Here is a 57,671-nt window from a genome sequence, read left to right on the forward strand (position 1 = left end):
ACAATATCAAACACTTCTATATTCTGCGTAAAAATACAGTAATCAATTGAACCAAAATAGGAACTCAGCTATGGTTTGTTTATCAATAAAAACAAATTTAAAAACGAGTTAATCTACAGGCTCGTTATAACCAAAGGAGCTGTAGTGGATGGAATCAAAAGTAAAGTTAACTGGTGGCACGTTATTCGTAATAGCGTTAATTGTTCTCTTTTTGGGGAATGCACGTTCCATAGAAATTGTAGAAAAACTAGATGAGATACAGTCTGATGTTTCTAGCTTAAAAAGTGAAGTTGCATCTTACAAGCAGCAAGTTGAAATATTGAAAAATGAAAACCTTAACTTAAAAGAACAGCTTAGAAGTGGTAATTAGTTATAACAAGCTGTTAAACAAGGACAATGCTCCTGACCCGTTTTAGTGGACACCTCCTCATCACTTTGAGGAAAATAATGATTAGGATGACACCTATCCTAATCATTAGGAAAAAAGCCAACAAAAACAGTATGAAGAGTGCATTATTATAAATAATGAATCACTCAAAAAGCTGAGCTATGTAGATAAAATAAAAGTAAAAATAGAGAGCCCAATCAGGCTACGATAGCTGTTTATTAAAGAGTGGCAAACGATTTGGTTGTATTAAACCGACTTACCTTTAGATAAAAAGCGGAATATTACGGTGAATAAAGGCATGAATAAATTGATCTTACGGGGTCAAGCGAAAGTGAATGCTTTTACTTTATTGTGTTGCAACTGTATTGCCTTGTTCATAATATAGAAAAGCTGCAAAACACGATGCATTAAGAAGGGTAAGCCCTCATACTCTAAATAAAAGCCCCTCAAACACCCGTAATCTCTTCCAAAAGGCCAATTAAAACAACACCAAATTCCCACTTTATATTCTGCGTAAAATTACAGTAATCAATTGAACCAAAATAGGAACTCCGCTATGGTTTGTTTATCAATAAAAACAAATTTAAAAACGAGTTAATCTACAGGCTCGTTAGGTGTTTCTCAAGTTTGGAGTTCAAATGGGATTTAAGTTTTGGATCGTTAGAGCATTAAAAGTATTTCTTGGAGTAGCAGCCTTACTTTTTATAGTTGAGTTGCTTAAACAGCATTCAGTACAAGAAGCATTAATTTTTGCTTTTATTTGGTCTTCAATAACAACAGCAGTATTCATATGTTCAAGACTATATCAATCACGTAAAGGTGTAGAGTGTGCTTTGTGTAATGATATTCCAGACAAAAGTGATAAAAACAGCTAACAAAACGCCCTGAGGTGGGCGACTAGTAAAATTTGTCTATTAATTGCAAATTTTAATAGTGGCGCTTTAAAGCCGCTAAATAAGTCGATTCATCGTAGGGTGTATTCGTTTTCCAACACCTAAATAAAATCTAACATGGAACGTATATGAATTTATCTGAAGGCAAAACTGTAATTGAGTTTGAAATATCAGAAACAGGCCACCAAATTGTTGAAGCTAAAATTAACGGTAAATTGTTACGTTTTATTTTAGATACTGGCGCTGGAACATCTGTTTTAGACAGGGGATGCCTAAGTGAGTTAGGCATTGAAGAGACACTAAATGTTGAGAATGCAGCAGGCTTGGGCACTTCGGATCACGCTATGGGGAATATAGAAGTTCATTCAATTGAGTTTGGAAATGCCTTGTTTGAAAGTCCTGACTTTGTGTCACTTAATCTTGACCATGTTCAGGTAGCGGGTGGTGAAAAGGGAGTACATGGCTTGTTAGGCTCTTCCTTTTTTACTCAATACCAAGCAGTTATCGATTTTTCAAAAAATAGGTTGGAGCTTTTTAATAAAAAAATTAAATAACTAACCTAAACTTTGTTCTTTAGTCGGTTTAAGCTAACGCACCATGTTTATGGGTTTTACTATGACATGGTGCGACAGTTGTTATTGTTTACAATTTGTATTTTAAAGCTACTTTTCTAGTTCTTTTCTAATAACTCTTTTCTTATAATTTCAGCCCCTGCGCTCAAGGCATTTAACTTGCCGTTAGCTATATGGTGAGGTAGTGGAGCCATGCCGCAGTTTGTACACGGGTAGAGCTTGTCGGCATCTACAAATTGCAGTGCTTTACGTAGCGTATTAGCTACTTCTTCTGGCGTTTCGATAGTGTGATTTGCTACATCAATTGCGCCTACCATTACTTTTTTACCGCGAATAAGTTCTAGTAAATCCATTGGTACATGCGAGTTATGGCACTCTAGTGAGATAATATCGATATTAGATTGCTGAAGCTTAGGGAATGCTTCTTCGTACTGTCGCCATTCAGATCCTAGTGTTTTTTTCCAATCTGTATTTGCTTTAATGCCGTAGCCATAGCAAATATGCACGGCGGTTTCGCATTTAAGACCTTCAATTGCTCGCTCTAAACAGGCAATTCCCCACTCATTTACTTCGTCAAAAAATACGTTAAACGCGGGCTCATCAAATTGGATGATATCAACGCCTGCGGCTTCTAACTCTTTTGCTTCTTGATTAAGAATGATGGCAAATTCCCACGCTAGTTTTTCGCGGCTTTTATAATGATCGTCATAAAGCGTGTCAATCATTGTCATAGGGCCTGGCAATGCCCATTTAATAGGCTGTTTGGTTTGCTTGCGTAAAAATTTAGCGTCTTCAACAAACACAGACTTTTGACGGCTAACAGGGCCAACAACAGTGGGTACGCTTGCGTCGTATCGGTCACGAATTTTTACTGTTTTACGTTTTTCAAAGTCAACGCCATTTAGGTGCTCTATAAATGTAGTTACAAAATGCTGCCTTGTTTGCTCGCCATCGCTAACAATATCAATGCCTGCTTGTTGCTGGTCGAATAATGACAAACGTAGGGCGTCGTGTTTTCCTTGGGTTAATTCATCACCTTGTAATTTCCAAGGTGACCAAAGTGTTTCTGGCTCTGCAAGCCATAAAGGCTTAGGTAAACTGCCTGCGGTAGATGTAGGTAGTAATTTTTTCATAATAAATAATGCCGTATATTTTAGTTAATTATTAAACGTATCGTTAAGCGCGTTATTACTGCTTGTTGCTATTAGTTGTTATGACAGATAGCTAGTAGAGAATTGCTCAAGAACTCTTTGGTACGGCTTGATAAAATGCTCTTGCGCAAACTTGCCTTGCTCGTTTGCTAACTTGCCGCGCTCTTCTCGGTCATACACAATTTGCGTTAGTGAGTGGTCCAAGTTTTTTAAGTTTGGTTTATATGATTTACCCGCTGTTGCGTTGGCATTATAAATCTCTGGTCTGTAGATTTTTTGAAACGTTTCCATCGTACTAATGGTGCTTATAAGCTCAAGATTGCTGTAATCATTAAGTAAATCACCAAAGAAAAACAATGCTAAAGGCGCTGCACTATTTGGCGGCATAAAGTAACGTACCTGCAAGCCCATTTTTTTGAAGTATTGCTCAGTTAAAGACGATTCATTTGGCTCGTATTCAACGCCAAGTACCGGGTGTTGGTTTTCAGTGCGGTTGTAGGTTTTGTTATCTGACACACTTAGACATATAACCGGTGGTTTTTTAAAGTTTTGTTTGTATGTATCCGAATTAACGAATGACTGAAATAGTTTGCCATGTAAAACCCCAAAGTCATCTGGAATGCTAAATTGAGACTTACCTTTATTATGCTCTTGTAGAAGTACGCTAAAATCGTAGTCGCGCACATACGATGAAAAGTTGTTTCCTACAATACCTTCAATGCGTTTATTTGTTTTATGATCAACAATATTTGTTTTTAATATTTCGATAGAGGGGAAGCTTTCGCCGCCATCTTCAATACCTATTTCAACAGAGACAATTTCAAGCTCAACAGCATAACGCTCACCTTTGGTATTATCCCAGTGGGCTAGGGCATTAAAACGGTTGTTAATCATGTTTAAGGCGTTACGTAAGTTTGCTTTGCGGTATTCACCTCTGGCTAAATTAGCAAAGTTGGTTGTGATACGCGTATTAGTTGATGGATGATAATTTTCGTCGAGTGAAACGCTCTTAATATTAAATGTAAAATCTTTTTTCATCGTGTTTATATCCAATTTTATAATTTAAACCTGATTGATGCTTTGCGCTTTACTAGCCTTACAACACAACTTACTGAGCTGGCTTAGCTGGTTTAGGTATTCAGCAGCTTTAAGTTGTTAGCAATAGTGTTTAGCGCTAAGGGATGAGTAATTTATACTTTGATTGGGATATGAAGAAAAACGGTTTAATTTCACATAAAACATGAGTCATATTCATTAATCATTATTGTTAGATTCGATTACGTAGTAATTGACGAAAAAAAGGCACAAATCGATAAAAATAAGGTATGGATGTTTAGCCGTTTAGACTTCCTTTGTGCTGACGTGTACTTTATTCATGTTGAACATGAGGAATATTCAAAGGGGTTTTTTATTGCTATAACAGTACATTAGCCAAATTTTTAGTAGGTTAAGTCGTTGCTTGTACTAAGAGTCATCACTGGGAAAGTTTTAATTCACTATAAAAGCATATACTTCAGCTCATCTAGCCTAAATGATAAACCGACTTTTTTGAGTACGTATATAAATGCTTGTAAATTAATAAAAGCGTTATTAGTCATATTAGTAGCAATGGTAGTACGTTAACTAAGTTATACTCGTTTTTCATCACTTCACCTATTGAGTATTCGTGGATATCAAAGGCACTTGTATTGCATCAACTATTGATGAGCATGGCCCTGTTTATGTATATCAAACAAAAAAGAATCTAATTCTCAGCTTTGACGGAAAAATTTATCAAAGCTGTATTAAGTTAAATAATATTAACGGGTTAAGCTTAGCTTATACGCAAGCTATGATGGCTGCGCTTTTTTTTATACCAAATTTAAAAACCGCGATGATAATGGGACTTGGGGCGGGCTCTATAGCAAAAAGTCTTTATCATGCGTTTCCTGCACTAACTATACATACCGTTGAATACCGTAAAGCCGTTGCTGAAATGGCTATAAAATATTTTGAACTGCCTGTGTCAGAACGTTTGTTTATTCACATTGATGATGCGGCAAACTACATGAAAAAAACGCAGATAAAAACGGATGTTATTTTTTCTGATTTATATAGCTCAGAAGGGATGGAATCAGATCAGGTGCAATCATCCTACTTACGTGATTGTAAAAATGCGCTCACTTTTGATGGTGTTTTAGTACTTAATATTTGCCATACCAAAGTTGGGCAAAGAGAAGAGTTCGATCAACTACTTGATAAAGAATTTGCAGGACAGATTTTTAGTTTTATTATTGAAGGCGGCAATAAAATTGTTTTTGCTTTTAACAATAAAATGCCAGTACTTAGTGAGGATGAATTACTTGCTAAGGCTCACACGTTACAAAAATTAATAAACGTAACAATGACGCGCTATGCCGAGCTTTTATTTAATTAAAAATGGTTAGTTTGATGTACTGTTAAATGGCGCGTTTGAATCCATCCGTCTATCTGTTGTTCATTTAAACTTGGTTAAACTAATCATACTCTGAATAAAAATAATAAAGTACGTACCCGTACGGAAACACTCATACATGGATTACTGTAAAAATATAATCGCTAAATTTATAAGCGCGATGCAAAAGCGGCCTGGATTATTGGCTGTATTGGCGTTTTTGTCGGGCGTTGCCAGCTTTGCACTTGTAGATAGAAAAGAGTCTTTTTCGCAAGTTATTGCGATATTTTTACTTTTTAGTTGGTTGTGGCTAATTATTGATAATTGGCTACGAGACAAAGTAGAAGAAAAATTTGGTGTGGCTGTATCTCCTAATGTAATGCGTTTTGCTCTACAAATGGTACAACAAGAAAGTCTATTTTTTGCTTTGCCGTTTTTTTTAGCGGTTACGCAGTGGGACCATCCTCAAGCGTTTTTTACCTCCCTCATTGTGGTATGTGCGGTTATATCGGTAATCGACCCCTTTTATTATAAGAAGCTTGCTAAAAACCTTACGTTATTTAGTGTGTTTCATAACTTTGCTTTATTCGTTGTTTTACTTGTTACCTTACCTATTTTGTTAAACCTTACAACGAGCCAAAGTTTAGCTGCAGCCCTTGTAACGGCTGTAGTGGTTACTCTTCCGAGTTTAAACAATTTAATGCCTAATGCACGCTGGTGGCGTTTTCCTATTCTTGTATTGATTTTATGTGCATTGAGCACTGCTGTGTGGCAATTAAGAAGCTATGTGCCTCCTGCAGCGCTGCGATTAACCGATATTACGTTAGCTCATGAAGTTGATTTACAACATAAAAAGCCAGTTGGGAGTATTAAACAGTTAGACTCTTATACACTGCATCATCAAGGTTTATATAGTTGGACCGCTGTTAAAGCACCAAGAGGCTTAAATGAAAAAATATTTCACGTGTGGCTTCATAATAAAAAGGAAGTTGATCGGATCACGTTAAATATAAATGGCGGAAGAGAGCTAGGTTACAGAGCATGGACCCACAAGGTAAATTTTCCTAGAGACTCTGTTGGTAAGTGGCAAGTAAAAGTAGTCACCGAGTCAGGTCAGCTAATAGGTTTAACGAAATTTACTGTTACACCTTAATTAACTTAGCTGGCTGTATTTTAAACACATAGCTTATATAGTTTTTGTATTCCAAACTAATGGACATAGTTAATGAGTATTGTATTTGAGATTTTTATTTGGCTAATAGTTGATACTGGCTTGAGCTTTTTATTTTACTCGACCGGTTGGCTACTATTAAAAGCGGTTACGTTTGGGCTGTATAAAAGCGAGTTTAAAGACTTTGCATCTTATAAAGCGAGTAAAGCTAGAAGAGTCGACCTAACCTTCTTACTCGGTTTTGGTTTTTATGTTGCACTGATTGTCCTTATGGCTTATTTAAGTCATTAAATTTGCAAATAAATTAGGTTAAGAATAAGCAGCCTATTGAGTTGTTGCTGCTTATGTTTGTCCCGTTACCGCACTTTTTTACACTTTCTACTTATAGCTTTCCTGTTTTTGCAATAGGGAGCGCCTCACCGTGAGTACTATAACTATCATTTTAACTATTAAATTAAGTACCTGCTAGAGCATTGCTCGATGCATATATGGCTTTGGCTTATTGGTTAAAATCCGAGCTAATTGCAACTTGTAGTTTATGGATAATACTTAGTAAATACTTCAAATCTAATAAATAAAACAATAAGTGTGCATCCATTTATTGCGCTAACACGTTTTATAACAATACTATGCGCCACTTTTTACCATTTATGATGGTTTTGGACTTAATAAATGACTCACTATTTAAAATATGTATTTGTTATTATGACTCTCGCGGGAGTAAATACAGCTTACGCACAAGCAAAAACACAAGAGCACTACCAAGAGCTTGAAGTGGGCGTAGGCGGAAATATTAAGCATACTAATAATAACGTAAATTATAAAAATAAAGAGTTTGATTTACATATTCCCCCATTATGGGAGAGCCGATATGTTACCGAAGGTCGAGATAACTTTGCGGGTAATGGTATTGCATCAATTGCTACTGAGGTTAACTATAAAAACTTTGCGGTGATCCCTTGGGCGGCCAAAGGTATTAGTAGTGATTATTCAGAGCTTAATTTAAATGCTATTTATACCGCTCACTTATCTGAGCGGATAGAGATGTATGTAGGCTATAACTATATTAAAGCTCGCGAAGATGGCATTGATGCTCACGATAATGAGCTGAGCCTCGACGTTGCGTATTTTTATGCGGACGATATTCAGTTATTAAGTAGTGTTTATCATTCATTTGATGCCAGCGGTACATTTTTGGATATGGCAGTAAAAAAAGATTTTTATATTAACGATTTACTATCAGTAGATATTCAATCAGGCGTGGGGTTTAATGCGGGGTATGTTAGTGATGGGCACAACGGAGTAAACAACGTTAAGTTTACTGCAAACTTGTCGTATCGGCTTTTTAATCAGTTAGCCCTATACACATATACAAGCTATAGCATTGCAGTTAATAAAGATGAAAAACGCTTTGTAGGTGACGAGGCACTTCGAAATATATTTTGGGGTGGTGTAGGGCTAAGTTATCAATACTAGGGCGTACTTTTTCAAGGTTGAGTTTGAAGCAGTGTGTTTTACTTTTAGGCAGTTCAGAGCCTACTGGGTAAAACTCTTGCTGCATGATTAAATCGATCTTAGGGTCAAATAGTAACACACGATAAAATATGTTTAACGGCGCGGTTGTTGCTAAATTTCAGTTTTAAATTTAATTATTATTATGCTTTGAATCAATAAACAATGCGTATGTGTAATACACAATAACTAAAAAATGTTAGTGTTTAGCTATCGTTTAAAAAAGTTGAGAATTACATATGAAGTTTTTAGTATTTTTAGGCACAGTACGCGATAGCACTCCACCAAAACCAGCTCGCTTAGGCTTAAGGGTTTCTAGGGCTTGTATAGAATGCTTAACAGAGCATTTTGGCGATCATGAGTTTGAGCTAATTGATGCGTTGGATTTTCCTAGCGAAAACGTATTTAAACCACACTTTGCATACGCTAAAAGTAATGCACCTACAGAGCTCACTCTATTAGCTGATAAAATTAAAGCCGCAGATGGATATATAATGATTAGCCCTGAGTACAATCACAGCATGAGTCCAGCTCTCGCTGACTTACTTAATCATTTTGGTAGCTCACTATTTTCGTATAAACCAAGTGCAATAGTTACTTACTCAGCAGGACAGTGGGGTGGTGTAAGAGCGGCCATTAGTATGCGCACGTTTTTATCTGAACTTGGCTGTTTGCCGGTATCGGCTATGATCCACGTGCCAAAAGCGCAAGATGTGTTTAGTGAGGATGGCAAACTTGTTGCAGGAGAGAGTCAATCATCGTGGTTTAATTATTTCTCACGCACGTTTGGCCAACTAGTATGGTGGGCGCAGGCTGCTAAAGAGCATACCGAGGTGGTTGACCCACAAAGTTTGCTAAAAAGCTTTAAAACAGATCCCTCTCAACGCAATGCGCCTTAATATCCGCTAACTAATTGCTTGGATTGATTATAGAAACACAGCTGCATATAGTGGTATCATTAACGCTACATATTTTTAATAATGCATAATACCAATTCGCAATAATAGTTAATCAATTTAAGGGATTAAATCGCTAACTGCATTAAAAGTTTCTGATATAGAACAACTCAATAACGAAATTTTTGCTGTGTTTTCCAAACGATTTTCTTGTCTCAAAATAGATCACTGAATTATGCGAATTGGTGTAAGAAACAAGGAAATTGTGTCTTGAAATATCTAGCCTTACTAAGTGTGCTAACGCTTAGTGCATGTAGTTCTGTTCCCCATAAAATTGAAATGAGCCAAAGTACGGCAGCAAATATGAACCTTATTGCTTTAACTGAGCAAAGTGCACCAAAGGGTGTTGCTGGCACTTACCAGTTTCATATTAAAGCGGCGGGAGCTCAGGGGAGTTGGTTGTATTTAAATACAGAAACTGATTATCGTGATAGGCGTTCTATTACGATATCAATACAGCCCAATGTGGTAGCAGAGCTTCAAAGTAAATACGGGCAACCAGCAGACACCTTTTTTATTGATAAAACAATAGAAGTAACAGGCGAAGCTAAACGAGTAACTATCGATTTTATGAGCCGTGATAGAGCCACTAATAAATATTATTATCAAACGCACATAGCTGTGTCATCAATTAAGCAGCTTCGTGTTATAGAAAGTTAGCAAAAAGCAATGCACTGTATTTATATACAGTGCATCGTGAAAGCTTTCTTTGAGCTTTAACGTTTACAATTAAATTTACTGTTCTGGCGCTATTTTAGCGCTGTTTTATTCAACGATTTCAAAACTCCTATTTAACCTATTGTAATCTCATTACATAAAACTAATAATTAGTTAGTTTTATAAGTTTGAGTACCCGTATTGAAAGCCAAAGAAATCCGCAATTTTTATATCAACGAAGAGCAATCTGTTTATTTGCTTTCGCACCGCGATGCTAAAAAACACCGCCAGTGGCTTAATATTTGTATTAAGCAGCTAACACTGCTGGGCTACAAAAACGTTGAAATGATTGGCTCGGGTGCTTTTGGTTTTGTGTTTGCAGGTGATGACGATAACGGCTTACCTTGGGTATTTAAGTTTTCGCGTATTACACTTGCCCAAAGTGTACGCGACCGCCTAGAAGACGAAGCGTATATGCTTTCGCAAATTAATAACCCCTTAGTGCCTACCTTTTATGCATTTGAGCGAATTAAAAAACAAGGGATTTTAATGATGGCTCGCGCCATTGGAGAGGACCTTGAAAAAGTATCGCTTAAAACAGGGCGCTTTAGTGCCGCGCAAATAATGACGCTAGCTGTTAGGTTACGTAATGTATTAATTGATTTACGTGGCCACAAAAATGGCGTTAGCCCACAACCTATAGTGCATGGCGATATAAAACCTTCAAACCTTGTTTGGGATGCAAACACTAATGCGCTTTCGTTAGTGGATTGGGGCAGCTCTGTGTATGCACAGCTCGATAGTGATGGTAATCCTGTTGCGAGTAACTTTATGGATTTAATGTCGGGCGATTTAAGCACAACGAATGCTCGTATGGGCGATGTGTACTTTATTGGCGAAGCGCAAATGTCGGGAGAGCAATCATCCCCACGATTTGACGAACAAGGTGTAGCCGCTACGTTATATGCGTTAGCGTCGGCGCAGTCGTGCCGCTTTGGTGCGCAAGCCATCCCTGCAAGCAGCTTAGGGCTCCCAAAAGAGCTGGCTAAGGTGATTGATGGCATGCTGTCAAAAAGTAAGGCACAACGTGATGGTGCAGGTGATTACTTTATGCGTAACATTACAACTATGGCCAAAATGTATTTACCTGAGCTTGATAAAAAACAAAGAAAAGCAGATATCCCTTTTTGGTATGGTAACGACGAGCAGCCCGACACGGTGGTATATAGTTCACGAAAACAGTTTTTACGCCAAGCCGATCATAACCAGCAATTACTAGATATAAACGACGCGCAACTTGACCGTTATTATAAAGAGTTTTTGTTTGATACAGGCGATACCGAAAAAGCATTTTTAGCATCAATAAGCCGATTAGCTAAGTACCCTGTAGTAGGTGGGCTTGGTTTTCATTGGAAGGATGAGTCAATGTTTGTTGAATCATCTTTAATAATGCATGACGAATCATTGGGTGATGCGTTTAGTGATGCGATTAATAACACAGTGATGCTTGCGCAAGCGATTAATCAAAAAGGGTTATTTAAGTGTTGTTTGTTTGACGCCCGTAAAACCATTCAACTAGAGCGAGATGGCACCGGTGCATTTAAGTTTGATAGCCTACCAGAGCTTGAATACGAAGTTGTAAGCATGAAAGCAAACGACATAACCCGCCCGCATTCATACTTTGAAGACGGTAAAGACCCTGATGAGCAACTACAGCTACCAAAAAAAGTTATTAAGTGCGTATTTGAGCTTAACCAAATTCATCATACGGGGTGTATTATTTTTGAAGCACTGCCTGACAGAATGAAGATTCACCATTACTACCGCTTACTCGATTCGAGCAAAGAGGTTGAGTTTAAACGTTTGCTAAATAAGCTTATGCAATACGCAGTAAATATTACGGACGTGGGTGTTGCGGGCTTTATGAAGTTACCATATAAAAACACCCGTGAGTTTAGTTTATGTGAGCAGCAACAAGAGCATTATTTTCCTAAAAATCCCAAGCTTGTATCTTTATAGAAAGAACCCTTCACTAAAGAGTGTTAAATAACAAGACAAAGATAAAAAAGAGCACAAATTGGTTTAACTTGTACTCTTTACTACTTAATTATTTAGGTAAGTATTACTAATTATTAAACACCTTACTAAAGGGCGACGTTGGTGATAGCTCAAATTGATGAGTTAGCTTTTGCGTTTTATTAGTCGCTGTAATTTGATAATGCTGCTTGTGCTCATTGTTACTAAATAGCTTAACGTTAAAGTTAACTTTGGTTAGTTTACTTGGCAAAGAGTAGCGCCCAGTAATGGTTACTTGGTCTATATTGTCGCTTTTATGTTTATGCGACGCTTCTGGGTTTAGTAAAAGTCCATCAATAGTAAATTTATACTGATGATCCGCTAAATAAACGTTCTTTTTAACTCGCTTAGTTATTAGTTTTTTATGAGCGTTAAACTCAATTATTGACACTTTGCCATCCTTGTTTTCATCAACCCCTTTAAAAGACGACATAGGGATTGAAAGCACAATAAACACGTTATTATCAACAAAATTCAGCGTACCGTGCTCTGCAACCATTAAATGCGCGTTTGCTAATGTTGATGTACTCAATAAGCCCAATGTGGCCACACTTAACAGATAATTTTTCATATAAGGCATAACTTACTCCTAATTAAACTTCGCCTTTAACGCAGCGTTGAAAAAACGGATAAGTGTCTGTTGCGTAGTAGTGGTATATCCCTTGAGGAAACTCAGGTGTTACGCCAACGCGGCCATTACATTCGTCTAAATCACCAGAGCCTGCTACGTATTCCCAATCTTGTGCAAATGTACCTAATGGGTATATATAGGTAGAAGGGCGGTTTGCGCTTACAGATGTTATGTGTTGGTAACTACCGGTCATTACGGTTAGCGCTGAGGTTGCATCATTTGAGTCTAAATAGCCGTAACGTGCATAAATAGGAAAGCCGTCTGCTGCCCAGCCTATTAGAGTCATAGTGGAGCTATTGCCACCTCTCAGTGTTACAAAGCCTTCAGGCATACCATGATAATGATAAGTGCCATCGGGTTGTACGTGTGCATTGTTGTCGTCTGTTCCAAAACTAAACGTGTCTTGGCTTAGGGCTTCTATATTCCAGTTGCCGCTGTTGTCGCCTAAATCGCAATCGGTGCCAGAATCATCACAACTTCCGCCTGTGCCTGCGTCTATTTTATTGCCATTAAGTACAACGCCTATCATTCCACGAGGACCACCAAGCATAGTTGCTTGTGTTGTTTCTATAGGCTCAAGTGTGTAGCTTTCATTTACTGATTGTTCAGAAATAGTATTTGGGTTGAACTGCTGGTACCTGTGCCATTATCTGTGGTGGTTTGTGATGAGCTTTCTGTAGTTTCTGAGCTATCAGCTATGCCTTCTCAACCTCCACATGCAACTAACGATGAAACAATTAAAGCAAGAGAAGTGAGCTTTAAAGCATTTATCCTATTTCGATTTTTATTATTAAGTGTGTATTGTTTCATTGCTGCCTACCTGATCAATTAAGTTACTCAAACAATAATCAGCAATTGTGCAAATAGTGTGTAAACAATGATGACAAATTAGCAATGATGTAAATAGGCGAAGTATTAAAGCTAAGTTGAGATTTAACTTTATTGGATTGTGTTTTATTTTAAAATTTCAAAAGTTAAACTAATGCAAAAATAGCTAATATAAAAGGTTACCTTAATGGCTAAAACTAAACCTGTAGTGACGTTACAAAGTCACGGTATTTACTCTAAGTGGGATAGCGAAAGTAAAGCATTGCCACAAATAGAGCAATTTACAACAAATGTAATAGCTGAGGTAGATGTTGAGTTTGGCTTAATCGTAAATATTAAAAAGGGTAAAGGCGAAAAGCTTCACTATTGTATATACCATCCAGATATTCCAGACAGTGACGGGGGTGTAATGGACCCCTTTGAAGGCGATGTATACGTTAAAAACAGTGATTGGAACTTTTATTTAGGCGACACGCTTTGGTTGCCAATAGAGAATAAGTTGGGTGATTGGCGTATGACGATTGAGCTAAATGGGAAAATTATTGCTGATAAAACTTTTAAGGTGGCATTAGAGGCAGAGCGTACTGAAACAGATTTTTGGAAAAACCGAGGGTATTGATTTCTATTTGTTAGCTATATGGTTGGATGTAATAAAAATTAATAAAAGAGAGTTGTAGAGCCAATTAAAATAGCTCTACAAAATTAAATTAGTGTGTTTAGTTACCCCAAGGGTTACTAGAATTAGAGCGTTGTTTGCGATCACGAGCACGTTGCTTTGATGCTTTTTTTTCCATAATACGTTTTGCATCACTAAAACTTAACTCACATGGCTCACCAGGTTTATGATCAGCTGGGATCACGCGATCACGTGGCGGTAATTCGTATTGCACATCATCAGGTCTAGGTAAGTTTTTTAGGCGATAAAGGTAAAAGTTATCTACTTTTTCTTGTGCCCATTGTGTTTTACGTAAAAATTTAACCGCTGACTTTATATCAGGATTGTTTTTAAAGCAGTTAAGTTGTAAATAAGCGTGTAGGAGCTCCCACCCGTATTGTTCAACCAGCTCTTCAACCACTTGTTCTAATTTAACGCCTTGCAGTGGATTATTACTGAAAAGTTCTTGGTTGCTCATAGGTGTTGCCTCGTTATTAAAATACAAATTGCATTATAAATTTAATAACGAGGCTTTAACAGAGTAAATAGCTTAACTTTGACAATTAACTACAACACGACCGCGAATTTTGCCTTGCATAAGTAGCTCTGCGTTATCAATGGCGTGTTCTAGTGATATTTCTGTCGAAATTTTATTTAAGTAATCAGCGCTAACTAATTTTGCTAAACGATCCCACGCTTCAATTCTGTCGGCTTTAGGGCGCATTACGCTATCAATGCCTATTAGTGACACACCACGTAATATAAATGGGGCAACTGAGGCAGGTAAATCCATGCCTTGGGCAAGTCCGCAGGCGGTTACTACACCCCCATACTTTAATGATGCACAAATATTAGCAAGTGTATGGCTACCTACTGAATCTATTGCCGCTGCAAAGCGCTCTTTTTGCAAAGGCTTACCAGGATTTGAAAGCTCGTTTCTGTCAATTACCTGTTTAGCACCTAACTCTTTTAAATATTCACTTTGATCTAATCGACCCGTAGCTGCTGTTACGTTGTAGCCAAGCTGGTTTAATAAATAAATAGCAAAGCTGCCTACGCCACCATTGGCACCTGTTACAAGTATTTCGCCAGATTCAGGGTTTATTTCTTGTTTTTCAAGAGCTATAACACTTAGCATAGCGGTATAACCGGCTGTACCTATTTGCATCGCTTGTTTTGGAGAAATACCTGCAGGCAAGGGGATTAGCCAATCGCTATTAAGTGCCGCTTTTTGAGCAAGCCCGCCCCAATGTTTTTCGCCTACACCAAAGCCATTTAATATTACGGTATCGCCATTTTTAAATTCATCGCTGGTGGAATTTGTAACCGTACCCACTAAATCGATACCTGGCACCATAGGAAAAATGCGTACAACAGGGCCTTTACCCGTAATTGCTAAACCATCTTTATAGTTAAGTGTGCTGTATAGCACGTCGATAGAAACGTTTTCGTTTGGTAAATCACTGCTTTCGATAGTCGATAATGAGGCGCTGTAGTTATTATCTTCTTTATTAATAACAATGGCTTTAATTGGGTTATTCATAGGATATCCTTTTAGACCGATCGTCTTTTAATTGGTAAATAAAAACGCATTAGGTTAGTAATGCGCGTAAAAACATTTCTGTATATAAAGTAAGTGGGGTATTTGATTTTGTGAGCTTGGCGCGCATAACCGCACCTTCCCAGCCAATCCAAAAGTACTCACTCATCAATTTTGTATTTACATGGCTTGCAATAGTGCCTTGTTGCTTAGCTTGGTTTAAGCAAACCTCTACATGGTTTTGCCAAGCGGTGTAGCTTTGCATTAATCTGGTTTTAAACTCATCACTTAAATGGTTAAGCTCTTGATTTAAGTTACCGACTAAACAGCCACGTTTGTAATCGTATTTTTTCATTCCTTTAATTGCGCTTTGGGTAAAATTAACGATTCGCTCAAGTGGGGGAATATCTTCTTGCTGTAGGTAATGGGTAAGCTTTGCAATAAAGTAACTGTCGTATGCATCAACGAGGGCAATGCCGTAGGCTTCTTTACTTTTAAAGTAATGATAAAAGGAGCCTTTAGGTACAGCCGCTTTTTTTAAAATAGTATCGAGCCCCGTGGCGCTAAAGCCAAATTCAGTTAGGGTTTCTAGGCCCGTACGAATAAGTAACGCTTTGGTATCGGCGTTCTCTCTGGCTATTTTAGGTGGGCGACCACGGCGTATTGGTGTTGATGTATTTTTGTTCATGTACATATATTAGACCGATCGACTTTAAATAATCAAGCATAAATTTAAATTGTTTAAAAATACTTCAAGTTAGGGGCGGGCTACTAATTTAAGATTAATGAAAAAAAGTGTCACGATTACATTTTTGTTTGGAACTTAGTCAATATTAGTCGGTCACAAATAAAGCACATAAGTGCTTTTTAGCGATTATTGAGTCGCATTTTATTTAGCATAAAACCGGTCAAATTAAATGTTGTATGACCACTTACTTTTTTAAATGTTAATTCATTTTTGCATCAGCAGCTTAGTTAAAGTCAAACAATTTAATTGCTTTTACGATTTGAATTTTACATTTTTATTAACTATTCATTAAATGTAGATTTCACTAATGCTACACAATATACAAATAAAAAGGTGAGGATATTACCGATGAAGAGACAGAAAAGAGATCGTTTAGAAAGAGCTCATTCTCAAGGTTTTAAAGCAGGTTTAGCAGGTCGCTCAAAAGAGCTATGCCCTTATCAACAAGTAGATCCCAAATCAGAGTGGTTAGGAGGTTGGCGTGAAGCGATTGAAAACCGCAACATGTACAAAACCTAAAATCAATAATCGAATTTAAGCAAAAAGGCCTCCACGTTGGAGGCCTTTTTGTACGCATTTAAAAATTAAAACGCGCTAGTGTCTTGGAACAAGCCCACTTTTAAATCTTTTGCTTCGTAAATTACTCGGCCATCTACTTCTACAGTGCCATCTGCAACGCCCATGAACAATTTACGTTTAATTACGCGTTTCATTACAAGGCGGTAAGTTACTTTTTTATTAGTTGGTAAAATTTGGCCAGTAAATTTAACTTCACCCACACCTAGCGCACGGCCAAGACCAGGGCCACCAGACCAACCTAAGTAAAAACCAACTAGTTGCCACATAGCATCTAAGCCTAAACAACCTGGCATTACTGGGTCGCCTTTAAAATGACAATCGAAAAACCAAAGGCTAGGGTCAATATCAAGCTCAGCAACAATTTCGCCTTTCCCATGAATACCGCCATCAGCAGTAATAGAGGTAATGCGATCCATCATTAACATGTTGTCACTTGGTAAACGGCAGTTACCTTCACCAAACATTTCACCTTGACCACACAGGATCAACTCTTCTTTTGTATAGCTATTTTTAGGTTCCATAACACTTATCTTCGCTTAGAAATTGCCAAGTACTTTAGCGTACACTTGTACGCTAAACAACTCGGAGCAGTTAAAAAATCAAAATATTGCATATTAAATCATCAATCAATCAACGCGATTGGTTTTTGCACTATAAAACCGCGCAATTACAATCAGAAATCATTATAATTAACGCTGTCTTATAACCAGTCTAAAGGAAGTTTATGATCCTTTTTGTTAACTCACTAACTGTGATTGATTTTTCTTACTTATGTAACAAACGCGGCGCCGTTGGCGAGAGCTGGATTGTTGATTTAACTTTGCACGGTAAACTTAACGAAGAGTCTATGGTTTTAGACTTTGGTTTAGTTAAAAAGCAAATTAAAGGCATTATAGATGAGTGTATTGATCACCGTTTAGCAATTCCTACAGGGCTTAATGGTACTGTATCTGAATTTGACGAGCATAAAACACTCGACTGTACATTTGGTGAAAATAATCACTTAGCTATGAGCGCTCCTCATCAAGCTTATTGCATGATTAACGCAGATGAAGTAACTGTTGAATCGGTTACCGAATTTTTAATTGCGACTATTTTACCGAAGCTACCAGATAACATCGAAAAAATTGAGCTGTCTCTTAAGCCTGAACACAGCCAAAGTTTTTACTATCATTACAGCCATGGCCTTAAAAAGCATGACGGTAATTGCCAGCGTATTATTCATGGGCATCGTTCTCAAATTGGTATTAGCCTAGATGGTATTTCTATGCCGCGCTTGCAAAAAGAATGGTCTCAAAAGTGGGAAGATATTTACTTAGCCACCAGTGAAGATCAAATTAACGCAGCTGATTTAAAACACATAACAGCCAAAGCGGGTGATGTATGTTTTGCTTATACATCGGCACAAGGCTATTTTGAAATGGCTATTAGCGAGTCTCGTTGCGATATTTTACCAGTAGATACCACTGTAGAATGTATTGCTGAACATGTAGCTGGCCAAATTAAAGCCCAATATCCAGAAAAAGCAGTGAAAGTAACCGCTTATGAAGGTGTTGGAAAAGGATCGATTAGTTATGTTTAAAACACTTTTAGCAACAGCGCTTGTTGCCTCTGCTAGTTTTAGTGCTATGGCGCTTGAGTTAAAAGGGCATTTAACTCAGGGCGGTTTAGTTACTGGAAAGTTAGAAAATGTTAAATCAGTAAGCTTGGATGGCAAAGACTTAAAAATTTCAGCAAATGGTGATTTTGTATTTGGCTTTGGTCGTGACGCTGATACTACTCATACTTTAAAATGGGTAGATAACAATGGTAAATCGCATTCTCAGCCAATAGCTATCACTAAGCGCGAATATAAAATTGATAAAATTACCGGCGTAGCTAAAAAATATGTCTCTCCGCCAAAAGAAGTTAGTGCGCGTATAAGCCGCGAAGCAGTTGCGGTACGAAAAGCCAGAGAAGTAGAGTCTGATTTATTGTACTTTTTAGATCCTGTTTTAAAGCCTGCAGAAGGGCGCATATCGGGTGTTTATGGTAGTCAGCGCTATTTTAATGGCGAGCCTCGTCGTCCGCACTTTGGCTTAGATATTGCGAATAAAACAGGCTCACCTGTTTACGCGCCTATTAGTGGTACCGTGGTATTTGCTGAACCTGATTTATACTACTCTGGCGGTACATTAATTATTGATCATGGCCATGGTATTACCTCAACTTACATTCACTTAAGTAAGCTTGATGTAAAAGTGGGTGATAAAATTGAGCAAGGTAACAAAGTGGCTGAAATTGGTGCAACAGGGCGTGTAACGGGTCCTCACCTAGATTGGCGTTTTAACTGGAAAGGCGAACGCCTTGATCCTGCATTACTAATGCAAGATACATTAGCAAACAAAAAGTAGAGATTATGACTGACGTAAATCGCGATGCAATAATTGCTCAGCGTATTGAAGACTCAACCACATCGGTAACTAAAACCGTGTTTCCAGGGCGTACTAATCATCACAATACTTTATTTGGTGGTGATGCACTGGCGTGGATGGATGAAGTGGCATTTATAGCAGCGACTCGTTTTTGTCGTAAGCCTTTGGTAACTATATCTTCTGATAGAGTCGACTTTAAAGAAGCCATACCAGCAGGTACTTTTGCAGAGTTAATAGCTAAAGTAGTGCATGTAGGTAACACCAGCTTAAAAGTTGACGTAGATATATTATTAGAAACCATGCACAAAGACGATAAGCATTCAGCCATTAGTGGCAGCTTTACGTTTGTTGCAGTTGATGATAACCACAGACCGACTCCGGTAGTATGCGACAAAATGATTTATGGTTTTGATTAACTTAAAGCTTTGAATATGCGCTAAAGTAAATTTATATAAGCACCTTAATTGGTGCTTATATAAATCCTTTAAAAGAACACATCATACTAGGTGTTCATTAAATATAACCTCAACAACAGAGTTAGTATTAACTAAAAAGTAATCATACAAGGGGGATTGATAGGGGTGAGAGTTGTTGGGTTTGGATACTAAAAAGGTATGCTTTTAACATACCTTTTTGGTTATATTTAGCTTTTAATTACATTTATTAAACTTACATAAATGTGATTAAAGTACCATTGCTGCAATCCAGCCAAATATCAGCAGCGGAATGTTAAAGTGAATAAACGTTGGAATAACAGAATCTCTAATGTGGTCGTGCTGGCCATCGGCATTTAAACCCGATGTTGGGCCAAGCGTTGAGTCTGAAGCAGGGGAGCCTGCATCACCTAGAGCGCCCGCAGTACCAACAAGCGCAGCGGTAGCCATAACAGAAAAGCCAAGGTCTAAACATAAAGGAACAAACAAAGTTGCAATAATAGGCACTGTTGAAAACGAACTGCCAATTCCCATTGTAATTAATAACCCGACTAACAAAATAACACCAGCGGCCAAAGGTTTATTACCATCAAAAAGGGCGGCTGCGCTGTGTACTAAGCTTGCTACATCGCCAGTGGCTTGCATAACCGATGCAAAACCTTGTGCCGATATCATAATAAAGCCAATCATGGCCATCATCGCAACGCCTTTACTAAATACGTCGCCGTTTTCTTCCCACTTAACTACACCAAAAACACTAAATATCATTACACCTACTAAGCCACCTAAAATCATTGAGCCACTTAGGTTTTGTGCAACAAGTGAGGCAAGTACTGCAAAAAGTCCTACAATCATTACTTTTTTAGGATTTTCTACCTCAGCCGATTTACTCACAGTTGTTAATGGGAGCTCTGTGTATTCGCGGCGTTTTTTGTAGGTAATAAATACCGCAATAAGTAATCCAATAAACATACCTAATGCAGGAATTATCATCGCCACGGGTACTTGGGTATTTACAATATCTAGGCCGTTATCAACTAGGTTTTTGTGCAAAATAGAATATAAGTAAATCCCCCCAAAGCCATAAGGAAGCACCATGTAAGACGTTGCTAATCCAAATGTTAAAATACACGCTATAGCACGCCTGTCTAATCTTAGCTGATTAAAAACAACGAGTAACGGCGGGATTAAAATAGGAATAAACGCTATGTGTACAGGGACTAAGTTTTGTGAAGAAATTGCACAACCCAAAATAATTAATAAAATGAAGTAACTTAAAAATGTTTCATTACCGCAGCCTTTTGCATTTACTTTAGCAAGTAGCTTATCAGCGAGAATGCGTGTTAAACCCGACTTAGAAATAGCAACGGCAAACGCACCGAGCATAGCATAACTTAGTGCAATTTCAGCTCCAGCTGAAAGGCCAGAATTAAACGCATCAACACTTTCTTTTATGCCCAAGCCAGCAGTAAGACCTGCAACTAACGCGCTTATGATCATGGCAACAATGACGTTAACGCGAGCCAGAGATAGCCCGAGCATTAAAATAACGCCTATAACAACAGCATTCATAGTATTCTCTATTTGGAAATTTTAATTAATTTTATCAGATCTTTAGCCTGAGTTTTACGCTCTTTCGTAAAAGGTTTTTTACCATAGCGTACTTGGTTAAATAACTGCCTAAAAGTGTTTATAGATTGTGCAGAACGAGGAAGTTGATCAGCAAAAAAGTCTAACTGCTGACTCGGTGTTAAATTATCGGGTGTATTTATTTTTTGTTTTTTAGCCCATGCTTTTACTTCATAAAACTCTTTAACTATAGGCGCTAATTTAGACGGGCGTTTTGGTAAGTTTAAATAAACAAAATAACCTACAAAACAAAAACCAGCTGTTAGTAAAACCATTAATGGTACAAGCCAAATATTTTTACTACCAAAAATTGATTTTAAAAAATCATTTTGTTTTTCTTCGTCAAAACCAAGTACCCAGCTAGACCATTGATAATCGAGGTTTTCAAGTTCCAACCTTAACCAATTAATAGCGGGGAAATTACTTAAACTCACTAAACCAAAATCAAGGTTACTTTTAAATTCGTCATTCAGCTCTTCGTTTTGCGAAAGTGAGCCATTTAAACGCTCCGGTGCTACAACAGCGGTTGCATCAAAAATAACCCAACCTTCGTTTTGTAAATATACTTCTACCCACGCATGCGCATCGTACTGGCGAACTGTTAGCGTATTATTATCTTGGTTTAATTCACCGCCTAAATAACCACTTACTAATCGAGCGGGTATACCTGCGGTTCTAAAAATGTACGCAGCGGCACTGGCATAGTGGCCACAAAAGCCACGTTGATTATCAAATATAAATTGATCTATGGTGTTATCGCCGCTCATAGGAGTGGGTGTTAATGTGTAAGTAAATCCCGTACCTGCAAAGTATTGTAATAAGCGGTTATAAAAATCGCGATCAGAGTGTGTATTTTGCTTTAAGTTTTTAGCAAGTAATGATGTTTTTATATTCTTTTTATAAGCGAGGTATTTGTAGCGTTTTTCTTCAAATTCGCCAAGCGGTAAAGCTGTGAAGTTAAAGCTATTTACATCGTATTGTAAGTTTTTAGCTTGGCGACTTTTTTTACGCAATAAACCTAGTGAATTACCTTCAACATTTGGTGAGTTACTACTGGAATACGCTAAACCATAGAGCCATTTTTGTGTCGCAGGCTCTGTAATAACTGAGTAGCTTGCAATAAGTTGCACATCATTTTCGCTCTGCGTATTTGTTTTTACATTATTATATTTTAAAAAGTCAGACGTAAGCCACGCATTACCATTAAACTCATCATGGACTATTGCTCGCCAATAATAAGGCGCTACAGGTTTTTCTTCGTTAAATTTAGTTCTAAACACAAGTTCATCTGAGTTTGAAAGCTTTGCAATATCGAATGGATCGACTTGTTCAGAAAGCCCTGTTTTAGCAAGCTTAGGCCCAGGAAGCTGCCAAAAGGCGGGCATTTTTGGCAAAAAAAGCAGTAAAAATATAGCTAAAGGAAGCGCTAAAAGTAGCAGTTTACCGCTTTGTTTAGAGGCTATTTTTAAATTATGTTTGGACTCGAGTAAGCCAAGTACTGCAAAGTTTAATATGTATAAACCACTTACAGTTAAAGTTGTTAAAATGCTTTGGTTAAATAAATACACCGATGAGAGTGAAAAAAACGTAAGCGTTGTAATTACATGATAGTGTTTTTTGGTTTTAGCCTGTAGCAGTTTAAATAAACTAGCAAGTAGCAGCATGGCCACAAATAAAATAACCGTATCCGACATGCCTACTGTGTAGAGCATTAAACCGAGTGACACACCTGCGAGTATATTTGCCAGCGAAGCATTTGGCTTTGGTTTATTACTCAGCGTTATGTAAAAGTTCCATGCACAAATAAGTGAAAGTACACCTACAAAAACAAGCGGTAAATGTGATACAAAAAATACAATCAAACATGCATATATAAAAGACAGCGAATAATTTATTACTTTTTCGTTTTTAAGTATGTCCATTACGCATCACCATTAAATGAGCATAATACTTCTAAGCATTGCTGCTTATGATGCTGTCCGGTATTTGTATTTATTGTTTTATTCGGTAGCTTTAACATAAAAGGGGTGTTTTTCTCGGTTGCTTCACACACTAAAAAGCATAACTGGCTTAACCGTTGTTCTGTATCTCCATTCATTAACGTAAAATCGAAGAGTGCATATGCTGTTTTAAAGTCTACAAATTCTTTAACTAACAACTGCTGTGTTTTTGCGTAATGCTTCCACGACACTCTTTGCAAGCCCATTTCAGGTAAATGTGGGATAAGAGACTCAAACTCTTCGCTACCAGATTGTGTAGAAATACCTTTATCGGCTTGCTCATCAAGCATAGAAACATGCGCGTCACAGTGAACTTGTTCAAGCGACGGGTATACAAATACATCTTCTTGTAATTGAATGTAGCTCCAAACAGTTATCAAACCAAAGGGATAGTTACTCGCTATTTTAATACGTTGCACTGAGTACTTACCGCGTGAGCTGTAAGGTAAGTGGAGTGTAAGTAACTGAGGTTTACTATCAACTTGGCCGGTATATTTGTGAGTTTGCTCACTCCCTTGATATGTTAAATTAATAGATTGGGTTACTGAAGGGCTTTGTAATTCAAATATAATACTCGGTTTTTGAGGAGCGTAGCTATTAAATGCATCTTTAAATTTAACTGTTAAGCCTTTAGCGTTACTGTAGCCCATTAATACAGCAATAATCATTACCACAAACATAAGATAAGACATTATTAAAATTAAATTATTTTGATAATTAATGCCCATCACAAAGTTTAAAATAGCTACAACTATAAAATACCAACCAAGGGATGATGGCAATACATAAATTGTTCTGTGTTCAAGTGTAATTGAGTTTTTTAAATGTTTATTTTTTAATAACTTATTAAATACACTTTGCTTAAATGATTTAAATAAAGAAGGGCGCTTAGCTGTTTTTTTTGGCATAAAAGTTTATACCGGAACTAATACGTTTTTTAAAATATCGTTTACTTGCGCTTCACCTGACTCATTATGCAAACCTAATCGATGCTGACACACACTTGTAAAAACGGCTTGAACATCTTCTGGCATTACAAAATCACGACCATCAATAAAGGCCCACGACCTAGCCGCTTTAGCCAGAGCCATACTAGCACGAGGTGATAACGATGCAGCAAACGCATTGCTTGTGCGTGTGTAATTAACGAGTTCAATAACGTAGTCAACTACTGGACTACTTAAAGTAATTTGGCTTATCTGGGTTTGAATTGCCGCTAACTCTTGTTGGTTAATACGCTGTGGTAATTGGCTATAATCTCGTTTTTGCATATTCAAAATTAAGCGTTTTTCGGCATCTTTAGGGGGAAACCCCAAGCTTATGCGCATTAAAAAACGGTCTAATTGTGACTCGGGTAACGGATAAGTACCCGATTGATACAGCGGGTTTTGTGTTGCGATAACAAAAAATGGATTTGGCAGCGTATATTTTTTTCCATCTACTGTTACTTGTTGCTCTTCCATTGCTTCAAGCAACGCACTTTGTGTTTTGGGGCCTGCGCGGTTTATTTCATCTGCTAAAACTACTTGGCTAAAAATAGGGCCTTTATGAAACGTAAAGCTATGCTCGGTAGAGTTAAATACATTAGTCCCAAGAATATCAGCAGGAAGAAGATCACTAGTAAATTGTATACGTTGATATGATAAACCTAATACAGCTGACAATGCATGAGAGAGAGTGGTTTTTCCCATACCAGGCAAATCTTCAATGAGTAAATGCCCTTCGCTAAATAAGCATGTAAGTGCCAGTTTTATTTGCTGTTGTTTACCAAATATAACAGTCGAAAGATCGTCTATAATCGCAGTAACAGTACTATGCATGCTAACCTTATTATTATTCTATTATTTCAAGACGCTTCATTACAGTGTCGACTTTTTTTGTGTTAAAGGGTTTTGCAATAAAGCCTTTAGCACCCATTTCCCACGTGTTTTGTACGTTTTCGAGACTATTGTGGCCCGAACACATAACAACATGAGTGTGTGGGTAAGCACTATTAATGTATTCCAATATCTCTTCACCGTTAGAGTCAGGTAAATCGACATCTACAAATATTACGCCTGGCGGTTTATTGTCCATAATAGGTTTAGCAGAGCTAAAATCAGCGCTTTCTAATATATCTTCAAACCCTAAGTCAGTTAAAATTTGGTTTAGATAATCACGAATTTCCTTAACGTCATCAATAATGAGGATGGGCTCTAGCGGGCGAACAAATTCCATATGTAGGTTACTTCTATTTTGAATACATCTAAGTGCTTTAATACTAAGCTAACCCCATCATAAGCTCAAGAACGTTACTTAAAAAACACTAATAAATAAACTGTTTATAGGTTTGCCCAACAGCCTATTTTTAAAGGATTACCTGCTTTTATATCTTCTATTAACTTATATATACATTAATTGTATTGAACAATAATGACGCATCTACAATAAATTCGTTAACCCAACACCTTATTTCCTCAAAGTTTGATGTAACAAATTTGCTACTTAACTTATTGATTCAAAAATATTTACATATAAATTCGATTTTTTGTAAACGTTTTGTAATAAAAAATCGTTGACCTTCCAAATTCATTTTGTGATTATGCTCATCAGATGGGCTTATGCTCACAAGTGCAACTTCATTAACTATTTAATGTTTTGCTCAGATAGCCTCATCTATACACACTGAATTAATACCAATTTCATTAAATGCATATGTAATTTAATAAAGTTGGCATCACACACCACACTAAATAAAGAGCTTATTATGTTGAATAATAAAAAGACTAAATTTGCAATTTCTCTCATAGCGGCAGCTATGGCTACATCAGCACCAGCACAGGCTGATATTTCTGAATATTTAGATCGCGTTGACGTAGACTTTTTACTAATGCAAAACTTTCAGTCAATTCAAGCTAAAGACGGCGCATTTCGTCCAGAAGATGAAGAACAAGAATCAGGTTTTGGCCGTATTAGAGCTAATCTAATGCTTAAATTTCATATTAACGAGTTCATCACTGCCGATATAGATATTGCAGAAGAGCCTAATGACTTTGGTGGCGAAGATCGTGACTTTTCATTTCACAACGATTTCGCAGGTGTTGAGTTTGATTTACTAGGTCTTTATGGCACACCAAAAGAAAACGCTAATTTAACACTGCGTTTAGGTAACATTGGTGGCTCACCTTTTCAATTTAAAGGTTTTCAAGACGGCGCAGATAACCAAAGTAATGCACTTATTGGTAATGGTATTACCGATTACGCAACCGCAGAAAACGGTGCACAGCTAAATTAGTTACAACCAGCGGTGGTCCTGGTTATTCGTCGACCAATATAACGTACTTAATTTACACGCAATCACTACTTCAATTTGATGTAGGTGGCGGTTCGGCAGGGGGCATAGTTGCAGTAATAATTGCAAATATTGTCGCTATATTTTTAATGCGCTTAATTGGCAAAAACTTGGAGGGTTAATTATGACTATAAAAGATAGCCGTCGTTCCAAACTAATTTATACCATAGCTGCATGGACAATAAGCGGCATGATTTTCTTTCCAATTTTATGGACGTTAATCACCAGCTTTAAAACGGAAGCCGAAGCAATTTCAGCAAGCCCAAGCTTATATGCGTTTGATTGGACACTCGAAAATTACCGCGATGTACTGTAGCGTTCACCATACTTTAACCATTTTTGGAACTCTGTAGTTATATCGCTAGGTTCAAGTTTACTGGGGTTATTAATTGCGGTACCTGCTGCGTGGTCTATGGCTTTTGTACAAACTAAAAAAACAAAGCATTTATTAATGTGGATGCTTTCAACCAAAATGTTATCGCCAGTAGGCGTACTTATTCCTATTTATTTATTGTTTCGTGACTTTGCGTTACTTGATACAAAGTTAGGTTTAGTGATTGTAATGACACTCATTAACTTACCAATAATGGTATGGATGCTGTACACCTACTTTAGAGAAATACCAAACGAAATACTTGAAGCTTCACGTATGGATGGCGCGACAATTGGTGAAGAAATATTTCATGTTTTATTACCAATAACCTTACCAGGTATAGCCTCAGCGCTATTGTTAAATGTTATTTTGTCGTGGAACGAAGCATTTTGGACACTTATTTTAACCGCTGCAAATGCTGCACCTTTAACGGCATTTATTGCCAGTTACTCAAGCCCTGAGGGGTTATTTTACGCTAAGTTATCGGCAGCATCTGCCATGACCATTGTGCCAATTTTAATACTTGGTTGGTTTAGTCAAAAACAATTAGTGCGTGGATTAAGTTTCGGCGCAGTAAAATAGGAGAATACACATGGGCAGCATCACACTAAAACAAGTCACTAAAAACTTTGATGAAGTTAACGTAATTAAACCGCTCGACTTAGAAATTAAAGACGGTGAGTTCATCGTATTTGTTGGGCCATCAGGCTGTGGTAAATCTACATTACTTCGTATGATCGCAGGTCTTGAAGATACCACCAGTGGTAATATAGAAATTGATGGCATTGACGCTACAAAAACACCGGCTGCAAAAAGAGGCTTAGCAATGGTGTTTCAATCCTATGCGTTATATCCGCATATGACTGTACGCAACAATATTGCTTTTCCTTTAAAAAGAGCCAAGGTAAGCCCTGCAGAAATCGAAAGTAAAATTGCTAACGCCGTTAAAATTCTTAATTTGACCGATTATTTAGACCGAAAGCCCGGGCAATTGTCGGGCGGTCAGCGCCAGCGTGTAGCATGTAGCGATAGGGCGCGCAATTGTACGCCAACCATCGGCATTTTTATTTGATGAACCACTTTCAAATCTAGATGCATCACTACGTGTAAATATGCGTTTAGAAATATCTGAATTACATAAAAGTTCAGCTAAAACAATGGTTTATGTTACACACGATCAGGTTGAAGCCATGACAATGGCAGATAGAATCGCGGTATTTAATGCTGGTATTATTGAACAAGTAGGCACACCTTTAGAGCTTTATAAAAATCCTGTAAACAAATTTGTAGCTGGTTTTATTGGTTCGCCAAAAATGAATTTTATAGATGCTCCACAAAATGAAGATGCGAATGTTAGCTGTATTGGTATACGACCAGAGCATATAACACTCTCAACTGAGCAAGGTACTTGGGCTGGAACTGTAGGTGTAATTGAGCATTTAGGATCGGAGAGCTTTTTACATATAAATATTGAAGGCAAAGGGACCGTAACAGTAAAAGCAGATGGTGATTGTCCGTTAAAATATGGCGATAGTATTTACCTAAGCGCACCGGCTGATAAAGTATTAAAGTTTGATAATAACGGTTTAACAATTCTCTAGAGCCAATCTTTAATTACCTTAAATAGCACCTTTATAAAGGTGCTATTAACTAAATTCTAATTACATAATCCTATGAAACCTAGGTATTTTTTATTAATGAATGGTATATTTACAACTATAAATAACAAAAACGTTATTGATAAATAGATACTCCAAAATTAATAAAATAATTTATATAGCAGCACATATAATTAAAATTATGTAATAAAAATAAGGACTTAGTTTTCCTTCTATTTTAAGAGGTTTACGTGGTAAAGCTATCAAATACAGAAATTAGAAAGCTAGATGATGCAGCCAGAGCAGGGTGGTTATATTATGTTGGCGGTAACACACAAGATGAAATTGCTAAAAAACTAAATATATCTCGTCAATCTGCACAAAGAATGGTCGCATTATCTGTGAGCCAAGGATTAATTAAAGTTAGACTTGACCACCCGATTGCCAAATGTATGGATTTAGCTGAAAAATTAAAAAGCCGTTTTGGGTTAGATTCGTGTGAAGTTGTACCGAGCGATCCATCTGAACCTTCATCTACATTAGGTTTGGCTCAAGCTGGCGCGGCAGAAATAGAACGTCATCTAAAATCAGAACAACCCAAAGTACTTGCTATGGGAACCGGTCGAGTTTTACGTTCATGTGTGGATGAGCTAAGAACTGTTGATTGTCCGCAACATAAAATTGTAGCCATGCTAGGTAATATGGCTTTGGATGGATCGGCTTCACCTTATGATGTTGTAGTAAGAATGGCCGAACACACTAATGCAAAACATTATCCAATGCCATTGCCAGTTTTACCAAGAAGCATTGAAGAAAAAGAACAGTTACACGCACAACAAAATATTACCGGTAATTTAAAACTCGCTAAAGATGCCGATGTAACATTTGTGGGTATTGGTAGCTTAGGTGAAAAGTCGCCATTACATATAGATGGTTTTATTGATGCGCAAGAACTTAAAGAGCTACAAGATCTTGGTGCTGTTGGTGAAATGATTAGTTGGGTGTTTGATAAAAACGGTAAGCTTTTAGATTGCACAGTTAATCAGCGTGTAGCAAGTACGCCATTAAAAACAAATGCTAACAAACAGATTTATGCGATAGCTGCTGGTGAAGAAAAAGTGTTAGCCATTTTGGGCGCAGTAAGGTCAAACATGATCAGTGGATTAATTACTAACGAATATACAGCTGAGCGTTTACTTAGTATTGATTAAACAAATTGATAAATAAAGTATCTGTATTAGTAATACTAGTTATTGTAATAAAAACACTTAATGTCCGATACCGTCTATTATATATAGTAATTAATTAAGTGTATATTGTGTATTTAAGTGGTTAATTAATCGATGAATTTGACTTTAACAGCGCAAGCTATATAGTTGTATGTATGTATATAGTGTATTTAAGAGATAGGATTGACTACAGTAAAAGTTAGAGCAACAATAATAGAAGATAATACTGGTGTAAAAAGCCAAATACCTACCTTACTTACAGAAGAGGGTGAAATAAGTTCAGTAACTGATTACTTACTATTAATGGAGGCTAATGGTTCAAGTAATTCGTCTATGTTAAGTCTAATCAGGGCTATATCTTTGTTATTAGATTACATGGAAGCTAATAAATATTTATTTCATGATCCCGCCATACTCTTTCAAACTTTCGCTAAGCGCTTATATACAGGCACTATAGGTGAGGAAGGTTTAGATCCTTCAGGCTTATATTGGATGCCTACTTCAACAATTAATGTAAATAAACATATCAATAGGCTAACTGCATTTACGGATTGGCAGGCTAACAAAATTGGTAAGGTTTCAATGAACCCCCTACGTGATGCTACACCACATGAATATAGGTTAAATTATGCATCATGGTTTCGAAAGAATCAAAATGACTACTTGGGACATATTGAAGATAAGACTATTAATAAAACTATTCGAAAAGCAAGGCATATCAAAGGGCGTACATTACTAACACAAGCCGAAGGTGATGCAGTTGCATTTCCAGAGAAATATTGGGAAATGTTTTTTAAGCATGGCTTAGGAGGCTCCTCTGACCCAAGAATAATACTTAGGGATAAATTGGTTTTATTATTAATTCATGGAGGTGGTCTTCGCTTAAGTGAAGCACTGACTCTATGGATTACAGATGTGTTTGAGGATCCCTATAATCCTGAAATTGCTGTTGTCAGAGTTTATAACGAAGTAGACGGCAAAGCCCCTTATGATTGGAAGTGCCGCTCAGGCACCCAAACTAGACAAGCATATTTAAAAGAAAACTATGTAAGAATTCCACGTATTAAAATGAAAGGAACTCATTATCTAGGTTGGAAAAGTACGGTCGTTGATCATAAAGATAATTATTTACAAGTTCATTGGTTTCCTTCTGATTACGGTAAGGTTTTTATGTCATTATGGACTAGCTATCAGAAGTTCCGTGCTAGTGTAGATTGTTATCACCCTTATGCTTTTATATCTTTTCATCATACAAGTTTAAGTTCTCCTTATACAATTAATGCTTTTAACCATAATTATTCAGTTGGGTTAAAAAGAATTGGATTAAGATCTAACAAATCAGAAGGAATTTGTCCTCATGGACATCGTCATAACTATGGAAGACGCCTTGAGCGAGCAGGGCTGAGTCCACTTATAATACGTCGTTGTATGCATCATAAATCGTTAGAATCTCAAATACCCTATACAGCTAAGAGCCACATGGAAATATCTAAAGAACTTGAAAGAGCCACGCATCAACTATCAAACATAGAGCCCGTTGTTAAACCATTGAATTGGAATGACTTAGTTGAGGTTGGTTTTAGGGATATAGACCCTGAAGGTTACTTTACTGGTAAACACTCTAAATTTAGAAGCTTAAAATGAACAGAAATTTTGAAATAAAAAAAAGAGATAATCGTGCATCGGATACAACTTTCGGTTGGATGTTAAACACATTTGGTCCTGAATGGGAGGAGTGGCAAAAATTAGCTTCAGAATGGATGGAAACACAGCAAACTGGTGTTGGGCCTAAACAGGTCGCTCTGACACGTTTCTTTGAAACATACCTCTATAAACAAGTCCCTTACGCTGTTGATGTTAAACTTTTTTTTAGTGGCTTCAATGGCCATAAATGCTCTACTGAAGAATTTGAAAAGATAATAAGAAAAACAGTTAATCAACCTGCAGCAATACAAAAGTCAGTTAATGTCCCATGCGATTTTATTGATTATATTATTGAATCTCATTTATCTGAAAAAAATGATAATGGTATTTCTATCCCACTTGTAGTTAACCCTTTCTCTAAAATAAAGATAGCCCGTTCTCTCACAGAAACTGTTCGTAACCCTTTACCTTATCGATATATTCAAGATTTACGTCAGATTATCTGTCCATTACCAAGTAAAAAAGAAATGCTAAAGATTTCTAAAAGCATAGGGTTAAATGAAGAGTTGAAACCATCTTATCACTACCGAAACTTCTGTGATTGGACTTGGTCCCATGATGTACAAAAAAGTGATTGGTACGAAGTCGATGAAGAAGTTATCGATAAATCAGACCCAGATTGTGTGTGGCGTACAAAAAAGAATGGTAAAAAAGAAACGTTCCAAATCTGGTCGCCTGTTAGGCATATGATACTGTTTATTAAACTACATTTACCTTTGCGTACATATCAAATAAGTATGTTGGATAGTGGCGAGGCTGATACATGGAGATATGAAAATCAGCAATGGGTACTTAACGAAAAACATAGATTTATATTAGGAAATGAGAAAAGACCATTTGGTAAAGGCGTTTTTCGTCGAGTATATGATTCTGTTTCTGCCTCTTATTCAACTGCCTTATACATAAATACTAATAAATCTGCAGACAATAATAAAGAGGAGCTCGAGCGGGGATATACAATTCCTTGGCAAAATGAGGAAGTCCTATATTGGTTAGAAAAATTACGTAATTGGCAGGAAAAATATAATTCTATTGAAAGCCCTACAGACTGTACTACTCTAAAAAATAAACATATAGCAGATCAGAAAAAATCTGAAGCTCAGTTAAAAAGTATGGGCGATATTTCCTTTCTTTTTCGCGATGCCTCTGCAGCGGGTACGGATATATCTAAACCAACTTACTATAAGGCAATAAATCGATTATGGTATCAATTATTACTTAAATTGGAATTCAATCTAGAATCAAATGGAGATACACTGGATAATGGAGAAAAATTAAAGTTAGTTCACGAATGTCCTCCTGGTGTATCTTTGGCTTCAATGACTAGTACGTACTTTCCGCTTCATAGCTTACGTGTTTCTTTAATTACGGCATACACAATGGATACACAGCTCCCCATTGCTGTTATTTCAAAAATGCTAGCAGGCCACAGTAGATTACTGATGACAATTTACTACAACAAAATCACTCCTTCTGTATTTGCACATAAAATGGGTGAGGCAGAACTTCAATTAGAAGAAAAGTCTGCTCAAAGCGTCAGAAATTTTTTAAAAGATGCTTCTACCGAGCAAATTCAAATGAAAATGGCATACCATAAGTCCGATAGTATCGAAGCAGCATTAGTTAATCGTGCACCTATAGGTTGGGAAGAAAGAGCTGCAGGCCTATGCTTAGTTGGCGGTAATACCGTTAAATCTAGTGAATCTAGTTCACTGGGAGGCTGCTGGAATGGAGGAGAAGAACTAACTGAAGCAATACATGCTCAAAACCGTATTTATGCAGCTGTATCTCATGGTCCTGAGAACTGTATTAGGTGTCGGTGGTTTATAACTGAAGCACGCTACCTTCCAACTCTTAATGCACAATTCAATCAACTCAGCTATAAGGCTCACCAAGCTGCAAACCTATTTATTGAAATCGAAGGTGAGTTAGATGAGTTAAAAGATGAAAGTTTTTTTGCTGAAGAACAAGGAATTCCATTTATTAAACATAATGAACTTCAAATTTTACAGCGGAGATACGAAAAGCAAAAAGTTGAAGCTGATGAATATACAAAAGATTGGATGGCCTGCTTTGAACTTATAAACAAAATTATTCGGATAGAAGAAACACGCAATGATGATGAAAAACAAGATAAATTAATTGCTGTTGGCAATGAAAGAGATGTTACGAAAGCACTGAAGTTCATAGAAACAAAATCAGAGTTATTACACTTATCATTGCTTTGCGAGGATGCTGAATTTTACCCTGACCTCAAAGATGAACTTCGCAAAACACCAGCAATACATAAGCGCACAATGCAATTAAGCCGGGTGCTTATGAAAAGTGGTTTCAAGCCAATTTTTATGGAAATGGACGAAAATCAACAGTTAATCGCAGTAAATGCAATGATGAGAAAAATGGCTAAAATTGCTGATCCTGAAGATAAAATGGAAGGTTATAGAAAGGTAGCAAATCATATTGAAGCTGAAGAATATCTTATAAATAATAAACTTTTGTCTGCCGGTATATCTGCTATCAATAATAATGTAATAAATTTAGAAAAATTAACCTCGCCATTAAGTTTGGAAAGCTAATGATTATTAATACAGAAATTATCCTAGCTGATTTAAAAGATGGAAAGGCAACTAGAACACAAAAAAACTTAGAAAAATTGAATGAAATTATGAGTAATTATTCATCTTTAGGTAATTGTAATTTTTCAATAACACAGATAGGTCATTACTCCAAATTAAATGGTGGTCCAGGATATGAAGCTTTGAGGGCGACAAGAAACGACCATTATCGTGTACTTATTGAAGCATGGGCTGAGAAGAGCAGAGATAGGGTTCAAAGAGCTAATAGCAAAGTCAAACCGAACAGCAAACTCCCTTCCGATAATATTTTACTGCAGCGTATTACAGACCCTGCGGTGAGAGCTTTGTTTGGACAAATTATTGCCGAGAGAAACCGGTACAGAAAAGAGGTTAACTTACTTAAACAACATGCAAATATTGTGATCGACAGACGCCCAATCAAACAATCAAATGAACCTCATACTTTTGAACCATCGTTGATAAACAACTTAACAGAGTCTGAAAACAAAACACTAAACTACGCCATATCTCAAGAGTGCATGGAAAATAATGACTGGTATTCAACCTCAGCAGGGCAAATTAAAAGTAAAGATAGTAACATTGAAATACTTCCGCGTGGTTTTATTACAGGTTTAACAAAACTGCTTGGTGTAAAAGTAGAATAATTTATAGCTTTAATTTAACTTACTAGTTGTCTTTCATAAATCTAAGCAGGTGTAATACCTGCTCTACAAAGTAGCTTGTTATTTTAGCTCATTACAAACACCTCTATTACCCGCTCTCTAAATCCGCCAAAGGCCTGTAAAAAGCTTGCTTCTTGAAGCTCAGTTTTCAGCTGACTTGATTCGTTTGATCCCCATGAAAATAATAAATCATCAATTTCAGCAATCGGCTGACTATCGGGCCTAGTGGAGCTTGTCTTTTTATGAGTCTCTGTTCCAAAATATTCATTCGCTATGGCGTTATTTCTTATTAGTACACAAGTGTCGGGTAGCTCTTGGTCAATTCTATTTGCAAAGGTGCTTAGTGTTTCTTCGGCGAGGGTGAATAGCCAAGCTTCTTGGTTAGGGGAATTGTTTACTCTTAATATGCGTCCAAGCACCTGCCTAAAATAAAGCTCGGTTTTAACTCTGCTTAAATGGCAGCACACTTGCAGTCTTGGTATGTCAGTTCCTTCCGATACCATACCAACGCTTACAATCCATTGTGTGTTGCTAAAGCGAAAATGACTGATTCTCTCGCCAGCATCGCTTTCTTTGTAAGTAACTATGGTTGCTGATTGATGGAAAATCTCTGTAAGAACCATCACTATCTGCTCTGCATGCTCAACAGAAGAGGCAACAATTAACCCTGCGGCATTGCTATTCTGCTGCCTAATAGTGGCAAGTTTACTTACCCCTTGAGCAACAATGTAATTGATTACAGCTTCGTGCTTAATCAAATCTTGGTAGGAAATCGATGGATCTTTTAGCAAAGACTTTAATGAGTTATAGGTTTTAGTTTCCTGTTTCGTGGTTGTTACCGAAATTTCTTCATTATCAATTAAAACAATTTTAGGGTTACGGCAAACGCCATCATTTACCGCCTGTTGCAGCGAGTAAGTGTAATTGCACTGAATTTTATTATCAGGTGCGCTATAAGTTGCCAGCGCGATAGGGAGAAGGTCAGAGCGCCAAGGTGTGCCTGTTAAAGCTAACGTGAAAGCAGCCTGCTGTTGAATATTTTTAACAATATCTTGCCCCCATACATTGGCATCCTCAATGCTTGAACCAGCGCAATGGTGTATTTCATCAAACACCACTAACACGCGGTTGTTCCTTAATAGTTTCCAGTAGTCGTCATTAAAAAAGCGCATGTTTTGATAAGTATACGAGCAACCAACTGAGCCAATAACACCGTCAAAATTACAATTTAAACGTTTAGCAAACGTCTTTCTAATGCCATTTGCAACCTCACTAGAGGGTGAAAAACAAATCACAAAGTCTATTTGCTTTGTATCAAATAAATAAGCTGTAACTTCTGCCGCCAACACGCTTTTACCAGCCCCTGGTGTAGCTAAACAAAAAAAGTGTTTATGGTTTTGAGAGTAATGTTTTTTAACTACCGATAAGCAGGCTGTTTGCCAAGCCCTTAACATGGCTGTTTTTCTGTTGTTTTATTACCCAGTAAAGTCTGCAAAGCATTTATTTTGCCAAGTAATTTAATCGATCTTTCCTTAGCCTGAGTGTGATGCAGTTGCAATTGTTCATGTAGTTTAGGGTAACGCGCAGTAAGGCGTTTGTACTCTTTAGCTTCTTCAAGCACGGTGTTTAAATCAATTTCATATGTTAGTAAGTCTTTTTTAAGCTCTTCTTGGTACTCAGTAATTTCAAGATTTTCAGCTGTGGCGTTAGTAGATTTATTGTTAGGAATATAAATTTTTTTTGCTCTACTTTCTCTAGAATTAGGCACAATTTCTAAATTTAAAAATAACTCCGTTTTTGAGTAAATAACTTCTTTAACTCCATTGTTTAATTTATTGGTTCGCTTTAATAGTCCTTTTTCAACATTACGAGTTAATTGACGGTATATAAACTTTCGGGTTTCTACCGCATCGGTAAATGCAGATTGTTCATGTAATAAAGCGTCTTTCGCTTGCGTTACAGTGAAGTTATCCATCTGTTTGATTACCAAAAGAAAATGTAAAAATACATTCATATTCGCTTTCTTACTCATTGCTAAACTTTGCCACTCACCATAAACTTAGGATTCCTAAGTATACATGCTCATGTAAAAACTAGACAATCATTTAAATGTAAGAGTTACCAAGATGAAGCAACGGTGCAGGTTAAATCCTTTTTTACAGAGCGTCTTAAAGAGGCTCGAAAGCGAATGAAAATAAGCCAAAAAGAGTTAGGTATTAAAATAGGGATGGACCCAAGTTCAGCCAGTGGCAGAATGAACCATTACGAAACAGGTCGCCATATGCCCGACTTAGCTACCTTAAAAAAGCTAGCGTCCGAGCTAAATGTTCCCGTAAATTACTTTTTTTGTGAGTCAGAAGAAAGCGCAACACTGGCGTGTTTAATCGAAAAGCTTGATGACGAAGGTAAGCGTAAGCTCATTCAATTATTAGAATTAAAACAGTAAAATACACGTATAATCGGGCGTAAATATATGCCTGATTTACAGTAGTATAAACCCAGAATCTTGGACTAAAAAAAACGCACCTGAGGTAGTTAAATATGTTGATTTGGCTAACGCTAAAAATGGGTCTGTGGGTGAAGCTATAGAATATAGTTTTTCTGAAGCACCAAGTCGAGCAAGAAGAATATTGCGACCACATGACACAATCATAGGTGTAGTTAGGCCTGCAAATAGATCTTTTGCTTATGTGAATGAAGATAATTTAACGGGTAGTACAGGGTTTGCAGTAGTTAGAGCAAATAATCAAAATTGTAGAGCTTTTGCATATTTTTCTTTAACTAATGATGATTGTATTCAAGAGTTCACGCGCATTGCTGATGGTGCTGCTTACCCTGCAATAAAACCAGAAGATGTAGCGAAGACATATTGCGTTTACTCCAATAATAAAATCTTAGATGCATTTGAATCTATTGCTGGAAACATCATGTCTGGGGTTGCAAGAAATCAAACACAAACAAAAACATTAACTAAACTCAGGGATACTCTTCTTCCGAAGTTGATTGCTGGTGAGATTACAATAAATAAGGATATTTAAAATGAGCCGTTGGCTTGAAGAATTTGATAACCATCCATTTCAGAATGTTTGGAGTAACTTAAAAACCACAATTGAAGACTCTCAGGTCGATGACGAAACCATAATTACAAATGTTGAGGAATTAGCTCGATTAAGAAAAGTAATTACTTTCTTAGATGTTTTAATTGATTCTATTGACCCTGAGTTAGTACCTCTTACTACCTGGGATTCTTTCCGAACTCAGTCTCAATCATGTCTACAAGAAATAACAAACTATAATAATAACCGAAATATTCAGCATGTTATTAAAGCAAATACATATGCCGATAATTTATTAACTTATGTTCGTCCCTATACAGTTGAATCAGCAAAAGCAGTTAAAGCTACACAAGCAGCTTTTCGTGGATATTCAAAGACAGTGGCTCAAGGGTTAGAAAACTTTAAGAGAAAATCAACTGAGTATTTAGATGAATTTGAAGAGTATAGAAATTCAACTGAAGAAAAGTACTCCGAATTAAAAGGCTTCCATGCAGAAATTACTGATTTACGCCAACAGTATTTTGTAGGTAATGAATCTGAAGACGCCCTAGAATCAAAAATAGATTCAATGTTTACCAAGTTTAGTGATTATTACTCGCAAATTTCTGATTATCAAACTGAACTTTTAGGCAGCGGTAGCGATTCAATTAAAGAAATAATAGAGGAAGCTAAAGTTGAGTCTGAAGACAGTAAAAAATTAATAGAAACAATGCTTCATGATACTGAGAGTAAACTTAAGGAGCTGAAGCTATTCTACAGGGATGTTCATGGTATTGAAGATGAAGATGGAAATTTGAATGGTGGTTTAAAGTTAGAGATTAGTAAGAGGAAAGAGGAACTAGATAGCTTTAAGAAGCAACAACAAATTCGTTATCAAGCATTAAACTCCCAAATTGAAGAATTACTACCTGGCGCAACAAGTGCAGGTTTAGCTACAGCCTATAGAGTTATGAGAAAATCATTTAGTAAACCAATTAAGCAATATTCTTATTTATTTTACTCAGCAGTATCTATATTAACTTTAACAGCGCTCTTATCAAGCATTGATAGTTTTTGGACTGCGAATGAGATCATTAAATTTGTTGATATTACTGATCTTAGTGGACTATTAAATAGCTTGATTCATAAGTTACCTATCATAGTACCGGTAGTATGGTTAGCTCTATTTGCTTCTAAAAGGCGAAGCGAAGTGCAAAGATTACAGCAAGAGTATGCTCACAAAGAAGCTCTAGCTAAATCATATCAAAATTTTAAAACCCAGATAGATAATTTGAATGTACCAGACAGGAAAGAAGAATTAATGGAGAAGCTTCTTTCTGCTGCAATCGATGCAGTTTCTGCAAATGCTTCCGATACTTTAGACAAAAAACATGAAGATAAAACACCAGCGCATGAAGGCTTAGATAAAATGATAAGTTCTTTGGAGAAGCTTAAAGGGATTATTAAATAAGGATGTTTGATGAAATTTACTGAAGCCAAATTAGAACAAGCGGTGGTTGAGTTATTAGGCGAGCTAGGCTACCCGCATTTATTAGGTGGTGAGCTCACCCGTAGTAACAGCGACGTATTAATAAAAGAAGACCTCCGTGCTTTTTTAACTAAGCGTTACGCTAAAAATAATATTACCACCGGCGAAGTAGACTCAATAATTGCAAAGCTTGAAAAGCTGCCAGCCAGTGATTTATACGAGAGCAATAAAACTTTTTGTAAGTGGCTAAGTGATGGGTTTTTATTGAGCCGCGAGCGAGGCAGGGTCGCAGGCAATGCAGCGCAAAAAGATTTGTATGTTCAGTTGCTTGATTACGATAACGTTGAGCAAGGTATTAAAAGTAGCCTAATAGCAGGCAGTGCTATGGCTACTTTAGATAAAGTAAGTGAAGCGAGCGTTACTTACCTGCAAGACGATAATATTTATCGCTTTGTTACCCAGTTAGAAATAGAAAGCCCCACAAGTTACGACAATATTGAACTGCGTATTCCCGATGGCATTTTGTACGTAAACGGTTTGCCATTGGTGGTGTTTGAATTTAAAAGCGCGATACGCGAGCAAGCCCCAATATTTGAAGCGTATGAGCAGTTAACGGTGCGCTACCGCCGCGCTATTCCGCAGTTATTTGTGTTTAATACCTTGTGCGTTATAAGCGATGGCGTAAACAACAAAATGGGTAACTTATTTGCGCCGTATCAGTTTTTTTACTCGTGGGGCAAAGTAACGGGACAAGAGCTCACCGCGCAAGAGGGTATTAACTCGTTACATACCTTATTGCAGGGCTTATTTGATAAAGCGCGCCTGCGCGATGTTATGCGCAATTTTGTATTTTTCCCCGACTCTGATAATAAAAACGCGGGTAAAAAAGAGATAAAAATTGTGCCGCGTTACCCGCAATATTATGCGGCTAATAAGCTGTTCGAAAATATCAAACAACATTTAAAACCACAAGGTGATGGTAAAGGCGGTACGTACTTTGGCGCAACGGGTTGCGGTAAAAGTTACACCATGCAATTTTTAACACGCTTGTTGATGAAAAGCGTTGAACTTAAAAGCCCCACCATTATTTTAATTACCGACCGAACCGATTTAGACGATCAACTTTCGCAACAGTTTGGTAATGCTAAAACCTACATTGGCGACGACACAGTTAAAACTGTTGCCAGCCGTACTCACTTACGCGAATTACTTGAAGGGCGTAACAGTGGCGGTGTATTTTTAACCACCATTCATAAATTTACCGAAGACACTCGGCTACTAACCGACCGTACTAATGTTATTTGTATTTCTGATGAGGCGCATCGTAGCCAAGTAAATCTTGATCAAAAAATTACCATTACAGAAAAGGGGGTGAAAAAGACCTTCGGTTTTGCAAAGTACCTGCACGACTCACTGCCAAACGCCACCTATGTTGGTTTTACAGGCACCCCAGTAGACGCGACTTTAGATGTATTTGGTGAAGTGGTTGACTCATACACCATGACAGAGTCGGTTAAAGATGAAATAACCGTACGCATTGTGTACGAAGGCCGCGCTGCCAAGGTGTGTTTAAACAACAGCAAGCTGGCAGAAATTGAAGCCTATTACAAAGAATGCGCCGATGCAGGCAGTAACGAGCTGCAAATAGAAGACAGTAAAAAAGCCACCGCTAACATGAATAGTATTCTAGGCGATCCTGACCGCATTAAAGTGTTAGCAAGGGACTTTGTTGAACATTATGAGAAACGCACTGAGGAAGGCTCTACGGTTGCAGGAAAGGCGATGTTTGTGTGTAGCTCGCGAGGTATTGCCTATCAGTTGTATCAAGAACTAGAAGAACTACGCCCACATTGGTTTGATGTAGTAGATACTGATGACGCGCAAAAGCTATCAGATACCGAGCGAAAGCGCGCCATTAGCGAAGGCCGTATTGCCGCCCCCTCTGAAAAAGTAAAAATGGTGATGACCCGTGGTAAAGACGACGTTGAACGCTTATATAATTTACTTGGCAGTAAAGACGAACGTAAAGAGCTTGATAAGCAATTTAAAAACAAAAACTCAAACTTTAAAATAGCCATAGTGGTAGACATGTGGCTAACCGGTTTTGATGTGCCATTTTTAGATACCATGTACATAGATAAGCCACTGCAAAAGCACAGCTTAATTCAAACTATTTCGCGGGTTAACCGTCAGTTTGAAGGCAAAGATAAAGGCCTAGTGGTTGACTACATTGGCATTAAATCTGAAATGAATAAAGCCTTAGCGCAGTATTCAAAAACTGACGAAACCAATTTTGAAGATATTACCGCCTCGGTTATTGAGGTAAAAAACCACTTGGCGTTACTTGCCCAGTTATTTCATAAATTTGACAGCAGCCCATACTTTACCGGTGAAGCCGTTGCCCAACTTAATTGTTTAAACCACGCCGCTGAGTTTGCACTTATTACCGAAAAACGCCAAAAGCGTTTTATGGATTTAGTTAAACGTTTAAAAGCCGCTTACGATGTATGTTGTGGCAGTGAAAAAATAAACGAGAGTGAGCGTGACCACATTCACTTTTACCTTGCCATTCGCTCTATTATTTACAAACTAACCAAAGGTGAAGCGCCCGATACTGCGCAAATGAACGCCAAAGTGCGTGAAATGATAAGCGAAGCCCTGCAAAGTGACGGCGTAGAAGAAGTATTTAAACTCGGCAATGAAGACGGCGGCGAAATCGACATTTTTAATGACGACTACATCGCCAAAATAGAAAAAATAAAACTCCCGAATACCAAAATAAAAATACTGCAACAAATGCTAGCTAAAGCCATAGGCGAGCTTAAAAAAGTAAACCAAACCCAAGGTATCGATTTTACTAAACGCTTTGAGTCACTGGTACAGCGCTACAACGAGCGAAAAGAAGATGACGTACTGGTAAGTAGCGTACTTGATGATTTTTCAGAAAGCATGGTTGATATGATTTACAGCGTACGCGACGAAATGAACGCCGGCGACGAGCTAGGTATTGATATTGAAGAAAAAGGCTTTTACGACGCATTAAAAGCACTCGCAATCAAATACGATTTTGATTACCCCGAAGATAAGCTAATAGAGCTTGCCCAAGCAGTAAAGGTAATTGTAGACGACAAAGTTAAATTTGTAGATTGGAACCACCGCGACGATATTAAATCATCACTTAAAGTAGAGCTGATTTTAATACTCGCTAAATTTAAATACCCACCAATCAGCCGCGATGAAGTGTACAAAGAAATTTTTGAGCAAGCGCAGAGTTTTAAAGTAAACCAAGGAATATAACTTGTTATTGCCGGAGGACATTAAAGTATGAAACTCGACAATAAATACTAAAACCATGACAATAACGTTCTAAACTTTTCGATGCTATTTGTCGCAGTCTGCCTTTTGTTCTAACAAGCTTTTGCCCCAAAACGTGTTTAGGCGAATGCCTCAAAAGAGCGATAACCGGACGGTCAGGTTAGTCGTCATTAGATTAGTAATAATAAGAGAAAGCTTTCCTTCTCTCGCATGTTTAAATAACCTACAGTAAGTTATAATACTTATAGCTGGCAATAACTTATAGTATTTGCTAATAATAGAAGCTTATGAAATGAAGACGTCTTCACGAAAGAATAGGGAAACTACCCTATGATAAAGCAGTTATATAACAGGAGTTATTTTTGGCCAATGCGGTAAAATGGGAATTCTATTTAAATGGTGACTCTCGAAATTTTAGAGGTTACGCTGAAGGGCGAAAGAATTTATACTTTGATATTTCTGGTGGGATTGATCACTATAATGATTGTATGAATGATGACTTTCGTCTTTCATCTGTATATTTTGACGACGAAGACGAGCCTGAAGTTGTGTGGCAAATAGGCTATGAGTTGGCCAGCTTATACAATGGAGTTTCTTCAATATTATCTAAAGATTCGAGGAAACTCGAATTAGCCGAACTATTGCATAATGGTGTTAGAGTTGGAAAGACTCCAAAAAAAAATATTTTAGCTTTATTAGGAAAGCCAAACATTTCAGACTCCCTATACAATCAAGAGTTTGAAAAAGTGAAAAAATTAGATGTTCGTTTCTTCATGATGAACTTGGCCACTGAACGTGAAGATGCTTATCTGATATTGAAATATTTCGCGGTCGAAGCGAGTTATATTAACTATTATAAAACTCTGGAAACATTAGAAGAATTATCAGACAAAACAGGTATTGCAATTTCGGTAGATAAAAAGTTAAGAAAGTCTTTTACAAATACCGCTAACAACTTCACATTGTCAGGCTTGGATTCTAGACATGGATTTAAACAAGCTCTTAAAGAAAACAAAACTCCTAGTATGAAGTTGTCAGAAGCACATTTATTCATAGCAAGCATTGCTAAAGATTACCTCAACAAGCTAGCAGATGGTGTTATCAATGGAATACATAATAAGTCATTCAAGATGGACTAAATACAGCAGGCTTTCAAATACAGACGGTGTTTCGCCTGCTAAGTTTCAAGAAACGTATTATTCTGAGTTAAAAAATGTCTAGTGAAAGCAGAGAAGTCCACTATGAGAAAAGAGCAATTGGCGAAGTTTCAAAATCAAATCAATTCAGCTGTCATAGGGTATCTGAATTTGTTGGAACGCAAAGAGCTTCTTTCGGTTTCAATTAATACAAGTAGTTCTTTAAGTAATCTAGACTCTCCAATTCAGAGGTGCATACTCTCGATCCAAGATACAATTTATGCATCGTTAATAGTGGATGTTCATTCATGGCTTTTCGATAAATCAGATAAATCTTCCAATTTGAGTCCCTATAACTTACTGGAGTCACTGGTAGATCCTGATGTCAAATTTAATACAAAGCGTCTTCAAGAATACTTTATTACAACCCCAAGTTCATTAAATTTGTCTGAATCGGGCTCTAATTGGCAAGAAGATTTTGTTAGTGAACGCAAAGCCAAATTTGATCAAGTTTTTCATGAATGTACTCGCAATATAAAAAGACTACTGCACTCAGAGGAAGCTGCAAGGATTAAGCCTCTTCGCGATAAATTCTTAGCGCATAAAGACGGGGTTTATGATGTAAAAGCTAATGGTCATAAAATTGGAGATGTATTCTACCTTCTGGATCAAATGAAAAACATCTTACTTAGCTTAAATACGTTATTTCAACGAGTTAGCTATCCAATCGAAGAATCTGAGCAACAGGCTAAGAGTAACGCTGAAGAATTTTGGAATCGTGTAGCTCGTACATAACAAGAGACTAAGGTTACGACCATCCACTATTGGCACTTTTACGAAGCTCGGCTAAAAGCGAAGAGCGAACGGTCGGGTAAACTCGTTTTTGGACAAAAACGTTTTAGAGTATTCATCGCATTGAGCGGCGAACGAAAAGCCCGATTGACACATGAGCAAAGTAATAAGTAGCCATGCCAACCTACGCAGTTTTGATGTGCAATTAAAAATTGGCATTTTCTTATCAACTTTGCGCATTAAGCGCTCGCTGTCTTTCATTTCCAGCATCTTCGAGGATCATTTTTGCCCCGCGCAACACAACGCACGAAACTATCACACCGATAACCAGATCAGGCCATCGAGAATCGAGCCAAAACACCAAAACGCCAGCAGAGATAACACCTAAGTTGGCAATCACATCGTTGGCTGAAAATATCCAGCTTGCCCGCATATGCACTTCTTCATTTCTTTGTTTGCGTATGATCACAAGACAAATGACATTAGCAACCAGTGCAACTGCCCCCATAGCCATCATTAGTCCCGATACAGGTTCGCTACCGTAAATTGACCGTCTTACAATATCAATGATAATCAACACACCCAGTGCCATCTGAAAAAAGCCGCTAATTCTAGCCGCATTGGCTTTGTGCAATAGCGATTTACCAATAGCATAAAGGGCAACACCATAGACAACTGCGTCGGCGAGCATATCAAGTGAATCGGCTATTAATGCGGTTGAATTAGCAAGCAACCCGATCCCCATTTCTATAACAAACATTGTCGCGTTTATTCCCAAAAGCCAATACAAAACCTGTCGTTGAGACTGGTCTTTTATTTCAACTTCGCACCCACATCCGCTCATTAGAAACACACTCTTTACTGATGAATAGTATGAGTATAAAGTCTATACTTGGTATAGAGTCAACGGTTAGGAGAAAAAAATGAAAATTGGTGATGTCGCAAAGACGACAGGTTGTAGTATTCAGACCATTCGTTTTTATGAAAAGAAGGGGCTCTTGCCTGAGCTTAAGCGCTCAAGTGGAAATTATCGTGTCTACGACAAGGGGACTATTGAACAACTCCTGTTTATCAAACAGTGTCGTTCATTAGATATGTCTATCATGGAAGTAAAAACGCTAATGGACAGTCGTTCGAGGCCAGATCAGAGCTGTTCAAATATCAATACGTTAATAGCTAAGCATTTATCAGACGTCATTATTCGCATTGAAGAGCTAAACGTATTAAAGTCATCACTCGAAAATATGGCGTCATCGTGTGACCAAGACAAAACCATTAGGGACTGTGGTATTTTAAATTATTTACACACTTAAAATTGTAAGAAGAACACAATTTCACTGTGCGCGCTCACCTTAACTTGTATCTATCGGCTAACATTCGTCATTTGTGTAGATTTATAAGGCAAAAATCAATAGCCTGAACTTTTGATACTGAGTCAGCCATGCATATTCATTTGTGGCCCTACAAAGCGATTTACATCGGAATCAGTCCTGATAATGATGTTCATGCACATCATGCTGTCCAAATTTGCATTGGTTTAGACAAAGACATCTCGGTTCAAGATTACAAGGCACAAAGTATTCACACCGGACAATGTATTGTGATTTTCGAAGATGTCCCTCACAAGGTTTTGGCACAGGACAATCAGATTGTAGTCATCTATTTAGAGCCTGAAGATAGGCAAAACCAACAACTTCTCAAAGCCTTACGTCAAGCCAGGAGTGATGGAATTAATACTCTGCCGCTTACTAGCAAAGAATTGGGATCCATTTCTCAGCATCTATTTACTGACGTCGATATCGACAAAGTGTGGAAAACAGTAAATAAAGCGGTAGGGCTAGTCTATAGTCCTGCGCTTTCATCGCGCCCTGAGGATAAACGGGTACGAGCGGTCATCGACATTATTGCTTCGCAGAGAGGTTGTGCAATCGATATGGCGTTTTTATCATCGAAGGTTTTCTTGTCCCCAAGTCGCAATCAAGTCCTAATTGCTCAGCCCAGCTCCTGATGATAGACCTGTAATATGAATAGCTTATTGGTTGATTAGAGCGACGTATACTCCGAAACAAATAATCACTGGGTTGCAATTTAACTTCTTGAATCCAATGGATAATACTTTGTTGTGTTCTCGGAGTTATCTCAAATTGAACTTCGATCCCAGTTTTCTTCTGCGTTAATTGAACCCTTTCAAATACTTGATCGAGAGTAGTGACGTCTCGAACTTTTAAAGAGAGTAAGTCACATGATCTTAGCTTGCTATCTATAGCCAAATTAAGTAAAGCTAATTGCATCAAGTTGTTTTGAATTTCAATTCGAGTGCGAATACGCCAAATCTCTTCAAGCTTGAAAGGACGTTTCACACCAGTAGCATTGTGATTTAGTTCTGGTTTCATAGTGACCTCCTATTTAAAAGTCACTATGAGGATAGTGGATGTATTACTGATTAGGATTTGGGCAAAAGTGGCTTAGGATAAGTTGTGAAAAAAAGCTCACATGTGTCTACTGAGTCGATGGCGATTCAAGAAATGATTCAGCCATACTTTCCTAAAAAAATATTTATAGGATACAATGCTCTACTTCAAAGGTACTTCGATAGGCATCATCACTGCACCATTATCTGGCTTATTTTTCTCTTCTACATGAATTGCTAGTGAAAGGTACATAATCGAATTTCGAGCGAGCTTTATCAGCGTCATGAGCCTTGATTCAAATTCGCTCTCTTTTATCAGCACAGAATGACTTGAAAGCTTTTGGTGCTCATAAATTTTTGACTGTGCTTGACGCAAACCTTCATCAAGTAATTTTTTTTTGGTCTCTAGTTCGGCTTTAAGAGTTATATTATGAGCCTTTTTCGCCGAAGCAATTTCACCATACAGCTCTTGAAGTTGTTCTTCAAAGTCACCTATATCACCATTAAGCTTTTCAAGCTGTGATTGCTTAAAAGCTTTACCTGATTGAGTTAGGGTATAACCAAAATCATCAACAATCTTTAAAGAACGATGCTCTATAGCATTTCTAATTTCAGAAAACGCCTTTGCATCAGGATCAAGCCACCGACTGACAGAAGTCGAATCTTTCACATCTCGAATGTCTTTCAGGATGTAGAATAAGGCATGGATAAAGCAATTCTGACTGTCTTTAAGCTTACTGTGTGGTTTCCAGCTCTTACTTCCTTTCAGCTCACTAAAAATACTGTCAAAGCTGATTTTATGATCATACTTGATATCATTCAGATCAAAAAAGCGATTGATAAAGTAAGCAATTTTATCAAATAGCGAGTAAAGCGTTCTGAACGCGCTTTTATAATGACTAGCTTTTAGGTTGGTAATGGAGTGTGACATATCATCAACGTGAGGATATGTTTTGTTGAAGAAATGTGTATGGTCACTAGGTATGTTTCTAGCCGAAAAAATTAGATAACGCGCATAGCAAAAATCGTTCTTTAATTCATCGAAGTTTCCATGATACATAAGCTCTTCATGCATCGATAAAGCGAAGTTTATTTGTTGAGAAAAAGAGGGGAGAGTCATAATGTCTTGATAGACAATTTCAGATACGCAAACGTCATTTAAATCATTTATAAAAAGCCTGTTATCTCCACACCACTTTAAATATTCCCCCTGCTTTCTTGTCTCAACTTCCTCTTCAAATGACTCAAAATAGTCAAAATCTTCTGGTTTAAAAGTATCTTCAAACCATGCTTTAAAATTCATAAAATTGCTGTTTTCTGAATAAGCAATTATTTGCTCAGGATGGAGCTGCTCAAGGCTTTCAAGACCTAAATTTATGAGTAGGTATGCAGTAAAGTAGTGGTAGTGCTTATGACTAGGATCGTAAACATTACTCGCAAGAAAAAGCTCGTTGTTTGCTTTAGATATTATAGAGACAGGATTTTGTATGCAATTAAAGGCATTATCCCATAATGGAATACAGCAGAAAGCACGACCTTGAGAACTTAGATTATTGCCTAAATTGGTTTCAATGCAGCTTTGCAGAAAAAGTTCTTCATCAGTTGGAAAGTTGATTTGTCGTATGACGTATAGAGCTTTTCTGAAAAATATAACGGATTTACTTAGTTCATCAGAAAACCAATCTAGTTTATGGTAACTAAAAATCGCTGCTGAACAATTACCCAATATATAGTAAAAACGAGCTTCATCAACGAGATTTTCAAACTTATAATCAACGCCTAACAACGGTTCTAAGAACGTTTTAATCTTTTCATGATCATTACCTATCAAAAACTCATCAGCCTTCATTGACAGCACTTCAAGAGCAGTTGAATTCAAGACATTTTCTGACATACATATAGCGCGCCGTTAAATTAATTTCACATCATAGTAACGCATTGAGAATTTATATTCATTTTATAACCATAAGTCAAATATGCTAATGGTCTTAACTAACTCAAACTGTGATGCTCACTATGTCAGTAGCTTGGGGGTTGCGCAATATTATGCTATTCCAACCCTGTTCAATCCTTACTGACATTACGAAAAGTAAGTCAAGTGACGATTTGGCTAAGCTAGTTCTCAATCGCTCGCAACTCACTTTGGGGCAGAAACGAGTTACAACTGATAACACTAAGCCGAACTTCGGCAAAGAGCGAGAAGCGGACCGTCAAAAATTGTGATGTATGAAGTCAGGTTTGACCCCTTCGTTTTTTCAAACCGCAACGCAACTACACTGTAACAGCTTTAAATGAGTAGTTTGCTTTTAATCATTATCAACATAAAAGAATAATATAATAAATTCAGAGGCACTAATTGCAGCTAGCTGCATTATCAGTAAAAACATAATACCCATTCCAGCCTGAGGGTCAGGTTCAATACCAAAAATGAGTACTGGCGCTAAAATAATAGTAAATAATGCAGCTATAAATCTAATAATAATGAGCCGTTTATTTTGATAGTTCTTAGCATTAGCTAAAAAATATAAAAGCAAATAAGGCAATAGCATAAACGCAAAGCCAATTTCAGTTGGCATCCAGTATTTAATCGCAACAGCAACTAAAGATAAAACAGCAAGTCCTTTAACTGGGTAGTATATTTTTTTATAATTCACATGCTTTCCTTTGCACACAGTGCTTTATTAATACCTAATAAAATATTGTCGTTCAATATAAAAACTTTAATTATGCAATGCAATCTATTTCACTATATGAGCGAATAGCAGACATTAAAAAATTAAATTTATTCCTGCGTTTTGAGTAGAAACCTAATTTTGTCCAATAACATTATTAAACGCCGTTTTGGTGCAAAATAACAAGCGTAATTCCCAGCTATTTTAATTGCTTGTTTACAAAGGTAATTATTGGTGAAATTATTAGGGTATGTAATATATGCCGTTTTGGTGTGTTATAAACCACCAAAATGGTGTTCAATAAGCTGCTAGCTCACCAAGGTAAGTGTAAACATCTATGGATTTATTTGAAGATATAGGCTTGTCAGGTAAACAACATAAAAACTTTGTTAATATACTTAAGCAGTCTATGAAAGCTGATAGAGCAGAGCTCTTAAAATGGTGTAATGGTTTTCCTGATAGAGACAATAAACTTGTTACTGAATTTCAAACGACATTCAATTCAAGCTTTTGGGAAATATATTTATATGCCCTATTTAAAGAAATAGATTTCAAAATGGACTGGTCTTATTCAAGACCTGACTTTTTGCTTGAATATAAAGGTAACAATGTTGTCGTAGAGGCAACCATATCTGAATCAGCAGTTGGTAAAACTCCTGAGTGGGAAAAAGATTTATCGAAAGGTATTCCAGATAGGTTCAAAGACATGAATATGGATTCTATTATTCGCCTGTCAAATTCGATAAATAAGAAGTACATAAAGTATAAAAGTTCATATTCTAAGCTAGAACATGTACGTCCCAATCCATTTGTTTTGGCTGTAGCTCCATTTGAACAGCCTCATTTTAACCTTCAATGTGAAGTGCCAATTATGGCTTTATTATATGATTTTTACGTAGACGAAGATGCATATAACGATGCGCCTCATTTATTCCCAAATGGTCCTCCTGATGTGAGGCTCGGTTGGGTCGAAAAAGATAATGGTACTGAGATCCCACTTGGCTTATTCGAAAGTGATGATTACTCTGAAATTAGTGCAATTATTTTAAGTACAACTGCCACATGGGGTAAAATTGAAGCTATGTCAGGTAATTGCGAAATTCAACGCGCAGTGTCCTCGGTATGGTGGTCTGAGGTTGATAATAAACCTATTCAGAGGCATTCAATGACAAACCAAAATAAAGAGAATGTTAGAGATGGTTTATACGTTTTTCATAATCCTTATGCTAAGAAACCAATAGACCCTGATATGTTCAAACTAGATGGTGTGACTCAGGTTTTTGTTGATTCTGATACAAAGCGTATTACGAAAGAAAGAAATGGATTTTGCCTTATGCATCGGCAAACAATGAACTTTGTATCTGAGAGCTAAAAAGTGCTTTAAATACAACAAAAACAGCTGGTTAGATTTCGCCTTGTTCCACATTATAACCTACAATTTTTGTCTGCTTAAGCGGGCGTTTATGCTGTTATGGAAAGTCGGAGTAAATTAAATTGAGCAAAGTATTACGCATTTTATCTATTGTATTTGCTTCTCTAAGTCTAATTAGCTTATTTCAACACGTGTTTGATGTTGGATTTGTTTCTATTTTTTCAGATTTAATTGAGTATTATCGAAATGCCTCACAACAACTGTTTAGCATTTTTGAGTTTTTATTTACATTTAATATACCTCAAGCATTAAAAGACCTTTGGTTGCTTTCGTTTATTGGGGCTGGTGCATATATAAAAACTCCTAACATAGAAAATAGCCGCTTACTTCGTAACTTTGAAATATCTCAAGAGAAGCAGACACTGAAAAAGTTAAATTTATTCCTGTGTTTTCAGTAGAAATCTAATTTTGTCCAATAACATTATTAAACGCCGTTTTGGGGCAAAATAACATGCTTAATTTCTAGCTGTTTTAATTACTTGTTTACAAACGTAATTATTGGTGAAATTATCATGGTATGTAATATACGCCGTTTTGGTGTGTTATAAACCACCACAATGGTGTTCAATAAGCTGTTATATGCCTAAAATAGTCATTAGTATAATATCTAACATGGTGCACCTTTTGCATTAATATCAAATATCTATTAATACATGAGGAATTAATATGAATATTTTAAATGTAGGGCAAAACTATTCCATTACGACAGCAGCTAGCGGCAATAAAATGCCGACTGAATCTATTGCTGTAGAAAAAAACATAAACCAAAATAATTCACAACCTACAAAGATTGATATGAGAAATATATCAATTGATGAAATTAATACATTAATTAAATCAGGGGAAAGTGCTTTACTTGATGTAGTGCCATTTATACCATTAAATGTACTTGAACAATATAATAATGATCCCGAAAAAATAGGTAAAATCAAAGTAGACTTAATTGGGCAAGTTGAAAAATCCATAGATTTTAAAAAAAGCATTGGTGAGAATACTGACTTTTTATCAGGTGTTTTAAATAAATTTAAAGATCTTGACGGTAAACAGTTAAATGGGAAGGTTGATATCTTAGCATAATACGGCATATAATCGGGTAGCCGGAGGTCTCTAACCTCCAGCCCCCACACCACCCATCATGCGGGTCCGCAATGGGCGGTTCATCTCCCGTAATGAATATTGATCCAAATATCTTTCAATGACACTAAACCTTGTGATGCTAAATAGTCATTACCTAGCGCAATGTTAATTCCTTTTGTTTTTGAGCTTCTACAAGGGCCTTTACTGGTGATACCACAGGCTATGGCGAGTCGCTCGCTAACACCCAATTTTATTAAACTGCGTACTTTGGTGCGAGGTTTACGCCATTGCCGCCAGTAGCACATTCTTATCCTACGACGGATCCAATGATCTAAATCCACTGTTAGTTGATAAGCGTTGGCTATTAGGTAGTAGTGTCCCCAGCCGCGTAAATACTGCGTGAGTTTATGAATTTGTAGGGTCATTGAGATCCCCCAGTTGCGGTTAGTGAGTTCTCTTACATTTGCTTTAAATTTCTTTAGCGCCTGTTCGTGGATCTGCACTTGAGCGTAACGGAAGGTAAACCCGAGAAATTTCGAGCCTGATACGGGACCGACTCGACTTTTCGATTCATTCACTTTGAGTTTTAATCGCTGAGTGATAAACGCAGTAATTTCCCGTTGGATTATGAGTCCTTCGCTTTTCGTTTTTACTAAAATGATTATGTCATCAGCGTAACGTGCAAACTTAAGGTGTTTGTAGGTTAGCTTCTTATCTAATTCATCGAGTAAAATATTGGAAAGTAAAGGGGATAATGGCCCACCTTGAGGGACTCCTTTGGTTGACTCAAACCACAGACCCGTTTCGCGCTCTGCGATCCCCGCTCGGAGGTATTTACCAAGTAGGCGCATGAGTGCTTTGTCTTTGACTTTACGACCAACACGATTCATCAGCATGTCATGGTTTACTTCATCAAAGAACTTAGACAAGTCAATATCAACTGCTGTTTTATAACCTTGTTTAACACAAGATTGAACATGATTTACTGCTTGGCTGGCTCTTTTATGAGGGCGATAACCATAACTATGTGGTGAAAATAGAGGCTCAAAGTAAGGGCTAATCACTTGAGCAATAGCTTGTTGGATCACTCTGTCGATAACAGAAGGGATCCCAAGCATTCGCTCACCGCCATCGGGTTTGGGTATCATCACGCGTTTGACTGGCAAGGGTTGATAAGTGCCGCTAAGTAATTGTTGTTTAATACCCAGCCAATGTAACTTAGCGAAGTGATTAAATTCCTCAATACTCATATTATCAATACCCGCAGCCCCTTTATTGCGCTTAACATGTTGCCATGCTGCACCAATATTGTGGTTGCTCAGTACCCTTGCCATCAGGTCACGATCTGTTTGGTTGTATTCATTCGAGGTATTATTCACAGTCGAACGCTGTTCATCACTATCACAACACAGTGATCTATGTGAATTCAAGTTCATTTGTAGTATCTCCTCTGGTTAAGATGTTCAGGCCTTCACCGTGTCCCCTCCATTACGATGGGCGTTTGGCTACTATGCCGTCTGCTGACTTCTGATAAATCACTCTAGCGATTACTCGATAAAGCGCGTCGAAACTAACGCTTGTTTACTGCTATTTCGCTCGCTGTAGGTCGCAGCAACCAAAGCGCCAAGGGTTGAACAACCAGTCCCTAACTGGTAATCTCCAAGCGTTAGCGCGGATGCGTGTTTATCAGATCTCCCCGAATAAGGTGCATCGACTTTCTCTGCACAACTGCATCATTTACGGTGGCCGTTAGATCACATGACTTCGCTATCTTGTGCTAGCTCGTCTCCAGCCTACGCCTCATATGATGTTTTTGTTCATCAGCTCACAGATTTGCTAGCGGCTTCCTCTAGACTATCTCTCGCGATTTAGCCCTTGCCATTCGCTAGTAGTTATCGTTTAATAACAGTGTGTTATTTAAACGGTGATCTTCCTACAGAGGACTTTCACCTCATAAGTCAATGCCCATGTCGGGCGTACACAAGTTGCTTAAAAGGACAAAAAACAGTTGGTTTTTGCTCCTGCGTCGCTTATTTTAACCAACTATTTTTTGCCTCTTAGCAAGGCGTTAGATGCAAAAAAATGGAGTTCCATAGATGGGCTTTTACATTCGAAAAGCTATTAGCGTTGGACCTTTCAGGTTCAATTTGTCCAAATCCGGTGTAGGTGTATCAGCAGGTGTCAAAGGGCTTCGTTTTGGAACGGGGCCGCGAGGCAACTACGTACACATGGGAAGAGGCGGTTTGTATTACAGAAAAACACTACCCTCCTGTTCCAGCGAAAGAAGTCAGCCATCACATAGCCCTGAATTACAACAAAATCACACCGAAATTGATCATGAGCCATTAAAAGAAATAGAAAGCGCTCATATCACGCAAATGGTTGATTCATCATCGGCTGACCTTGTCACGGAAATGAATGAAAAAAGAAAAAAGGTCAGAATATGGCCGTTTATAGCCGTGATTGGTGCAATTTTAACGTTCGTCGCCTTTAAGAGTTCCGATACACCAACTCTTGCAGTTGTTATAGCAGTAGCTACTGTTGCCCTCACTATTTTTGCATCCGTCAAAGATAGCTTAAGAAAAACAACGGTTTTATTTTTCGAGCTTGAACCTGAAATTGAAGCTCTTTACCAGAAACTACATGATTCGTTCGGCCAGCTTTCAGCATCATCAAGCAAATGGCATGTTGAGGCAGAGGGTGCAGTCAAAGACAGAAAACGTAATGCTGGCGCTACGAGTGTTATCAAAAGAACATCAATATCGCTGGGCATAGGAAATCCACCGTATGTGAAAACCAATGTTTCGGTTCCATCCATTCCAGTTGGAAAGCAAACCCTATATTTTTTTCCTGATAAGGTTCTAATATTTGAACCAAATGGTGTTGGTGCGGTGAGCTATACGAATCTTAGAGTGTCAGTCGAAAGTACAAGGTTCATCGAAGATGGAAGCGTCCCAAGAGATGCAAAGGTGGTTGATAGAACCTGGAAGTATGTCAATAAGCGTGGCGGCCCCGATAAACGTTTCAAAGATAATCGTGAATTACCAATAGCCTTATACGAAGATATAAACTTCACAAGCGATACAGGACTAAATGAACGAATTGAAATATCAAGGGTTGGCTTTGGAGATGGTTTCTTAAGCTCTATTGGCCTGTTGGCAAAAAGCATCTAACAATGGCGTAAACGCGGCCCCCAAAAAGCGTCGCTCCTTCGTCACTCTGCTTTTTGGGTCCGCTTACGCCAAGCGTTATGCACAAAAATTATGAATAAACTTTACGATCATCCTGACGCTTTTGAAGCGGAAATTACCATTTTTACCGAACAAGAAGGTGGACGAAAAACTCCACCAAAAAATGGTATAAGATGGGATTTAACTTATGCAGAGAATAACCCCGAAGGCCGAATGTTTATGATTTGGCCAGAGTTCATTGACGAAAACGGTGATTCTATTGATACCGGTGTTCCGTTAACCGGTAAACTGAAAGCTAGAATGCATATCGTGGCCAAGGAAATGATGGAGTTTCATTCTGTTCGAATTTCAGTGGGGACTAAATTTTTCAGCATGGAAGGGCCGAAAAAAGTTGCAAAAGGTGTGGTCACAAAAGTTACGGGGCTTAGCAAAATCAATGAAGCATAACCAGCGGCTCAAACGGACAAATATTCGCTGTAACCTTTTATGCAAAGAAACGCATAAAAGCCGGCATCAAACATTTGCGCGGTTAGCCGGGCGTTAGCACTGTCCACTTATGGCACTTTTGCGAAGTTCGGCTGTGAGCGATAACCGCATAGTTAAAATTTAAATGTCTGAAGTCAAGATTTGACCCGTTTGGCTTCAAGGGATTTTTGTATTACGTTGATCGCACCTTAACTAAGCAATCAATATGCAGTGGTGTTTCTATTACGATTCTGAAGGTAATTTTGTATAGATAGTATTCTCATATATATTTTTTATAGTGAGCAAACATTTAGATGTCAGTTATGAAGAGGGATAAATTTGTCAAATGTATTAATTAATTCATTTCCGAAAGCTTTAGGTAGTTTTTCAATATACAGTAACGATAAACAAAGTTTCGAAGAGATACCCAAAGGATTTTCAGGGTTCGCATTTAGTAAAATGGAATATGATGCTGCCCTTGATAACTCTCTTAAGCAATTATTTCTTGGTTTGCTAATGCATGATAAGGTGATTTTGAGGTACGATGATTTTGTTAGGTGTATTGAGCTGTTAGGCTCTCGAAATATTATGACTTTGATGAAAGAAGACGCTTTAACAGTCTTATATGATCTGCGTGACTTTGCATTTTTAGAGAAAGATGGTGGTTTAAAGTTAAGTGTATTAGGGAAGTTAAAGCCAATTAGAGATATTTTTGATGGATATACCAATATAAAATGCCAAAGCAGTAAAGAACAGTCAAAGCTAAGGCAATTAGTTGACTCAAAAAAGATTCTGATAGATCAAGATGCGGAATATTCTGATGAAGAAAAAATAATTAGTGAAATTACAAGAGATTTCAATTCTAAGGAATTGCGAACTGCTCTGGGGGTTGTAGACAATACTCCTAACTTAGTTGAAAAATCAATTAAACTTAGGGTTTGTGAGGTAGCTCAAGGTTTTGTTTTACAAAGTAAGTGCAATGCTGAATCAATAATACAAGATTCTATTTCAGAATCTTATCTGAGACAAAAAATTATTTTAAATTCAAACTCAGTAACAAAAACTGAGGGGTTTGAATATTTATTACAAAAAAAAGGGATTCCAGATCTTTTTTATTTGTTTAAAAGAAATATTTTAAGCGTTGATGATGTGATAAAGATCAGAGATTCAGGCCAAGCGAGTATCTTCAGAAAGTGGTTAAAATCAAATGACTTTGATAAAGAAAAGTTGGTTTCCGCTGTATTGAAAAAGAAGACTAAATCTATAAAAGCAAGTGCTGTAAGGTTTTTATACCCTACAATTATTGGCTTATTTAACGCTCCATTGGGTATAACAGCTTCTGCTATTGATTCCTTTTTTATTCCTAAGCTTCTAGATAACTGGAGTCCTGAAGTATATCTAGACGAAAAAATTGCATCGTTTATTGAAAAAAACAAAAGAAACATATTGAATTACGCCAATTAGAGCTTTTTAAAAAACATGGATTAAAAGAACCTTTTGATGATTGCTATTGCGGTAGTGGAAGATCTTTTTCTAAATGTCATGGTGAGATTTAATAAAAAGGTGAATATTTGCTATTAATACTTATGAACTTTCCAAAAGTAATAACAGACCGTTGATCATTAGTGTATAGGAGTATGCTCAAAGACTGGGGAGCAATATCGACTTGAGACTTACTGACAGTCCGCTCATGGCACTTTTACGAAGTTCGTCTAAGAGCGATAACCGGTCATTGAGACTGGCTAAACATCGTCGTTAATAGATTGGTTAAACTGCTCTTTGCGCATATATTCATGAAAATGAGCGGTGAGCGCATTATTAAATTATTGAATTACTTAAAGGTATCGTATGGAACTCAAAGACTTCATTAAAGAAGCTATAAAGGATATTCCAGAAGCAATTGTCGAGTGTAATGA

At 37.3% G+C, this 57,671-nt stretch carries 53 protein-coding genes and 5 pseudogenes (1 of these 58 running past the window's edge); 38 read left to right on the top strand and 20 right to left on the bottom strand.

The window, feature by feature from the left end; translation table 11 throughout:
• Positions 1-148 precede the first annotated feature (148 nt).
• From H4J63_RS03270 to H4J63_RS03280, 3 genes are all read left to right on the top strand, one after another.
• Positions 149-370 carry a hypothetical protein gene (locus tag H4J63_RS03270; RefSeq protein WP_002961860.1) on the top strand — a complete coding sequence of 74 codons (222 nt, stop codon included), beginning with the start codon at positions 149-151 and terminating at the stop codon, positions 368-370.
• 656 nt (positions 371-1,026) lie between these two features.
• On the top strand, positions 1,027-1,263 hold the full coding sequence (locus H4J63_RS03275; protein ID WP_154903156.1) for a hypothetical protein: 237 nt from the start codon (positions 1,027-1,029) through the stop codon (positions 1,261-1,263).
• Positions 1,264-1,409: 146 nt separating this feature from the next.
• The gene (locus tag H4J63_RS03280; RefSeq protein WP_182194499.1) at positions 1,410-1,835 is read left to right on the top strand and encodes a retropepsin-like aspartic protease; all 426 of its coding nucleotides are present in this window, start codon (positions 1,410-1,412) and stop codon (positions 1,833-1,835) included.
• A gap of 116 nt (positions 1,836-1,951) precedes the next feature.
• Here H4J63_RS03280 and H4J63_RS03285 read toward each other — a convergent pair whose 3' ends face one another.
• Complete coding sequence (locus tag H4J63_RS03285; protein ID WP_002960922.1) at positions 1,952-2,986, bottom strand: methionine synthase; 1,035 nt, start codon at positions 2,984-2,986, stop codon at positions 1,952-1,954.
• Between the two features lie 78 nt (positions 2,987-3,064).
• The gene (locus H4J63_RS03290) at positions 3,065-4,042 is read right to left on the bottom strand and encodes a DUF1852 domain-containing protein (RefSeq protein WP_002960920.1); all 978 of its coding nucleotides are present in this window, start codon (positions 4,040-4,042) and stop codon (positions 3,065-3,067) included.
• Between the two features lie 628 nt (positions 4,043-4,670).
• On the opposite strand from H4J63_RS03290, the gene H4J63_RS03295 reads away from it, so the two are divergent.
• The 7 genes from H4J63_RS03295 to H4J63_RS03325 all read left to right on the top strand — a co-directional run bounded on the left by H4J63_RS03295 (position 4,671) and on the right by H4J63_RS03325 (position 11,732).
• Positions 4,671-5,420 (top strand): spermidine synthase, encoded by a 750-nt coding sequence (locus H4J63_RS03295; RefSeq protein WP_002960918.1) that lies wholly within the window; start codon positions 4,671-4,673, stop codon positions 5,418-5,420.
• 136 nt (positions 5,421-5,556) lie between these two features.
• Positions 5,557-6,570: a DUF5924 family protein gene (locus tag H4J63_RS03300; protein WP_182194502.1), complete on the top strand. Its 1,014-nt coding sequence runs from the start codon at positions 5,557-5,559 to the stop codon at positions 6,568-6,570.
• A 72-nt stretch (positions 6,571-6,642) separates the two neighbouring features.
• On the top strand, positions 6,643-6,879 hold the full coding sequence (locus H4J63_RS03305; protein WP_182194504.1) for a hypothetical protein: 237 nt from the start codon (positions 6,643-6,645) through the stop codon (positions 6,877-6,879).
• A 381-nt stretch (positions 6,880-7,260) separates the two neighbouring features.
• Positions 7,261-8,064: a hypothetical protein gene (locus tag H4J63_RS03310; protein ID WP_182194507.1), complete on the top strand. Its 804-nt coding sequence runs from the start codon at positions 7,261-7,263 to the stop codon at positions 8,062-8,064.
• A gap of 275 nt (positions 8,065-8,339) precedes the next feature.
• Entirely contained in the window at positions 8,340-8,999 is a 660-nt protein-coding gene (locus H4J63_RS03315) for an NADPH-dependent FMN reductase (protein WP_165743825.1), read from the top strand.
• A 267-nt stretch (positions 9,000-9,266) separates the two neighbouring features.
• Positions 9,267-9,716 carry a hypothetical protein gene (locus H4J63_RS03320; protein ID WP_182194510.1) on the top strand — a complete coding sequence of 150 codons (450 nt, stop codon included), beginning with the start codon at positions 9,267-9,269 and terminating at the stop codon, positions 9,714-9,716.
• A 198-nt stretch (positions 9,717-9,914) separates the two neighbouring features.
• Positions 9,915-11,732 (top strand): protein kinase domain-containing protein, encoded by a 1,818-nt coding sequence (locus tag H4J63_RS03325; RefSeq protein WP_182194513.1) that lies wholly within the window; start codon positions 9,915-9,917, stop codon positions 11,730-11,732.
• A gap of 106 nt (positions 11,733-11,838) precedes the next feature.
• On the opposite strand, the gene H4J63_RS03330 is transcribed toward H4J63_RS03325, so the two are convergent.
• Together H4J63_RS03330 and H4J63_RS03335 are read right to left on the bottom strand one after the other, a co-directional pair.
• Positions 11,839-12,369, bottom strand: a complete 531-nt coding sequence (locus H4J63_RS03330; protein WP_182194516.1) for a hypothetical protein — start codon at positions 12,367-12,369, stop codon at positions 11,839-11,841.
• A gap of 13 nt (positions 12,370-12,382) precedes the next feature.
• Positions 12,383-13,230: pseudogene (locus tag H4J63_RS03335) on the bottom strand (YHYH protein).
• A gap of 205 nt (positions 13,231-13,435) precedes the next feature.
• On the opposite strand from H4J63_RS03335, the gene H4J63_RS03340 reads away from it, so the two are divergent.
• Positions 13,436-13,867: a DUF3859 domain-containing protein gene (locus tag H4J63_RS03340; RefSeq protein WP_182194518.1), complete on the top strand. Its 432-nt coding sequence runs from the start codon at positions 13,436-13,438 to the stop codon at positions 13,865-13,867.
• Between the two features lie 97 nt (positions 13,868-13,964).
• On the opposite strand, the gene H4J63_RS03345 is transcribed toward H4J63_RS03340, so the two are convergent.
• From H4J63_RS03345 to H4J63_RS03355, 3 genes are all read right to left on the bottom strand, one after another.
• Complete coding sequence (locus H4J63_RS03345) at positions 13,965-14,381, bottom strand: VF530 family DNA-binding protein (RefSeq protein ID WP_002960902.1); 417 nt, start codon at positions 14,379-14,381, stop codon at positions 13,965-13,967.
• A 72-nt stretch (positions 14,382-14,453) separates the two neighbouring features.
• Positions 14,454-15,446 (bottom strand): MDR family oxidoreductase, encoded by a 993-nt coding sequence (locus H4J63_RS03350; protein WP_182194521.1) that lies wholly within the window; start codon positions 15,444-15,446, stop codon positions 14,454-14,456.
• Positions 15,447-15,495: 49 nt separating this feature from the next.
• Positions 15,496-16,131, bottom strand: coding sequence for a TetR/AcrR family transcriptional regulator (locus tag H4J63_RS03355; protein WP_182194609.1), 636 nt, complete (start codon positions 16,129-16,131; stop codon positions 15,496-15,498).
• A 408-nt stretch (positions 16,132-16,539) separates the two neighbouring features.
• Here H4J63_RS03355 and rmf point away from each other — a divergent pair, with 408 nt between their 5' ends.
• Positions 16,540-16,710, top strand: a complete 171-nt coding sequence (rmf, locus tag H4J63_RS03360; protein WP_002960897.1) for a ribosome modulation factor — start codon at positions 16,540-16,542, stop codon at positions 16,708-16,710.
• Between the two features lie 65 nt (positions 16,711-16,775).
• Here the strand turns inward: rmf and fabA are convergent, their stop codons facing one another.
• Entirely contained in the window at positions 16,776-17,291 is a 516-nt protein-coding gene (fabA, locus tag H4J63_RS03365; protein ID WP_002960896.1) for a bifunctional 3-hydroxydecanoyl-ACP dehydratase/trans-2-decenoyl-ACP isomerase, read from the bottom strand.
• Between the two features lie 203 nt (positions 17,292-17,494).
• Between fabA and H4J63_RS03370 the strand changes: the two genes are divergently transcribed.
• From H4J63_RS03370 to H4J63_RS03380, 3 genes are read left to right on the top strand one after another with little or no spacing between them, the layout of a single operon-like run.
• Positions 17,495-18,352: a 6-carboxytetrahydropterin synthase gene (locus H4J63_RS03370; protein ID WP_024595367.1), complete on the top strand. Its 858-nt coding sequence runs from the start codon at positions 17,495-17,497 to the stop codon at positions 18,350-18,352.
• The gene (locus tag H4J63_RS03375; protein ID WP_182194524.1) at positions 18,345-19,163 is read left to right on the top strand and encodes a M23 family metallopeptidase; all 819 of its coding nucleotides are present in this window, start codon (positions 18,345-18,347) and stop codon (positions 19,161-19,163) included. The genes H4J63_RS03370 and H4J63_RS03375 overlap by 8 nt, the downstream gene beginning before the upstream one ends.
• A 5-nt stretch (positions 19,164-19,168) precedes the next feature.
• Entirely contained in the window at positions 19,169-19,600 is a 432-nt protein-coding gene (locus H4J63_RS03380; RefSeq protein ID WP_002960891.1) for an acyl-CoA thioesterase, read from the top strand.
• Between the two features lie 267 nt (positions 19,601-19,867).
• Here H4J63_RS03380 and H4J63_RS03385 read toward each other — a convergent pair whose 3' ends face one another.
• Genes H4J63_RS03385 through H4J63_RS03405 form a run of 5 tightly spaced genes read right to left on the bottom strand, consistent with a single transcriptional unit; the run spans position 19,868 to position 25,464 of the window.
• Positions 19,868-21,190, bottom strand: a complete 1,323-nt coding sequence (locus H4J63_RS03385) for a Na+/H+ antiporter family protein (RefSeq protein ID WP_182194527.1) — start codon at positions 21,188-21,190, stop codon at positions 19,868-19,870.
• Positions 21,191-21,198: 8 nt separating this feature from the next.
• Entirely contained in the window at positions 21,199-23,169 is a 1,971-nt protein-coding gene (locus H4J63_RS03390; RefSeq protein ID WP_182194530.1) for a DUF3488 and transglutaminase-like domain-containing protein, read from the bottom strand.
• A complete protein-coding gene (locus H4J63_RS03395) occupies positions 23,169-24,155 on the bottom strand; it encodes a DUF58 domain-containing protein (RefSeq protein WP_182194533.1) in 987 nt (328 codons plus the stop codon). The genes H4J63_RS03390 and H4J63_RS03395 overlap by 1 nt, the downstream gene beginning before the upstream one ends.
• 6 nt (positions 24,156-24,161) lie before the next feature.
• The gene (locus H4J63_RS03400) at positions 24,162-25,067 is read right to left on the bottom strand and encodes a MoxR family ATPase (RefSeq protein WP_182194536.1); all 906 of its coding nucleotides are present in this window, start codon (positions 25,065-25,067) and stop codon (positions 24,162-24,164) included.
• A gap of 13 nt (positions 25,068-25,080) precedes the next feature.
• Positions 25,081-25,464, bottom strand: coding sequence for a response regulator (locus H4J63_RS03405; RefSeq protein WP_096793086.1), 384 nt, complete (start codon positions 25,462-25,464; stop codon positions 25,081-25,083).
• A 529-nt stretch (positions 25,465-25,993) separates the two neighbouring features.
• Here H4J63_RS03405 and H4J63_RS03410 point away from each other — a divergent pair.
• From H4J63_RS03410 to gmtX, 8 genes and pseudogenes are all read left to right on the top strand, one after another.
• A pseudogene (locus H4J63_RS03410) lies at positions 25,994-26,518 on the top strand (hypothetical protein); the annotation flags it as partial.
• A pseudogene (locus H4J63_RS20620) lies at positions 26,518-26,700 on the top strand (sugar ABC transporter permease); the annotation flags it as partial. The pseudogenes H4J63_RS03410 and H4J63_RS20620, both read left to right, overlap by 1 nt.
• Before the next feature lie 2 nt (positions 26,701-26,702).
• Positions 26,703-27,533 (top strand): annotated as a pseudogene (locus H4J63_RS03420) (carbohydrate ABC transporter permease).
• Between the two features lie 10 nt (positions 27,534-27,543).
• Positions 27,544-28,552, top strand: a pseudogene (locus H4J63_RS03425) (ABC transporter ATP-binding protein).
• A gap of 248 nt (positions 28,553-28,800) precedes the next feature.
• A complete protein-coding gene (locus H4J63_RS03430; protein ID WP_002960874.1) occupies positions 28,801-29,760 on the top strand; it encodes a sugar-binding transcriptional regulator in 960 nt (319 codons plus the stop codon).
• A 201-nt stretch (positions 29,761-29,961) separates the two neighbouring features.
• A complete protein-coding gene (gene gmtY / locus H4J63_RS03435; protein ID WP_182194539.1) occupies positions 29,962-31,422 on the top strand; it encodes a gamma-mobile-trio recombinase GmtY in 1,461 nt (486 codons plus the stop codon).
• A complete protein-coding gene (locus H4J63_RS03440) occupies positions 31,419-34,058 on the top strand; it encodes an integrase family protein (RefSeq protein WP_165723451.1) in 2,640 nt (879 codons plus the stop codon). The genes gmtY and H4J63_RS03440 overlap by 4 nt, the downstream gene beginning before the upstream one ends.
• Positions 34,058-34,723, top strand: coding sequence for a gamma-mobile-trio protein GmtX (gene gmtX, locus H4J63_RS03445; RefSeq protein WP_165723452.1), 666 nt, complete (start codon positions 34,058-34,060; stop codon positions 34,721-34,723). Before H4J63_RS03440 ends, gmtX begins: the two co-directional genes overlap by 1 nt.
• Positions 34,724-34,806: 83 nt before the next feature.
• On the opposite strand, the gene H4J63_RS03450 is transcribed toward gmtX, so the two are convergent.
• Together H4J63_RS03450 and H4J63_RS03455 are read right to left on the bottom strand one after the other, a co-directional pair.
• The gene (locus H4J63_RS03450; protein ID WP_182194542.1) at positions 34,807-36,195 is read right to left on the bottom strand and encodes a DEAD/DEAH box helicase; all 1,389 of its coding nucleotides are present in this window, start codon (positions 36,193-36,195) and stop codon (positions 34,807-34,809) included.
• Positions 36,189-36,773, bottom strand: a complete 585-nt coding sequence (locus tag H4J63_RS03455) for a hypothetical protein (RefSeq protein ID WP_182194544.1) — start codon at positions 36,771-36,773, stop codon at positions 36,189-36,191. The genes H4J63_RS03450 and H4J63_RS03455 overlap by 7 nt, the downstream gene beginning before the upstream one ends.
• Before the next feature lie 156 nt (positions 36,774-36,929).
• Here H4J63_RS03455 and H4J63_RS03460 point away from each other — a divergent pair, with 156 nt between their 5' ends.
• The 6 genes from H4J63_RS03460 to H4J63_RS03485 all read left to right on the top strand — a co-directional run bounded on the left by H4J63_RS03460 (position 36,930) and on the right by H4J63_RS03485 (position 44,511).
• On the top strand, positions 36,930-37,187 hold the full coding sequence (locus H4J63_RS03460) for a helix-turn-helix transcriptional regulator (RefSeq protein ID WP_182194547.1): 258 nt from the start codon (positions 36,930-36,932) through the stop codon (positions 37,185-37,187).
• A gap of 103 nt (positions 37,188-37,290) precedes the next feature.
• Positions 37,291-37,779 carry a restriction endonuclease subunit S gene (locus H4J63_RS03465; RefSeq protein WP_182194550.1) on the top strand — a complete coding sequence of 163 codons (489 nt, stop codon included), beginning with the start codon at positions 37,291-37,293 and terminating at the stop codon, positions 37,777-37,779.
• Position 37,780: 1 nt separating this feature from the next.
• Positions 37,781-39,247, top strand: coding sequence for a hypothetical protein (locus H4J63_RS03470; RefSeq protein WP_138561542.1), 1,467 nt, complete (start codon positions 37,781-37,783; stop codon positions 39,245-39,247).
• Between the two features lie 9 nt (positions 39,248-39,256).
• A complete protein-coding gene (locus tag H4J63_RS03475) occupies positions 39,257-42,562 on the top strand; it encodes a type I restriction endonuclease subunit R (RefSeq protein WP_182194552.1) in 3,306 nt (1,101 codons plus the stop codon).
• 380 nt (positions 42,563-42,942) lie between these two features.
• Positions 42,943-43,719 carry a hypothetical protein gene (locus H4J63_RS03480; RefSeq protein WP_182194555.1) on the top strand — a complete coding sequence of 259 codons (777 nt, stop codon included), beginning with the start codon at positions 42,943-42,945 and terminating at the stop codon, positions 43,717-43,719.
• A 102-nt stretch (positions 43,720-43,821) separates the two neighbouring features.
• Positions 43,822-44,511, top strand: a complete 690-nt coding sequence (locus tag H4J63_RS03485; RefSeq protein WP_182194558.1) for a hypothetical protein — start codon at positions 43,822-43,824, stop codon at positions 44,509-44,511.
• Between the two features lie 223 nt (positions 44,512-44,734).
• Here the strand turns inward: H4J63_RS03485 and H4J63_RS03490 are convergent, their stop codons facing one another.
• On the bottom strand, positions 44,735-45,352 hold the full coding sequence (locus H4J63_RS03490) for a cation transporter (RefSeq protein ID WP_010554767.1): 618 nt from the start codon (positions 45,350-45,352) through the stop codon (positions 44,735-44,737).
• A 79-nt stretch (positions 45,353-45,431) separates the two neighbouring features.
• On the opposite strand from H4J63_RS03490, the gene cadR reads away from it, so the two are divergent.
• Entirely contained in the window at positions 45,432-45,821 is a 390-nt protein-coding gene (gene cadR, locus H4J63_RS03495) for a Cd(II)/Pb(II)-responsive transcriptional regulator (protein ID WP_024606396.1), read from the top strand.
• Positions 45,822-46,409: 588 nt separating this feature from the next.
• Here cadR and H4J63_RS03505 read toward each other — a convergent pair.
• From H4J63_RS03505 to H4J63_RS03515, 3 genes are all read right to left on the bottom strand, one after another.
• Positions 46,410-46,901, bottom strand: coding sequence for a tyrosine-type recombinase/integrase (locus H4J63_RS03505; protein WP_356947950.1), 492 nt, complete (start codon positions 46,899-46,901; stop codon positions 46,410-46,412).
• A gap of 180 nt (positions 46,902-47,081) precedes the next feature.
• Positions 47,082-48,812 (bottom strand): LA2681 family HEPN domain-containing protein, encoded by a 1,731-nt coding sequence (locus H4J63_RS03510; protein WP_064662973.1) that lies wholly within the window; start codon positions 48,810-48,812, stop codon positions 47,082-47,084.
• 412 nt (positions 48,813-49,224) lie between these two features.
• Positions 49,225-49,572 carry a hypothetical protein gene (locus H4J63_RS03515; RefSeq protein ID WP_182194560.1) on the bottom strand — a complete coding sequence of 116 codons (348 nt, stop codon included), beginning with the start codon at positions 49,570-49,572 and terminating at the stop codon, positions 49,225-49,227.
• Between the two features lie 355 nt (positions 49,573-49,927).
• On the opposite strand from H4J63_RS03515, the gene H4J63_RS03520 reads away from it, so the two are divergent.
• From H4J63_RS03520 to H4J63_RS03530, 3 genes are all read left to right on the top strand, one after another.
• Positions 49,928-50,962 carry a hypothetical protein gene (locus H4J63_RS03520; RefSeq protein WP_182194563.1) on the top strand — a complete coding sequence of 345 codons (1,035 nt, stop codon included), beginning with the start codon at positions 49,928-49,930 and terminating at the stop codon, positions 50,960-50,962.
• 122 nt (positions 50,963-51,084) lie between these two features.
• Positions 51,085-51,420, top strand: a complete 336-nt coding sequence (locus H4J63_RS03525; protein WP_182194565.1) for a hypothetical protein — start codon at positions 51,085-51,087, stop codon at positions 51,418-51,420.
• A 268-nt stretch (positions 51,421-51,688) separates the two neighbouring features.
• The gene (locus tag H4J63_RS03530; RefSeq protein WP_119978339.1) at positions 51,689-52,099 is read left to right on the top strand and encodes a hypothetical protein; all 411 of its coding nucleotides are present in this window, start codon (positions 51,689-51,691) and stop codon (positions 52,097-52,099) included.
• An 80-nt stretch (positions 52,100-52,179) separates the two neighbouring features.
• Here the strand turns inward: H4J63_RS03530 and ltrA are convergent, their stop codons facing one another.
• Positions 52,180-53,535, bottom strand: coding sequence for a group II intron reverse transcriptase/maturase (gene ltrA, locus H4J63_RS03535; RefSeq protein ID WP_259365568.1), 1,356 nt, complete (start codon positions 53,533-53,535; stop codon positions 52,180-52,182).
• 660 nt (positions 53,536-54,195) lie between these two features.
• Between ltrA and H4J63_RS03540 the strand changes: the two genes are divergently transcribed.
• From H4J63_RS03540 to H4J63_RS03560, 5 genes are all read left to right on the top strand, one after another.
• The gene (locus H4J63_RS03540; RefSeq protein ID WP_182194568.1) at positions 54,196-55,272 is read left to right on the top strand and encodes a DUF4236 domain-containing protein; all 1,077 of its coding nucleotides are present in this window, start codon (positions 54,196-54,198) and stop codon (positions 55,270-55,272) included.
• A 90-nt stretch (positions 55,273-55,362) separates the two neighbouring features.
• Positions 55,363-55,737: a hypothetical protein gene (locus tag H4J63_RS03545; protein WP_182194570.1), complete on the top strand. Its 375-nt coding sequence runs from the start codon at positions 55,363-55,365 to the stop codon at positions 55,735-55,737.
• A gap of 357 nt (positions 55,738-56,094) precedes the next feature.
• Entirely contained in the window at positions 56,095-57,219 is a 1,125-nt protein-coding gene (locus tag H4J63_RS03550) for a hypothetical protein (RefSeq protein ID WP_182194573.1), read from the top strand.
• Positions 57,201-57,311 (top strand): SEC-C metal-binding domain-containing protein, encoded by a 111-nt coding sequence (locus tag H4J63_RS20625; protein WP_182194612.1) that lies wholly within the window; start codon positions 57,201-57,203, stop codon positions 57,309-57,311. Before H4J63_RS03550 ends, H4J63_RS20625 begins: the two co-directional genes overlap by 19 nt.
• A gap of 292 nt (positions 57,312-57,603) precedes the next feature.
• Positions 57,604-57,671, top strand: partial view of a hypothetical protein gene (locus H4J63_RS03560; protein WP_182194576.1) — the beginning only. It continues 76 nt past the right edge of the window; 68 of the gene's 144 nt are visible here — the first part of the coding sequence; its start codon is at positions 57,604-57,606; the stop codon falls past the right edge of the window.

Origin of the sequence: Pseudoalteromonas sp. 5Ae-yellow (genome assembly GCF_014077565.1) — a bacterium.
Taxonomy (GTDB): domain Bacteria; phylum Pseudomonadota; class Gammaproteobacteria; order Enterobacterales; family Alteromonadaceae; genus Pseudoalteromonas.

Bases quoted from the DNA above. Each gene is read 5' to 3' on its own strand.
- H4J63_RS03270 (WP_002961860.1), top strand. From the start codon at position 149: ATGGAATCAAAAGTAAAGTTAACTGGTGGCACGTTATTCGTAATAGCG.
- H4J63_RS03275 (WP_154903156.1), top strand. From the start codon at position 1,027: ATGGGATTTAAGTTTTGGATCGTTAGAGCATTAAAAGTATTTCTTGGA.
- H4J63_RS03280 (WP_182194499.1), top strand. From the start codon at position 1,410: ATGAATTTATCTGAAGGCAAAACTGTAATTGAGTTTGAAATATCAGAA.
- H4J63_RS03285 (WP_002960922.1), bottom strand. From the start codon at position 2,986: ATGAAAAAATTACTACCTACATCTACCGCAGGCAGTTTACCTAAGCCT.
- H4J63_RS03290 (WP_002960920.1), bottom strand. From the start codon at position 4,042: ATGAAAAAAGATTTTACATTTAATATTAAGAGCGTTTCACTCGACGAA.
- H4J63_RS03300 (WP_182194502.1), top strand. From the start codon at position 5,557: ATGGATTACTGTAAAAATATAATCGCTAAATTTATAAGCGCGATGCAA.
- H4J63_RS03305 (WP_182194504.1), top strand. From the start codon at position 6,643: ATGAGTATTGTATTTGAGATTTTTATTTGGCTAATAGTTGATACTGGC.
- H4J63_RS03310 (WP_182194507.1), top strand. From the start codon at position 7,261: ATGACTCACTATTTAAAATATGTATTTGTTATTATGACTCTCGCGGGA.
- H4J63_RS03315 (WP_165743825.1), top strand. From the start codon at position 8,340: ATGAAGTTTTTAGTATTTTTAGGCACAGTACGCGATAGCACTCCACCA.
- H4J63_RS03330 (WP_182194516.1), bottom strand. From the start codon at position 12,369: ATGCCTTATATGAAAAATTATCTGTTAAGTGTGGCCACATTGGGCTTA.
- H4J63_RS03340 (WP_182194518.1), top strand. From the start codon at position 13,436: ATGGCTAAAACTAAACCTGTAGTGACGTTACAAAGTCACGGTATTTAC.
- H4J63_RS03345 (WP_002960902.1), bottom strand. From the start codon at position 14,381: ATGAGCAACCAAGAACTTTTCAGTAATAATCCACTGCAAGGCGTTAAA.
- H4J63_RS03350 (WP_182194521.1), bottom strand. From the start codon at position 15,446: ATGAATAACCCAATTAAAGCCATTGTTATTAATAAAGAAGATAATAAC.
- H4J63_RS03355 (WP_182194609.1), bottom strand. From the start codon at position 16,131: ATGAACAAAAATACATCAACACCAATACGCCGTGGTCGCCCACCTAAA.
- rmf (WP_002960897.1), top strand. From the start codon at position 16,540: ATGAAGAGACAGAAAAGAGATCGTTTAGAAAGAGCTCATTCTCAAGGT.
- fabA (WP_002960896.1), bottom strand. From the start codon at position 17,291: ATGGAACCTAAAAATAGCTATACAAAAGAAGAGTTGATCCTGTGTGGT.
- H4J63_RS03370 (WP_024595367.1), top strand. From the start codon at position 17,495: ATGATCCTTTTTGTTAACTCACTAACTGTGATTGATTTTTCTTACTTA.
- H4J63_RS03375 (WP_182194524.1), top strand. From the start codon at position 18,345: ATGTTTAAAACACTTTTAGCAACAGCGCTTGTTGCCTCTGCTAGTTTT.
- H4J63_RS03380 (WP_002960891.1), top strand. From the start codon at position 19,169: ATGACTGACGTAAATCGCGATGCAATAATTGCTCAGCGTATTGAAGAC.
- H4J63_RS03385 (WP_182194527.1), bottom strand. From the start codon at position 21,190: ATGAATGCTGTTGTTATAGGCGTTATTTTAATGCTCGGGCTATCTCTG.
- H4J63_RS03390 (WP_182194530.1), bottom strand. From the start codon at position 23,169: ATGGACATACTTAAAAACGAAAAAGTAATAAATTATTCGCTGTCTTTT.
- H4J63_RS03395 (WP_182194533.1), bottom strand. From the start codon at position 24,155: ATGCCAAAAAAAACAGCTAAGCGCCCTTCTTTATTTAAATCATTTAAG.
- H4J63_RS03400 (WP_182194536.1), bottom strand. From the start codon at position 25,067: ATGCATAGTACTGTTACTGCGATTATAGACGATCTTTCGACTGTTATA.
- H4J63_RS03405 (WP_096793086.1), bottom strand. From the start codon at position 25,464: ATGGAATTTGTTCGCCCGCTAGAGCCCATCCTCATTATTGATGACGTT.
- H4J63_RS03440 (WP_165723451.1), top strand. From the start codon at position 31,419: ATGAACAGAAATTTTGAAATAAAAAAAAGAGATAATCGTGCATCGGAT.
- gmtX (WP_165723452.1), top strand. From the start codon at position 34,058: ATGATTATTAATACAGAAATTATCCTAGCTGATTTAAAAGATGGAAAG.
- H4J63_RS03450 (WP_182194542.1), bottom strand. From the start codon at position 36,195: ATGTTAAGGGCTTGGCAAACAGCCTGCTTATCGGTAGTTAAAAAACAT.
- H4J63_RS03455 (WP_182194544.1), bottom strand. From the start codon at position 36,773: ATGAGTAAGAAAGCGAATATGAATGTATTTTTACATTTTCTTTTGGTA.
- H4J63_RS03460 (WP_182194547.1), top strand. From the start codon at position 36,930: ATGAAAATAAGCCAAAAAGAGTTAGGTATTAAAATAGGGATGGACCCA.
- H4J63_RS03470 (WP_138561542.1), top strand. From the start codon at position 37,781: ATGAGCCGTTGGCTTGAAGAATTTGATAACCATCCATTTCAGAATGTT.
- H4J63_RS03475 (WP_182194552.1), top strand. From the start codon at position 39,257: ATGAAATTTACTGAAGCCAAATTAGAACAAGCGGTGGTTGAGTTATTA.
- H4J63_RS03485 (WP_182194558.1), top strand. From the start codon at position 43,822: ATGAGAAAAGAGCAATTGGCGAAGTTTCAAAATCAAATCAATTCAGCT.
- H4J63_RS03490 (WP_010554767.1), bottom strand. From the start codon at position 45,352: ATGAGCGGATGTGGGTGCGAAGTTGAAATAAAAGACCAGTCTCAACGA.
- cadR (WP_024606396.1), top strand. From the start codon at position 45,432: ATGAAAATTGGTGATGTCGCAAAGACGACAGGTTGTAGTATTCAGACC.
- H4J63_RS03505 (WP_356947950.1), bottom strand. From the start codon at position 46,901: ATGAAACCAGAACTAAATCACAATGCTACTGGTGTGAAACGTCCTTTC.
- H4J63_RS03510 (WP_064662973.1), bottom strand. From the start codon at position 48,812: ATGTCAGAAAATGTCTTGAATTCAACTGCTCTTGAAGTGCTGTCAATG.
- H4J63_RS03520 (WP_182194563.1), top strand. From the start codon at position 49,928: ATGGATTTATTTGAAGATATAGGCTTGTCAGGTAAACAACATAAAAAC.
- H4J63_RS03530 (WP_119978339.1), top strand. From the start codon at position 51,689: ATGAATATTTTAAATGTAGGGCAAAACTATTCCATTACGACAGCAGCT.
- ltrA (WP_259365568.1), bottom strand. From the start codon at position 53,535: ATGAACTTGAATTCACATAGATCACTGTGTTGTGATAGTGATGAACAG.
- H4J63_RS03540 (WP_182194568.1), top strand. From the start codon at position 54,196: ATGGGCTTTTACATTCGAAAAGCTATTAGCGTTGGACCTTTCAGGTTC.
- H4J63_RS03545 (WP_182194570.1), top strand. From the start codon at position 55,363: ATGAATAAACTTTACGATCATCCTGACGCTTTTGAAGCGGAAATTACC.